Genomic DNA, 57,671 nt, shown 5'->3' with positions numbered 1-57,671 from the left:
CCATCGGCCCTTCGATCGCTCAAAGGCGAGGCGGCCGTCGTTTACGGTGCACCCTCGGCGGACAATGTGGCGGCGGCACCCGGAACGCAGATCCTTCTGCCGCTTCTGGTCGAAGCCGCGTTTGGCGGCAGCGTGCGGCCCGGCGCAAACGCCGCCATCCTGTCACCCACCTATGCGGAACATGCCCGCATGGCCCGTCTCGCCGGTTTCGATCTCACCGAGACCCAAAATTTCGAGGATCTGTTCGCGGCCAATCTCGCTCTCGTCGTCAATCCCAACAACCCGGATGGGCGGTTGATCGAGCGCACGGAGCTGTTGCGCCTTGCCGCGCATATGGCTTCAAAGGGTGGACTTCTGGTCGTTGACGAAGCTTTCATGGATGTCGTGCCCGCCGGTCACAGTGTGGCAGGCGATATCGGCCCCGCCCTTGCCGTGCTGCGCTCCTTCGGCAAGTTCTACGGGCTTGCCGGCCTGCGTCTCGGGTTTGCGCTGGCGACACCGGACGATGTGCGTCGCATCGAAGCGCGTCTCGGTCCATGGGCGATTTCCGGTCCGGCGCTGCAGATTGCCGGTCAGGCGCTTGCCGATCGCAACTGGCAGAATGGCATGCGCGAAGTATTGAAAGCCGATGCTGCGCGGCTCGATGATCTTCTCACCGATGCGGGCCTAAAAATCGTCGGCGGCACGACGTTGTTCCGGTTGGTGCGACACCCCTATGCATCCGCTTTGTTCCAGCAACTCGGCGAGGCCGGCATCCTCGTTCGCCCCTTTTCCGAGCGCCCAGAAAATCTGCGTTTCGGTCTGCCATCCGGCGAGGGTTGGGCACGTCTGGAAAAACTGTTGGCATCAAAACAATTTCGGCAGTTGGCCGAAGCCGAGCGGTAGGTTACGGTTCGGCTCCCTTATTATTTCCAGTGCAGGTGACACGACATGACGAGCAGCAGCAACCTTCCTCAGGTCTTCGATACGATCGAAAAGAAGAAGGAGGTTTTCACCGAGCTCGCCAACCGCGTCTGGGAAACGCCTGAAACCTGCTACATGGAAACGCTGTCTGCCGCAGCACACCGCGAAATGCTGGAAGCGCAGGGTTTTGCCATCACCGACAAGGTTGCCGGTATTCCCACCGCACTGATCGGCGAAGCGGGCGAGGGCGGCCCGGTCATTGCATTCCTCGGCGAGTTCGATGCCTTGGCCGGCCTCAGCCAGAAGGCCGGCGAAGTGGCGCATGATCCGCTGGTGGCGGGTGCCAACGGCCATGGCTGCGGCCATAACCTGCTCGGCTCCGCCTCCATGCTTGCCGCCACGGCGCTGAAGGATTGGCTCGAAGCCACCGGCACGCCCGGCCGTGTGCGCTATTACGGCTGCCCGGCCGAAGAGGGTGGCGCCGCAAAGGCCTTCATGGTGCGCTCCGGCGCTTTCGAGGATGTCGATATCGCCATCAGCTGGCACCCGAGCAATTTTGCCGGCGTGCAGCGCGAAACCTCGCTTGCAAACTGCCGCATCGATTTTGTCTTCCACGGCCGTGCCGCCCATGCCTCCGCCGTGCCGGAACTTGGCCGCTCGGCGCTCGATGCCGTCGAGCTGATGAATGTCGGCGTCAATTATCTGCGCGAACACATGCAGCAGGATTGCCGTATTCATTACGCCGTGCTCGATACCGGCGGCATCTCGCCCAATGTCGTTCAGGCTTATGCCAAGGTGCGTTACGTGGTGCGCGCTCCCGATCTGCCGGGCCTCTTGTCGCTGATCGAACGCGTCAAGAAGGTAGCGCAGGGTGCGGCCTTGATGACCGAAACCACCATGGAAAGCACCATTCTCGCCGGCGTTTCGAACCTGATGGTCAACACGCCGCTGATGGACACGATGCAGGACATCTGGGACAGCGTCGGTACGCCGGAATTCGATGCCACCGATATCGCCTTCGCGGAAAAAATCCGTGCCACGCTGACGCCGGAAGATATCGCCGCCAGCTGGCGCCAGGAAGAACTGGATGAGCGAGATATCCCGCTCGCCAATTTTGTCCTGCCCGCGCATACCCGCCTCAAACAGATGGGTGGCTCCACCGATGTCGGTGATGTCAGCTGGGTGGTGCCGACGGTTCAGGCCTACGGCCCGACGCTTGCCATCGGCACGCAGCTGCACACATGGCAGGTCGTGACGCAGGGAAAAAGCCCGCTTGCCCACAAGGGCATGGTAACGACCGCCAAGGTTATGGCCGCCACCGGCCTTGCCGCGCTGCAGAGCGAACAGCTGCGCGATGCCGCTTGGGCGGATCTGAAACGCCGCCAGAAGGGCATCATCTATACCAGCCCGATCCCGGAAGGCGCCGAGCCGCCGGTTGCCGCAATGGCCTCCAAGTAAAGCAAACGAACGGAAAAACCGTCTTGTGACCGGGCCGTATGACTATGTCATGCGGCCCGCATTGCACGCTTGGTGCCCGCGCCTATATTGCCAGCATGCTTGAAACATTTTACGCCTACTGGCCGCATATTTTCCTCGTCCTGTCGATCGTGATGGGCGTGCCGGCGGCCATCCATGCGACGATGAACAAGGAGGAAGTCCGCTCTGCCATCGGCTGGGTCGGCGTCATCATCCTGTCACCCTTCATCGGCGCGCTCCTTTATCTGATTGCCGGCGTCAACCGCATCCGCCGCAACGTTTTGGGTTTCCAGCGATCGCGCGTCCAGTACGGTGCCTTTGCGCATCTGGAAGCCTATGATGTCGCGTCCGAAACGGTCACCACGCACTTCGGTCATCGTTTTCTTGCCATGAAAACGCTGGGAGACCGCGTCGCCCGCCATGCCTTCACCACCGGCAACACGATCGACGTCTTCGATACCGGCGACAAGGCTTATGGTGCGATGCTCAATGCGATCGCCTCGGCACGGCGCAGCATTCTTCTGGAAACCTATATTTTCGACAGGGATCGCATCGGCACGCGCTTCGCCGAAGCCTTGATCACGGCCGTTCAGCGCGGCGTTGAGGTCCGGGTGCTGATCGATGCGGTGGGCGCCCGCTATTCGGTGCCGAGCATTCTGGGCATGCTGCGCGATGGTGGCGTCGCCGTCGAAGTTTTTAACGGCAATGTCATCATGGGCCTGCGCCTGCCCTACGCCAACCTGCGCACCCACAGAAAGATCATGATCGTCGATGGCACGGTGGCGTTCACCGGCGGGATCAATATCCGCGAAGGCTTTTCCGCTGAAATCTCCGGCGACAAATGCGCTTTCGATACCCATTTCCGTGTCACCGGGCCGGTCGTCACCGATCTTTTTGCCATTGCCTCGGAAGACTGGCAGTTCGCTTCCGGTGAAGTGCTCGATAGCGATGCCTGGCAGGTCACAGCCCCGGAAAAACTGCCGGGCGATCCGGTTCTGGTGCGCGCCGTCGGTTCAGGGCCGGATCGCAGCAACGAAACCAATCACAAGATGCTGATGGGCGCGTTTTCGGTGGCGCGCAAATCCATCCGCATCGTCTCGCCCTACTTTCTGCCCGACCGCGAACTGATCACCGCGCTGATCACCGCCGCAAGACGTGGGGTCACCGTCGATATCGTCGTGCCGGAAACCAATAATCTCACCCTCGTCGACCGCGCCATGACCGCGCAGTTCGACCAGATCCTCAAGAATTACTGCCGCATCTGGCGGGCCACCGGCGCCTTCAATCATTCCAAGCTGATGGCCATCGATGGCTGTTGGGCCTATGTCGGTTCGTCCAATCTCGACCCTCGCTCGCTGCGGCTGAACTTCGAGGTGGATCTTGAAGTGCTGGATCGTGATTTTGCCGTAGCTTTGGAAAAACGCATCGACCAGACGATCGAAACCGCGTCGGCCGTGACGCTGGAAGGCCTGCGCAACCGCCCCTTTGTCGTGCGTCTGCTGGAAAGGGTGCTGTGGCTCGGTTCGCCTTATCTTTGACCCAACCTGCCGTTAACGAAGCTGGCATTTAACGAAAATGGAACGCTCGGGCGGCTAGGGTATTTTATCAGTCAAAGGATTGCCAGCGATGACCAAACCCATCCGCAGCAAGCGCGACAATCTTCCGGCGAGCATTATCGCCTCCATCCGCAATCGCAAGAAACGCGATACTGGTCCTCATCCGCATGACCCTGCGGAAGGCATGCTTGTTGCCTCCTACAATGTCCACAAATGCGTCGGCGTCGATGGCCGTTTCGATCCCGAGCGCACCAGCCATGTCATCCGCGAGATCGGTGCCGATGTCGTGGCGCTGCAGGAGGCGGATACCCGGTTCGGTGAACGCCGTGGTCTGCTCGATCTGCACTGGCTGGAGCGTGAAACGGGCCTGACGCCTGTTCCTGTTTCGGGTGTGACGCGGGCGCATGGCTGGCACGGCAATGTCGTGCTGTTTCGCGAAGGTCTGGTGCGCGATGTGCATCAGGTTAAACTGCCGGGGCTCGAGCCGCGCGGCTGCCTCGTCACCGAAATCGAGTTCAACAATGGCGCGACGCTGCGCATCATCGCCGCTCATCTCGGCCTGTTGCATCGCTCCCGCCACCAGCAGACACGGATGATCCTCGACATCATGGGCTCGCGCCACGAACAGCCGACGGTGCTGCTTGGTGATCTTAACGAATGGCGCCTTGGTGACCGTTCGTCTCTGCACGGATTGGCAAGTGTATTTGGCGGTACGCCGAAGGCGGTGCCGAGTTTTCCGTCGCGACTGCCGGTTCTGGCGCTCGACCGCATCATGAGCAACCGCGCCGGTCTGATCGAGCGCGTGCATGTGCATGACAGCGCGCTTGCCCGTATCGCCTCGGATCACCTTCCGATCAAGGCGGTGGTGCGCTCCAATACGGCCTCATCACTGTCAGCCGTCGCCCAGGCGTGAGCGCAGCTCCATGGCAATTGCCAGCGATGACGTCAGTCCCGGACTTTCGATGCCGAAAAGGTTGACCAGTCCCGCAATGCCGTGAACCTCCGGCCCGTCGATGCGAAAGTCCGACGCGGGTGCATTCGGATCGCCGATCTTTGGCCTGATTCCCGAATAGCCGGGTGTCAGCGCATCGTCCGGCATAGCCGGCCAATAACGGCGTACGGCTTCGGCAAAACCATCCGAACGGCGCGGATCGACTGCGTAATCGATCTCTTCCACCCATTCCACATCCGGTCCGAACCGTGCCTGTCCGCCCATGTCGAGCGTCAGGTGCACACCCAGCCCATGCGCATGCGGGGCAGGGTAGATCAGCCGGTTGAATGGTGCGCGGCCGGAAAGCATGAAATAATTGCCCTTGGCATAACGGGTTTCGGGCACGAGGGCCGGCGAAAGCCCGTCGATCCTTGAGGCGACTTGCGAAGCATGCAGGCCACCGGCATTGACCAGAAACCGGCAGGTCAGCGACATCGTTTCCGCGCCACCAACAAAAACCGTGAAGCCGCTACCCGTCACCTCTGCTCGCTTGAACGGTGACATCAGCGCGATCGCGGCACCGTTTTCCTCGGCATCGCCGCGCAGCGCCAGCATGTAACCATGGCTGTCGATAATGCCGGTTGAGGGCGACACCAATGCTGCCATGCAGGAAAGTGCCGGCTCCAGCTGTCTTGCTTCTTCGCCCGAAATCATCCGCAGGTCGTCGCAGCCATTGGCCTCGCCCTTGGCTTTCAAACCTTCAAGCACCGCCACTTCATCGTCACTGTTGGCAACGATCAGTTTGCCGCAGCGGCGGTGCGCCACGCCATGGCTTTCGCAATAATCGTAAAGCCTGCGCCGCCCTTCGACGCAAAACCGTGCCTTCAGGCTTCCTTGCGGATAATACAGCCCGGCATGGATAACCTCGCTGTTGCGGGATGATGTGCCGGTACCGATCGCGTCGGTGCTTTCGAGAACGATCACGGACAAACCTGCGATTGCCAGTTCCCGCGCCGTGGCAAGGCCAATCACGCCTGCCCCTATCACGATCGCATCGATATCCACCGTCATTCCCGCAGCTCCCGAATTTTTACAGTTTTTTTACACACCGTGAGGTTCTAGCAAAATCCTCTTCAAAATACCGAATTCTGCCTCATACGAAAAAGGATTTTCTAAGGCAGGCCGGTGGTCGCGCAAGTTTATCTCTATCGAACTGGTAGAGTTAAGATAGGATGGTATCAGCTCAATTGAGAGCGTCTATGGCTGGAGGATATCATGCGGCATCTCGATACACATGCGCCCCGGCATCTTTCCGGACGTTCCGGCAAGTGGCAGTCTGCCCTGCATGCCGTGCTTGTCACGGCCGCATTCGCCTTTGTCTGCGGCGTTACGCTCGGGCTTTTCCCTTAAAAGTAAAGCCATATCAGTTCATATGAAAAACCTCCCGCGTTGGGCGCGGGAGGTTTTTTGTTTTCGGGTTCAGGCCTTCAGCCAGTTTTCCGCGACATCCACCCAGAATGCGGTGCCGATCGGTAGCGCCTCGTCGTTGAAATCGAAGCGCGGGTGGTGCAGCGGCGGGTCGTTTTCGGTGCGTTTGGTGCCCAGCAGAAAATAGGTACCCGGCCGCTCGCTGAGCATATAGGCAAAATCTTCCGCCCCCATGGAAGGACGCGGCAGATCCTGAACCTTGTCCTCGCCGATCACCTTTCGAGCGAGATCGCGGATGAAGGCGGTCTCGGCCTCGTGGTTGACGGTCGGGTGATAGCCGCGCTCGTAGATCACTTCGGCGCGCAGGCCATAGCTTTCCGCCTGTCCTTCCGCCACCTTGCGAATACGCTCTTCCAGCAGATCGCGGGTTTTCGGGTCGAAGGAGCGGATGGTCAACACCATTTCGGCACGCTCGGGGATGACATTGCTCGCCTTGCCGCCATTGAAGGCGCCGACGGTGACGACGGCCGAATCGAGCGGATGCACATTGCGTGAAACGACGGTCTGCAGGGCCATGATGATGCTGGCGCCGGCAACGATCGGGTCGGAAGCATCCTGCGGTTCGGCGCCGTGGCCGCCATGGCCATGTACGACGATCCTGCATTCATCGACGGCCGCCATGATCGGCCCGTCGCGCACGACGATATGGCCGAAGGGCAGGGCGGGGTCGTTGTGCAAGCCGAACACGGCATCGCACGGGCATTTTTCAAACAGCCCGTCCTCGATCATCAGTCTGGCGCCGCCAAAGTTTTCCTCGGCCGGCTGGAAGATCAAATGCACCGTGCCATCAAAATTGCGGCGCTCAGCAAGGATTTTTGCCGCTCCGAGCAGCATCGCGGTATGCCCGTCATGGCCGCAGGCATGCATCAGGCCTTCGTTCTTGCTGGCATAGTCCAGCCCGGTTTCCTCATGGATCGGCAGCGCGTCGATATCGGCGCGGATGCCGATAGAACGAGAGCTGTCGCCGTTGCGGAGCGTGCCGACGACGCCGGTCTGGCCGAGGCCACGCGTCACCTCGTAGCCGAGTGCCGTGAGTTGGGCTGCGATAAAATCGGAGGTCTTGAATTCCGAAAGACCGAGTTCCGGATTTTCGTGCAGAAAACGTCGCGTCGCCAGTACTTCCGGCATATAGTTGGAAAACTGGATCGTCATCGTTCTTCCTTTCTTCTGCATCACTGAAAAGCCCTGAAATGCGGCATTTTCTTTCCGATACATGTTGGTATCCGGCAAGGCTCGCCTCGGTCAACAGGTTCCGGATGTGGTCACCATGAGGGGGAATGTGGTGTTCGTCTTTCACCGGTCATGAAAGCATAGCAATCTGTGTTCCAAGCAGCTGAATACGTTCAGGTTTCATTCAGGCCGACGGTTTTAGACCGGTCAATCCTTATTATCCGGGAGGAACAGGTGGGCCGTTGCTGTCTTTCGATTTGCCATATTGCGCTTGCCCCCTATCTCCTCCGTGCTCGCAGCGTCGTTCGGATGATGTCCGGATGATGCCTGCAGCGAAATGACAGATGGGGCCGCCGGACCCTTTTGATCCGGCAGAGCGCCAATCCCGACGACGACATTCCTCTTTCAGAAGCCGAGACATGTCCTTTCATAATACCCCGACCGCCCCTCGCGAAACCGATACCAGACAGATCGACCATAACGAGGCGATCCGCTCCACCTATCTGACGATAGAGGAGCTGCGCGAATGCGGGGAAGCGCTGGCGCGCGACGGAACGCAGACCCTGCCCGGTTTGATGGAGTTCTCCTTCCGCGAGCGCCATCGCGAGAACGAGGCGGAGATCCTGAAAGTCTACCGCCAGACCGCGAAGGACGTGGATGCCGGGGCGACGATCACGCCGGCCGCCGAATGGCTGATCGATAACCACTACATCGTCGAGGAAGCCATTCAGGAAGTCCGCCGTGACTTCCCGAAGAAATTCTATCGCCAGCTGCCGACGATGAAGGTCGGCAATATGGAGCTGCCGCGCGTTCTGGTCATGGCATGGCTCTATGTCGGCCACACCCACAGCACCGTTTCGCGCGAAAAGCTCACCGCTATCACCGAAGGTTTTCAGGTCCATCAGCCGCTGCAGATCGGCGAGCTCTGGGCGCTGCCATCCTTCCTGCGTTTCGTGCTGGTTGAAAATGCCCGCCGTATTGCGGTGCGTGTCGATCGTTCGCGTAACATGCGCCTCAAGGCCAATCAGGCTGCCGATGAAATCATCCGCCTCAATGACCCGGCTGCCAGCGCCGATCTCCTGAAGCAGCTTGAGCCGCAGACGGAAGACAACACGTTCAATACGCAATTCCTCTACCGCCTGCGCAACGCGCCGCAGAATCAGGGTTTTGCGCTGGAATGGCTGGACGAGCGCATGCGCCGCGCCGGCATGGACGCTGAAGACGTGATGATGGCGGAGCATAACCGCCTGTCATCAGGCAATGTCACGATGGGCAATATCATCAAGAGCCTGCGTGAGATCGACGATACCGAATGGAGCGTCTGGTTCGAAGAGGTCTGCCTCGTCGATCAGGTTTTCCGCGATCAGAGCGATTACCAGGTTCTCGATTTCGGTTCGCGCAACTCCTACCGCAACCGTGTCGAAAAGCTTGCCCGCAAGACCAAGAAGTCGGAAATCGATGTCGCCAAGGCAGCCATCCGGCTGGCCGAGGAAGCGGCAAATGCGCCTGACGCCGATCCGCACAAGGCCAATGTCGGCGCCTTCCTTGTCGGCATGTATAACGAGGATCTGGAAAAGGCGATCGGCTACAAGCGCGATCCCTGGCAGTCCTTCCTTGCCAGGGTGCAGGGCATGCGCTGGCTCTCCGTTGCCGGCCCGGTCCTGCTGCTGACCGCACTGGTTCTCGGCATTGTCGGTTATTTCCTTGGCGCCGCCGGCATGTCCTGGCCGGTCATTCTGCTTTTCCTCGTCATGTTTGCACTGCCGGCATCGGAAGGTGCCACCGGTCTCTTCAACACGCTGGTCACCTATGTGGTGAAGCCCGCGCGTCTGGTCGGTTACGAATTCAAGGCCGGCGTGCCGGAAGATGCCCGCACGCTCGTCGTTGTGCCGTGCCTCATCAACAACCGCGATACGGTCGATGAACTCGTCCGCAATCTCGAAGTCCATTACCTCGCCAATCCGCGCGGCGAAGTCTATTTTGCGCTGCTCAGCGACTGGCGCGACGCCCAGGTCGAGGAAGCCGAAGGCGATCTCGAAGTTCTGGAATATGCCAAGCGCGAAGTCGCCAACCTTTCCGCCCGTTACGCCTTCGATGGAGGCACGCGCTTCTTCCTGCTGCATCGCCGCCGCCTCTATAATCCGTCGGAAGGCGCATGGATGGGCTGGGAGCGCAAGCGCGGCAAGCTGCATGAATTGAACATGCTGCTGCGTGGCGACAAGGACACGACCTATATGGCCGGCGCCAATACCGTGCCGGAAAACGTCCAGTACGTGATGACGCTCGATGCCGATACGCGCCTGATGCGCGACGCCGTCACCAAGCTGGTCGGCAAGGCGCATCACCCGATGAACCGCCCGGTTCACGATCCGCGCACCGGCCGCGTCGTGCAGGGTTACGGCCTTCTGCAGCCGCGCGTTACCCCGTCGCTGACGACCGGCAAGGATGCTTCTGTCTTCCAGCGCATCTATTCCGCAAGCCGCGGCGTCGATCCTTATGTCTTCACCGTTTCCGACGTTTATCAGGACCTGACCGGCGAAGGTTCCTTCACCGGCAAGGGCCTCTATCACGTCGATGCATTCGAACACGCGCTGCGTGGCCGTATCGATGAAAACGCCGTTCTCAGCCACGACCTTCTCGAAGGTTCGTTCTCGCGCTGCGCCTTGATCACCGACGTTGAACTGGTCGAGGATTTCCCGACCCGTTACGAGGTCGAAGTGTCGCGTCAGCATCGTTGGGCGCGTGGCGATTGGCAGCTCATCCCTTACATCCTCGATCCGGCCCGTGGCGTCACCGCGCTCGGCCGCTGGAAGATGATCGACAACCTGCGCCGCTCGCTCACCCCGATCGCCTGGTTCTTCGCTTCCGTCCTCGGCTGGTATTTCATGTCGCCGCTCGGCGCCCTGATCTGGCAGATCCTGCTGATCTTCATGCTGTTCGTCGCACCGACCCTGTCGCTGATCCGCGGCATCGTACCGGGCTCGACCGATATTGTGCCGCGTGCGCATTTCCATTCCTTGTGGACGGATGTGCGCGACGCCAATGCGCAGGTCGCGCTGCGCATTGTCTTCATCGCCGATTCGGCCTGCATGATGACCGATGCCATCGTGCGTTCGCTCTACCGCCTGTTCGTCAGCCGCAAGCTGATGCTGGAATGGCGCACCGCCGCCTCCATCCAGGGCGCCGCACAGGGCAGCCCGCTCGATTATTACCGGCAGATGTGGCACGCCCCCGTGGTGGCGCTGCTGGCGCTGTTCCTTGCGGCGCTGCCGGAAGATAACGCGTTCCTTATCGGCCTGCCCTTCGTCACCCTCTGGGTGCTATCGCCTCTGGTCGCATGGTATGTCAGCCAGTCGGCCGAAACCGAAGACCGCCTGTTCGTGCCCGAGCCGGTTGCCGTCGAACTGCGCAAGATCTCGCGCCGCACCTGGCGGTATTACGAGACCTTTGTGACCGAAGAGCAGAATTTCCTGCCGCCGGACAATTTTCAGGAGCGTCCGGAACCGATCATTGCCAAGCGCACGTCGCCCACCAATATTGGCGTCTATCTCCTCTCCACCGTTTCGGCCCGCCATTTCGGCTGGATCAGCTTCAGCGAGACCGTCGAGCGTATCGAAAACACGCTCGCCACCGTCGAGAAGATGGACAAGCATCGCGGCCATCTGTTCAACTGGTATTATACCGACACGTTGAAGACGCTTGGCGCCCGTTATGTCTCTACCGTCGACAGCGGCAACCTTGCCGGTCACCTGATCGCCATTTCGTCGGCTTGCCGCGAATGGGCCGAAGCCCCGTCCGCGCATCTTCAGGGCAATCTCGATGGCATCGGCGACGTCGCCGGTATCTTGAGCGAAAACCTGAAGGCCCTGCCGGACGATCGCAAGACCGTGCGTCCGCTGCGCCGTCGTCTGGAAGAGCGTATCGCCGGTTTTGCCAGCGCGCTGGCCGCCGTCAAGCGCGAGCACGAATTCGCCTCGATCCGCATCATCAACCTGTCCGTGCTTGCGCGTGACATCCAGAAGCTTGCCGTCAATCTCGATCATGAGGTCGGATCAACGCAGTCGGGCGAAGTGGTGCGCTGGACGGAATATCTGGTCGCTGCCTGCGAAGCCCATATCGCCGACACGACCTTCGATCATTCGACGCTGGAACTGATGCGCAAGCGCCTCGCCGTTTTGCGCGACAAGGCCCGCTCGCTCGCCTTCTCTATGGATTTCACCTTCCTCTACAACAAGGACCGTCGTCTTCTATCGATCGGTTACCGTGCCGAGGAAAACGAACTCGACGAAGCCTGCTACGACCTTCTGGCGTCGGAATGCCGCCTCACCAGCCTGTTCGCCATCGCCAAGGGTGACCTGCCGACCGAACACTGGTACCGCCTCGGCCGTCAGGTCGTGCCGATCGGTTCGCGTGGTGCGCTGATCTCGTGGTCGGGTTCGATGTTCGAATACCTGATGCCGCCGCTCGTCATGCAGGAGCGTCAGGGTGGCATTCTCAACCAGACCAACAACCTGATCGTTCTCGAACAGATGAACCACGGTCGCCGTCTGGGTATTCCGTGGGGCATTTCGGAAGCGGCCTTCAATGCCCGCGACCATCAGCTGAACTATCAGTACACCAATTTCGGCGTGCCTTCGCTCGGCCTTAAACGTGGTCTCGGCCAGAACGCCGTCATCGCGCCTTACGCCTCGATCCTCGCCAGCCAGTATGCTCCGCATGCGGCGCTGGAGAACCTCGAAAAGCTGCGCGCCGTCGGTGCGCTCGGCAAATACGGTTTTCACGATGCCGTCGATTTCACGCCGACCCGCGTGCCGGAAGGCAAGCGTTGTGCAGTGGTCTACAACTATTATGCACACCACCATGGCATGTCGATCGCGGCCATTGCCAACGTCGTTTTCAATGGTCGCCTGCGCGAGCTCTTCCACGCCGATCCGGTGATCGAAGCCGCCGAACTGCTGCTACAGGAAAAGGCACCGCGCGAAGTGCCGGTCATGAGCGCCAAGCACGAAGAGACCCCCGGCAGCGGCCAGGGCGAACTGTTGCGCTCGGAGATCCGCACCATCACCGATCCGGCCGTGCAGGATCGCCAGCTGGTGTTCCTCTCCAACGGTCACTATTCGACCATGCTGACGGCAACCGGTACCGGTTACGCCACCTGGAACGGCCTGTCCGTTTCCCGCTGGAAGCCCGATGCCACCGAGGATCGCTGGGGCCAGTTCCTCTTCCTGCGCGACACTGCCACCAATCAGTGGTGGTCGACGACCGCGGAACCGCGCCGTATCGAAGGCGAGGAAACCAAGGCCATCTTCGGTGACGAAAAGGCCGAATTCCACAAGACGGTCGGCACGCTGACCAGCACGGTCGAATGCATCGTCGCCACCGAGCACGATGCCGAAGGCCGCCGCCTGACGCTGCTCAACACCGGCACCGAAGACCGCTACATCGAAGTGACGTCCTATCTCGAACCGGTCATCGCCCACGACAATGACGACAGCGCCCATCCGGTGTTCTCGCGCATGTTCGTGAAGACCGAGATCGGCCGTCGTGGCGATGTCATCCGTGCAACGCGCAACAAGCGTTCATCGGGCGATGCCTCGATGTGGGTGGCGCATCTTGCCGCCGACAATGCCGGCTCGTCGCGTCCGACCGAATTCGAAACCGACCGTCGCCGCTTCCTCGGCCGTGGTCGCAACCTGTCGGAAGCCGCCGCTTTCGATCAGGATGCGACGCTTTCGGGCACGGACGGTTTCACCCTCGATCCGATCATGTCGCTGCGCCGCGTCGTGCGCGTGCCGGCCGGCAAGAAGGCAACGGTGATCTTCTGGACCATCGCGGCCCCGATCCGCGAGGAACTCGACGTTGCGATCGAGCGCTATCGCCATGCCGATGCCTTCGGTCACGAACTGACACAGGCCTGGACCCGCGTTCAGGTGCAGATGCGCCATATCGGCATCAACTCGCAGCAGGCCGCTGCCTTCCAGCAGATCGGCCGTTACCTTGTCTATCCGGACATGAACCTGCGCGCCGATACCGCCACGCTGGAAACCGGCCTTGGCCGCCAGTCCATGTTGTGGGCGCAGTCGATCTCGGGCGATCACCCGATCCTGACCCTGCGCATCAATGACGAAATGGACATGGAAGTCGCCAAGGAAGCGTTTTCCGCGCAGGAATATCTGCGGTCGCGCGGCCTCACGCTCGATCTGGTCATCGTCAACGAAAAACCTGCCTCCTATGCGCAGGACATGCAACACGCCATCGACCAGCTCAGCGAAAACATCCGCAAGCTCGGGCAGACCGAAGGTGCCCGCGAACACGTCTTCTCGCTGCGTCGGGACCTGATGGACGAAGAAACCTGGGCAGCGCTGATTGCCGCCTCCCGCGTCGTTCTTCACGCCCGCAACGGCAAGATCATCGATCAGGTCACCCGCGCTGCAGCCCTGACGCCGACTTCGGCCACGGCCGACGCCAACCGTCAGACCCTGCTGTCGGCTGAAAACTTTGCAGCACCCGTTGCCGGTGAAGCACCAGCCGATCTCGATTTCTGGAACGGTTTCGGCGGTTTCTCCAAGGATGGTTCGGAATATGTCGTGCGTCTCAACGGTGGCGGCACAACGCCGCAGCCGTGGATCAACGTCATCTCCAACGAGAATTTCGGTTTCCACGTGTCGGCTGAAGGTGCCGGGTATACCTGGAGCCAGAACTCGCGTGACTACCAGCTGACGCCGTGGAGCAATGACATGGTCGTCAACCGCTCGGGCGAAGGTTTCTACCTGACCGACCTCGACAGCGGCATGATCCACACGCCGTTTGCCGGCCTGTCGCGTCGCCCGGCAACGAAGTTCGAAGCCCGCCACGGCCTCGGTTATTCGGTCTTCTCGGCCGATGACGAAAGCCTGAAGATCGAGCTCACCCAGACGGTCGACCGCACGCGGCCGATCAAACTGTCGTCGATGAAGATCCGCAACTCCGGTTCGGAAACCCGTCGCCTGCGTGTCTATGGTTATGTCGAATGGGTGCTGGGTTATAACGTCAAGCGCACGGCACCGTTCATCCTCTCTGCCCGCGACGAGGAAAGCGGCGCGCTGTTCGCCACCAACCGCTTCAGCAACGATTTCCAGCGCACGGCCTTCTTCGCGTCGAGCGAAACCCCGTCCGGCTTCACCACCAGCCGCCGCGAATTTGTCGGCCGTCATGGCTCGGTGGCGCTGCCATCGGCCGTCGTTGCAGGTGCTACCCTCAGTAGCGCCATGGAACTGGATGGCGATCCGTGTGCGGCTCTCGCATGGGATGTCGAGATCGCGCCGGGTGAAGAAAAGATCGTCACCTACGCGCTCGGCGATGCCGCTACCCGCGAGGAAGCTGCAGGTTACGCCTCGGATATCCGTGACGAAGTCTTTGCCGACATTCTGGCGAAAAACCGTGCCTTCTGGCAGGAATTCACCGGCCGTCTGCAGATTTCGACGCCGGACAAGGCGTTGAACAACATGGTCAATCACTGGCTGCCCTATCAGGCGCTGGGATGCCGGATCATGGCCCGCACGGCCTTCTACCAGTCGAGCGGTGCCTATGGCTTCCGTGACCAGTTGCAGGATACGCTGGCCTTCCTCGTGCACGAACCGTCTCTCGCTCGCAGGCAGATCATCAATGCCGCCTCGCGCCAGTTCAAGGAAGGCGACGTGCAGCATTGGTGGCTTCCGGCCACCGGCGCCGGCGTGCGCACCAATATTGCCGATGACGTGGTCTGGCTCGCTTATGCCGCCAACCAGTACATCACCGCCACCGGCGACAAGAGCCTGCTGGACGAGGAACTGCCGTTCCTCACCGGTCAGGCGCTCGCCCCCGGCCAGCACGACATCTTCTTCGAGCCGGGTGTGACGGAAGAAAAGGTCAGCCTCTACGAACATGCCGCCATCGCACTCGATCTTGCCATTGAGCGCACCGGTTCGAACGGCCTGCCGTTGATCCTCGGTGGCGACTGGAACGACGGCATGAACCGCGTCGGCTCGGGCGGCAAGGGCACCAGTGTCTGGCTCGGCTGGTTCCTCGCCAGCGCACTGCGCAGCTTTGTTACCGTTGCCGAAGAGCGTGGCGACAAGGTGCGTGCAAAACGCTGGACGGCACATCTTGCCTCGCTGAAACAGGCGCTGGAAACGGCGGGCTGGGACGGCACCTATTATCGTCGTGGTTATTTCGACGATGGTGGCCCGCTCGGTTCTTCGGAAAACCTCGAATGCAGCATCGACAGCCTCGGCCAGTCGTGGAGCGTGCTGTCGGGCGAGGGCGATCCAGAACGATCGAAACAGGCCATGGATGCGGTCGTCGAAAAGCTGATCGACGAACAGGCCGGTATCATCCGCCTGTTCACGCCGGCCTTCGTCAACACGCCGCAGGATCCGGGTTACATCAAATCCTATCCGCCGGGCGTGCGTGAAAACGGTGGCCAGTACACTCACGCTGCCATCTGGGTGGTGCTGGCGCTGGCAGCGCAGGGCCGCAATGAGGATGCCTGGAAGGCTTTCCAGATCCTCAACCCGGTCAACCACGCGCTGACACCCGACGCAGCCGAACAGTACCGCGTCGAGCCTTATGTCATCGCTGCAGACGTTTATGGCGTTGGCGAGTTGACGGGTCGTGGCGGCTGGACCTGGTACACCGGTTCCGCAGGCTGGCTCTACCGTGCTGCTATCGAGGGCATTCTCGGCATCAAGCGCGAGGGTGGCCGTCTTCAGGTCAACCCGGTCATCCCGGCCGAATGGGACGGTTTCGAACTGGACCTGACGCTGCCGGAAGGCACGTTCAAGGTTGCGGCCAAGCGGGTTGCCGGTGGTGATCTGGTGGTGACCGTCAATGGCGCTGCACTTGATGCAGCGGGTGGGGCGGTTTTGGGCGGTGGTGCGCCGGTTATTGCTTCCACGGCTGTTGCGGAAAAGCCTGCCAGGGTCGCCGCTGCAAAGCCTGTCCGTGTTGCCAAGCCGGCGGTTGAAGAAGCGGCGACGGAAAAGCCTGCCAAGGTGACAAAGCCAAGGGCACGCAAGAAGACAGAGGAATGATCCTGTCTTTCTGCTGATGTTATGAAAAACCCGCTCTCCGGCTGGAGGGCGGGTTTTCTGTTGGGGGAGAGTGTGCCCCTCATCCGGCTGCCGCCGCCTTCTCCCCGTCATGACGGGGAGAAGGGATATGCCGCACTACCGTTGCCTCAAGCGCCGATGGCGAGCATGGCACGTCCCCTCTCCCCGTTCTTACGGTGAGAGGGTTAGGGTGAGGGGCAACCTCCAAGCCATCTGGCTTGTTTGGTGAACAGAAAACTTCAGCCTATCCGCCACGGAATGAAACGCATCTCGGCAGTTTCGACTGCTTCCAACAACCGGCCATCCAGCACAGCGACAATCGTCTCCGTAACGGCCTCCGTCTCAGTCAGCACATCAACATTCCAGAACCGCAGAATGGCCCAACCCTCCTGGGTCATGACGTCATCCCGGTGCCGATCATGCGCGCTACCGGAATGCTGGCTGCCATCGACCTCCACGACCAGATGCGCTTCCCGGCACGCAAAATCGGCAAAATACCTGCCAATGGGAAATTGCCGCATGAGCTTGACGCCGTTGAGTTGCCGATTGCGTAATTCATTCCATAGCTTCGCTTCGGCATCATTATCGGTTTGCCGAAGCGATCGTGCGCGTTTGGTTGTGGGTTGATCGGGACCGCGCATCAACGCTTCATCCGTTGGCAATCAACGGTAAAATCCCAAGCTTTCTGAGCTTCAGCAAGTGCGAGATTTTGGTGCGTGTGGCTGCCCCTCATCCGGCTCGCTGTCGCTCCGCCACCTTCTCCCCGTGAGCGGGGAAAAGGGATATGCCGCACCCCACACAAAAATGCCCGCCAAGAAGGGCGGGCATCAAAATAGCTTGTCAGGAAAAACTCACTCCGCAGCGGTTTTGGTGTCGTCCGTCAGAAGCCCGCTGGTCTTCAGCAGCGAGGCGAAACGGCCGCCCTTGTCGCTGAGTTCGTCGAACGTACCCATTTCGGCAATGCGGCCCTGTTCGAGGAAGATGACCTTGTCGGCGTCGCGCACGGTCGAAAGCCGGTGGGCGATGATGAAGGTGGTGCGGTTCTCGCGCAGCCGGTCGATCGCATCCTTCACCCGCGCTTCTGTTTCCACGTCGAGCGCGCTGGTCGCCTCGTCCAGCACCAGGATGGGCGCATTCTTGAGGATGGCGCGGGCGATGGCGATACGCTGGCGTTCGCCACCCGAAAGGCGGTTGCCGCGTTCGCCGACCGAGGTGTCGAAACCGGTTAGGCGGGTCTGGATGAAATCGGCAGCGGCAGCCGCTTCTGCGGCCGCAATGATTTCCTCGTCGGTCGCACCCTCGCGTCCAAGCCGGATGTTCTCGCTGATCGAACGGTTGAGCAGGCCGGCATCCTGAAACACTGTGGCGATCGAGTTGCGCAGCGATTTGCGGGTCACGGTCGAGATATCGGCGCCGTCGACAAAAATCTTGCCATTATCCGGCTCGTAGACGCGCTGCAGCAGATTGACCAGCGTCGTTTTGCCGGCGCCGGTCGGGCCGACGATGGCGACCGTCTCGCCGGCATTGGCGACGAAGGACACATCGTGCACGCCCTGCGCCGAGCCGCCGAAGGAAAAATCGACGTTGCGGAATTCGACCTTGCCCCGCACCTGACCGAGTTCGGCAAGGCCGGCGGGTTCTTCGCGTTCCTCGACAGAATCCTCCAGCACGAAAAAGTCGTCCAGCTTGGCACGGGCTTCAAAGATCTGGGTGGCGAACTGGCGCAGCAGGTCGAGGCGGCCGATCAGCAGGTTGGCGAAGCCGATAAAGGCGATGACGTCACCGATCTTCAATTCGCCCTTCTGTACCAGCGCCGTACCGATAACGAGGATGATGCCCATAGACACGGTAGAGGCGGTGCGGTTCAGCGCGCCGGCCAGCGCCCACCAGTCGAGAACCGGGTACTGGGCGGCCAGAAGGTTTTTCGTATAGTCGCGCAGCGCCCGCGTTTCCTGCTCGATGCGGTTGTAGCTATGCACGACCGAAACGTTGCTGATCGAATCGCTGACGTGGGAAAAGACATTGTGATAATGGCTTTCCACGGAGGCCTGACCCTCCTTGGTGCGCTTCATCACCATGCGGCCGATGAACCAGTAGACGATGCTGAGCGCAAACAGCACGAGGCTGAGGCGCCAGTCCATCGAGATGGCGGTCGGGATGAGCAGGGCCACGGCAACGGCAGTCGCCAGATGGGTGCGCATGAATTCCAGCCACAGGCCGAACAGCGTTTCAGCGGCGCGCAGAAGCGTGTGCAGGGCATTGGATGTGCCGCGCTTGTGATGCCAGGACAGCGGCATGGAAATGATGCGGCCAAAGGCTTCCGTCAGCAGCGTGGCGCGACGTCCATGTGCCAGCCGGTCGGCCTCGCGGGCAACCAGAACATAGGCGATGGTGTTGAACAGGCCAAAGCCCGCCCACATCAAAAGGATCGGCGTTACCGGGCTGTTGGAGGAGATCGCGTCGACGATCCGGCCGAACAGGATCGGCTCGATGATGGTCACGGCGGCGAGCACGATGTTGGCGATCACAACGACCGTCACCTTCACCTTGTTGGCTCCAAGGTATTTCAGTGCTCTCCAATAGATCTGCAGCAGGCTCAATGCGTCATCCTCTGATGAAATTTCATGCTTTTTTAGTGCGGCCAACATGTATCGGCGCTGAACGGCTCAGATAGCGCAGTCGGCGTCCGATACCAGTCGGTGGGGCCGGATGAGCCGAAAACGTATTCATGAAGCGTTCATGCGGATTGAATCAGAAGTTCGTGGAACAAAGTGATAGTCTTCACGTTGTCGCGGTCACAAAGCAAACATAATTTGTGTCGGAGAACTTCAATGCTTGGTACGATCCTGCTCGTTGTCCTTATCCTGCTTCTGATTGGTGCCCTTCCGAACTGGGGTCACAGCCGTAGTTGGGGTTACGGACCGTCTGGCGGTCTGGGCCTCGTCGTTCTGATCTTGATCATTCTGCTTCTGATGGGCAGGATTTAACGAGCGGGGGACCCCGCGTCTTTTAGGGAAGGAAGTCGTTATGAAGAAAATTGTGCTCGTAGCTGCCATGGTCGGCGCTCTCGCATCCTGCACGTCCACGGAGAAGGGCACCGCAATCGGCGCAGGCTCCGGCGCGCTCATTGGTGGCGCTGTCACCAACAGCTGGGGTGGCGCAGCTGTCGGCGCAGTGGCCGGTGGTCTGGTCGGCGCTGCAATCGGCGAATCGCAGAAGCGTCAGGGCTACTGCATCTATCGCGATCGTTATGGCCGCACCTACGAAGCTCGTTGCCGCTAATCGACGGCTTGAACTTCCAGAAAACCGGCGTGGAGATGAAAACCTCCACGCCGGTTTTCTTTTGTCCTGATGTCAGGCGAAAAATTGCCCGCCATTGGCGCTGAAAGTCGCGCCGGTGATGAAGCCGGAATCATCGGATGCCAGAAACACCACGCAGCGGGCGATCTCCTCCGGCGTGCCGAGCCGGCCGATAGGGATCTGCGGAATGATTTTTTCCGCCAGCACATCCGGCGCTATCGCCATCACCATTTCCGTACCGATATAACCGGGGCAGATGGCATTGACGGTGATGTTGCGGCTCGCGCCTTCCTGCGCCAGCGCCTTGGTGAAGCCCAGATCGCCGGCCTTGGCGGCGGAATAATTCACCTGGCCCGCCTGTCCGCGCTGGCCGTTGATCGATGAAATGCTGATCACCCGGCCAAAATTCCGCTCGCGCATGCCGGGCCATACCGGATGTGTCATGTTGAAGAGGCCGGTGAGGTTGGTGGCGATCACCGCGTTCCACATGTCGGGCGTCGTCTTGTGAAACATGGCATCGCGGGTGATGCCGGCATTGTTGACCAGAACGTCGATGGGTCCGAGCAGTGCCTCCACCTCGGCAATTCCCGCCACGCAGGCATCGTAATCACGCACATCCCAGCGAAACACCGGTATGCCGGTCTTTTCGTGAAAGGCCGTCGCTCGCTCTACATTGCCGGCATAGTTGGCGGCCACGCGGTAGCCCGCCGCCTGTAATGCCACACAGATTGCCGCGCCGATCCCGCGCGTGCCTCCCGACACCAAGGCCACTCTGGTCATTCCCGGCGCCTCCCTCTCAGCCGCCACCGCTGGCGCGCTTCACATCACATCGCTTCCAGGCACATGGCGACACCCATGCCGCCGCCGATGCACAAGGTCGCCAGCCCCTTGGCAGCCTGCCGCCGCTTCATCTCGAACAGCAGCGTGTTGAGCACGCGCGCCCCGGAGGCGCCGATCGGGTGGCCGATGGCAATCGCTCCGCCATTGACGTTGACGATGGCGGGATCCCAGCCGAGTTCGCGATTGACCGCGCAGGCCTGTGCGGCGAAAGCCTCGTTGGCCTCCACCAGATCGAGGTCGGCAACCGACCATCCGGCTCTGGTGAGCGCCTTGCGTGATGCCGGGATGGGTCCGGTGCCCATGACCTGCGGATCGACGCCGGCGGTCGCCCAGGAGGCGATACGGGCCAGTGGTGTCAGGCCACGGCGAACCGCCTCGGCTTCGCTCATCAGCAGCACGGCAGCGGCGCCGTCATTGATGCCGGAGGCGTTGCCAGCCGTGACAGTGCCCTCCTTGTCGAAGGCCGGGCGCAGCTTGGCAAGACTGTCCAGTGTGGCGCCGATACGGATATATTCGTCGCTGTCGACGGTCACGTCACCCCTGCGGCTCTTGACGGTGAAGGGCACGATTTCGTCGGCAAAGCGTCCGGCCTTCTGCGCGGCTTCGGCCTTGTTCTGGGAGGCGAGGGCGAACTGATCCTGATCGTCCCGCGAAAGCTGCCACTGGCGAGCGACGTTTTCGGCGGTGATGCCCATGTGGTAGCCGTAAAACGCATCGGTCAGGCCGTCACTGATCATGGTGTCGATCATCTTCATGTCGCCCATCTTGGTGCCGCCGCGCAGGTGCGCGCAATGCGGGGCCATCGACATGGATTCCTGCCCGCCGGCCACAACGATTGCGGCATCGCCGGTGGCGATTTGCTGCATGCCGAGTGCGACGGCACGAAGCCCCGAACCGCAGAGCTGGTTGACGCCCCAGGCCGTCGTTTCCTTCGGTGTGCCCGCCTTCATCGCCGCCTGCCGCGCCGGGTTCTGGCCTTCGCCGGCGGCAAGAACCTGACCCAGAATGACCTCGTCCACCTCGCCTGCATCCACGCCGGCGCGCTCCAGCACCCCACGGATGACGGTGGCGCCGAGTTCGTGCGCGGGTACGGTCGAGAACGCGCCGTTAAAGGCACCGACGGCGGTGCGCGCAGCTGACACGATCACGATCGAAGGCAGGCTCATGGGATATCTCCTCAGCTATCGGCATGGTTTTGGCGAGACTGGCAAAGCTCATGCGCCAAGTCAAACGGCTTCGCGCCTTCACGGTGAAACGCCTGTCCTGCTGATATGCCCGCATTTTCCGAAGGGCCGCGTGTCGCCGCAGCGCACAAAAATCCATTGTCACTGCAACCGGTTTGGGCGTAGTGTTCTCGCGGGAGAGGAAACCCGCATAACAGAACGATGTTAAGGGGACGAGGAGGAGAATATGGCGAAGAATGAAGGCCAAGTTGTCATCAAGAAATATGCCAACAGACGCCTCTATAACACCGGTACCAGCACCTACGTAACGCTGGAAGATCTCGCCAAGATGGTCAAGAAGGGTGAGGAGTTCTCGGTTCAGGACGCCAAGACCGGCGAAGATATTACCCATTCAGTCCTGACGCAGATTATTTTCGAACAGGAATCGAAGACCGGCAATACGCTTCTGCCGGTATCCTTCCTGCGACAGCTGATCTCCTATTACGGCGATCAGATGCAGATGGTGGTACCCACCTTTCTCGAACATTCGATGAAGACGTTTGCCGACCAGCAGGTGCAGATGCGTGAGCACATGACGCGTACCTTCGGCGAAACGCCACTGACGAAAAACCTGCAGGCACCGATGCAGATGATGGAAGAGCAGGTGCGCCGCAATACGGAAATGTTCCGTCAGGCGGTGCAGATGTTCACGCCGTTCACGGCGCAGGCGGAAGCGCCGCGCGAACCGCGCAAACCTGCCGATGCAAAGGATCTCGACGAGCTGAAGGAACAGCTGCGCTCGCTGCAGACGCGTCTGGACAGCATGACATGATCTGTCCTTGAGCTTTCTTCGGCAAACACAGACAACAAAAAAGCCCGGTCGCGAGACCGGGCTTTTTTGAATGACTTCCGTCAAAAGCGCTTATGCGCTTTCCTTCGGCGTCAGAACCTGGCGACCGCGGTACATGCCGGTCTTCAGGTCGATGTGGTGCGGACGGCGAAGTTCGCCGGAGTTCTTGTCCTCGACGAATGTCGGGGTTGCGAGCGCGTCAGCAGAGCGGCGCATACCGCGCTTGGACCGGCTAACTTTTCTCTTCGGTACTGCCATTTTAAGTACTCCAATTGACGTGCAGACTATGATCCCCGGCCGAGAATTCAGGCCGAATGGACATGTCTGGAACTCGGAAATTTGGCCGGCTTATACATGCGGTATCGGCCTTTGACCAGTCCCTACCGGCATTTTCGAGTCGATTTTTGAGAATCACCTGAATCAGGCTTCGTCCTCGGCAACGATCCAGCTTTCCGCCTTGGCCGCCGTCTCCCAGCTCTGCCATGCGGGCGTTGCTTTCATCGCATCCATATAGGCTTGGGCATCGGCGTCAACAGCGATGTCATAGACGTCGAGGCGGTTGACGACAGGTGCGTACATGGCGTCGGCGGCGGAGAAGGCGCCGAACAGGAAGGGACCGCCGGAACGCTCGCGCATCTCGCGCCAGATCGTGGTGATGCGTGTCACATCGTCCTTGACGGCGCTGGCGGTCGCGGCATCGAAATCGAGTGCGGCGCGGGGGCGGCGCATGTTCATCGGGCAGGCGTTGCGCAGGCCACGGAAGCCGGCGATCATCTCCAGCGAGATGGCGCGGGCCATTGCCCGGTCACCGGGATCTTCCGGCCAGAAATGCTTTTCGGGAAAGAGTTCGGCGACATATTCGATGATTGCCAGTGATTCCCAGATGCGCAGCCTGCCGTGGTGCAGGACGGGCAGTTTGGCTGACGGCGAGATTTCGGCAAATCGCGGGTTTCCAGCCGGGAAATCAAACGGGATCAGCACTTCCTCGAACGGCACGTCAAAGGCCGTGAGTGCAATCCACGGGCGAAAGGACCAGGAGGAATAGTTCTTGTTGCCGATATAAAGCGTCAGCGCGTCCATGCTCGGATCTCCCGTTTGCCACAGGTCCGCAACCTAGCCGTAGGTTGTATTGGTGACCAATGAAATTCGGGAAACCTATCGATAAAGACAGGTGATGTAATCGCCTGCACCCTGTGCCCGGCGCTCGACGAGGGACGCGAGGCGCTGCATGCCGCGGCCGGGCTTGCTGGCGACGCGGGTGATCGGATTGGGGAGCGAGACGGCGAGCAGGGCTGCCTGACGGCGGTTGAGTTTCGACGCCGAGGTTTTGAAATGTCGCTGAGCGGCGGCACCGGCGCCATAGGTCTGCGGCCCCATTTCGGCGACGTTCAGATAGATTTCCATCATCCGCTCTTTCGACCAGACGAAATCGGCCCATAGGGCAAGCGGCAGCTCCAGTCCCTTGCGCAGGAAGGAGCGGCCGTTCCACAGGAACAGGTTTTTCACCGTCTGCATGGGGATCGTACTGGCGCCGCGGGTGGATTCACCGTCCAGCGCATCCTGCACGACGCCACGCATCTGGTTCCAGTCGACACCGCCATGGGCGCAGAACTGGCCATCTTCGGACATCATCACCGAGCGCACCAGTGCCGGGGAAATATCCTCGAACGATGTCCATTGCCGGTCATATCCACGCAACAGCGCCAGATCGGCGATCATCAGCGTCGAGATCGGTCGGATGAACGGGATGGCGTAGAGAACGACGAGAAAATAGGGGAGGATCAGAAGTACCGCGATGGTGAGAACCACACGCCGGACAATCGGGTTGGAAAGCATCCGCCTGTGACGGGATCGCGCCACGGGCTGCTCCTCTTCCGTATTATGCTGCTCGGCCGGGCTTATGTCCAAGATCGCACTCATTTGTCGCCTCTCGCCCGTTCTAGCGTTCAAACCGGCCAAAAACCAGCCGCCTGGCCCGGTCATGCCCGTAAAACTAACGGTGATCGGAATATGACATTGCCAGCGCTTTTGCCTCATGTCAGATAGCGGCCATGACGACAGAAGCTAGCCCTTCCGATTACGCCTTCGAAACACGCCTGCGCGACAGCGCTGCGCAAACGCAGGCTGCCCTCGTTGCCATGCTGGACGATGCGGCCCTCAAGGACGAGACGGCACGGCCGCCGCGCCTGCTGGCAGCCATGCGCCACGGCACACTGAACGGCGGCAAGCGCCTGCGACCGTTTCTGGTGCGCGAGACTGCGGCCATGCTTGGTGGTAACGCTTCCGCGGCTCTGCGGGTCGGCGTGGCGCTGGAATGCCTGCATTGTTATTCGCTGATCCACGATGACCTGCCGGCCATGGATGACGACGATTTGCGCCGCGGCCAGCCGACGGTGCACAAGGCCTATGACGAGGCGACCGCTATCCTCGCCGGTGATGCGCTTTTGACCTACGCTTTCGATATCATCGCGGCATCGGAAACCGATCTTTCCGACAGCCAGAAGATCCAACTCGTGCTGGCGCTGTCGCGCGCCGCCGGCATGGGCGGCATGGTCGGCGGCCAGGTGCTCGACATCGAGGCGGAAAAGAGCCAGCCCAATGAAGCGGGCATTGTCACCCTTCAGGCGATGAAGACCGGCGCGCTTTTGCGGTTTGCCTGCGAGGCCGGTGCGATTGCCGCCGGCGCCAGCGAGACCGATCGGCAAACGCTGCGCACATTCGGCGAAACCATCGGGCTGGCCTTCCAGCTCGCCGACGACCTGCTCGACATCACCTCGGATGCCGCTACGCTCGGCAAGGCAACAGGCAAGGATGCCGGCCGCGGCAAAGGCACGCTAGTTGCCCTCAACGGTATGGAATGGGCGGAAAAGCGGCTGGATGCGCTGGTGGCCGAGGCCGAAAACCTGCTCTCGCCCTATGGCGAAAAGGCTGCCATATTGCGCGAGGCGGCGCGTTTCATCGCCGACCGCAAAAGCTAACGGGTTCGGATCCATCTGGCATTCCGGACTTTTCGGGAGAGGATCGCATGCCGGACGTTTTCAGCTATCTGCCCGTGATCTGGCCGGCCTATATGGCCTATCTCATTACGGTTCTCAGCCCCGGCCCGGCCAATTTCGCGATCATGGGAACAGCGATTTCGCAGGGGAGGCGAGCCGGCCTCATCATTGCGCTCGGCATTTTCTGCGGTTCGCTGACATGGGGTGTTTCGGCAGCTCTTGGTCTGGCGGCGCTGCTGCGGACCTATGCTTTCGCACTGGAAATCATCAAGATCGTCGGCGGCCTTTACCTCATCTATCTCGCCTGGAAGGCTTATAAATCTGCCCGCACGGCAGATGCGGGGCTGGTGGGCGGCGCCACTCGAACAGATTATACGGCAAGGCAGCTCTGGCTGCGCGGTTATGCCATCCACATCACTAATCCGAAGGCGATTTTCGGCTGGTTGGCAATCATGTCGCTGGGCCTTCCGGCCGATGCGCCGCCATCCATGGTTCTGCTGATGCTCGGCATCTTCAGCACATCGAGTTTTGTCATCTTCATGGGCTATGCGCTGCTGTTTTCGACGCGGCATGCGCTGCGCGTCTACAAGTCCGCCCGCCGCTGGATCGAGGGCACGATGGCGGTGTTTTACAGCATTGCCGGCATAAAGCTGCTGACCAGCCGTATCTGACACCTGCCGCATACGAAAACAGCCCCGCATTCCGGAAGAATGCGAGGCTGCGCGATGTCTGCCTGAATGGCGTCAGGCGATCAGTTCTGTTCGATCGGTGCGATCGCCACTTCGACGCGGCGGTTTTGCGCGCGGCCGTCCGGCGTGGCGTTGGAAGCCACCGGCTGCGATGGGCCAAAGCCCATGGTCGAGATGCGGCGCTGGTCGATGCCACGGCCGCCGAGATAGTTAGCGACGGAAGCGGCTCGGCGTTCCGAGAGGCCCTGGTTATGCTGCAGGCTGCCGGTGGAGTCCGTGTGGCCGTTGACGTCGATATAGGTCTTGCCGAACTTGTTGAGCACGATCGCGACCGAATCCAGCGTCCGGTAGAAGGGCGGGATGACCTGATCCTGATCGGTGGCGAAGGTGATGTTGGACGGCATGTTGAGGATGATGCGGTCGCCCTGACGGGTAACCGACACGCCGGTGCCCTGCAGCTCGCGGCGCAGTTCGGCTTCCTGATTGTCCATGTAATTGCCGATCGCACCGCCGGCGAGACCGCCGATGGCAGCGCCGATCAGCGCATTGCGGCCCTTGTTGCCGCCGCCGACCACGAGGCCGCCAAGCGCGCCAAGACCGGCACCGATGGCAGCGCCACCCGCCATGTTCGACGTCTTTTGCTCACCCGTATACGGGTCGGTGGTGGTGCAGGCGGATAGAAACGTCGCGGCAAGCGCGGCGATGGCAAACTTCTTCAGCATTCGAATCGTTGTCCCCGTCGTCTGAGATGGTTTCCCTTTACCACAAAATGCGGCGAAACGAGGAATAATGGCATTCACCTCGCCGTTGGCCACCGACGAGGATCCTGCATCACCCGCTTGAGCCTCATGCGGCCGGCGGAAGAATTTCGATGCGGTTGCGCAATCCGCTGGCAACGATTGCCGGCACGTCCGGCTGTGTCATCGGCGGAAAACTGGCATGATACAGGTCGGTTTTTTCGCCGACATCGACGAAAAAGGCTTCGTGCAGGCTGCCGGGCGAATTGATGATCAGCATGCGCGCATCGGTCTTGCCCGGATTGCGGAAGGCATGAACGGTGCCCGGCACGATATGCACGGCTTCACCCGGACCTTTGCGCTGCCATGCGCCATCCAGGAAAAATTCGTATTCGCCTTCCAGCACGTAAAAAGCTTCGTCATCCGCCTGACGGTGCATTGGCGATCCCTGGCCGGGAGCCGTGCGGTTTTCGATCAGGGTGAACCTGTCGTCGGTTGCGGCGCTGCGGATATGGAAGGTCAGCAGGTTGCCGAGAAAGTGCACGGTCATCGGGCCGGCTTCCGTTGAATTGACCCTTGAGGTCATTGTCGTCTTGTCCTCTGTTTGGTTTGTGATACGATTGCCTCTTAATGAGACTAATTTCTCATAAAGGAATTATGATGACCCGTCAAGTATTGCGCGAAGGCAAGTTCGAGAGGACCAACCAGAAGAAGAGAACGCGGGCCGAGTTGCTGAAAACGGCACGTTCGATGATCGAGCAGGGAGCTTCGTTTTCGGTGGCCGACGTGGCGGATGCCTCGGGCATTTCACGAGCCACGGCCTATCGTTATTTCTCCAAGCCGGATGACATGGTGCGCGAAGCGGCACTGGATGCGGTGGCCGAAAGTGTCCACCTGTCGGAAGATATGGCGCGCTCGGGAACGGTGGAGCAGAGGCTGGACGAAATGGTCCGCCAGATCTTTCGCATGGTCGCGGAAAACGAGAGCGTGTTTCGCGCCTTTCTGGCATCCGCCGTCACCGGTGATCAGGTCCAGCGCACGGGGCGTCGTGTGCCCTGGCTTGCGGAGGCGTTGAAACCGATCGAAACCAACCTGTCCGGGCCGGCCATGGAAAAACTGCTCGCCGGCCTCTCCTTGCTGACGGGCATAGAGGCGATGGTCGTGCTGCGCGATGTCTGCGGCGTGGATATCGAAAGGGGAGAGGAGATCGTGCGCTGGTCGGCGCAGGCCATGCTGGCAAAGGCGCTGGCGGAAGCATGAGCCCGCCAGCTTTACGAGGTGGTTCGGGACGGCTTATTCGGCGGCCGTCTTCTGACCAAAACGGTTCTCGATATACTCGATCACCAGCTTTTCGAAATCGGCGGCGATATTGGGGCCGCGCAGCGTCATCGCTTTCTTGCCGTCGATGAAGATCGGGGCGGCCGGCGTTTCGCCGGTGCCGGGCAGCGAGATGCCGATATCGGCATGTTTGCTTTCGCCGGGACCGTTGACGATGCAGCCCATGACCGCGACGTTCAGCGCCTCGACACCCGGATATTTTTCACGCCAGATCGGCATGTTCTTGCGGATGTCGTTCTGGATGTTCTGGGCGAGTTCCTGAAACACGGTCGAAGTGGTGCGACCGCAGCCGGGACACGCGGCCACGACCGGAATGAACTGGCGGAAACCCATGACCTGCAGGATTTCCTGGGCAACCTGCACTTCCTTGGTGCGATCGCCGTTCGGCTCCGGCGTCAGGGATACGCGAATGGTGTCGCCGATACCGTGCTGCAGGACGTAACCCATGGCAGCCGATGAGGCGACGATGCCCTTGGAGCCCATGCCGGCCTCGGTGAGGCCGAGATGCAGGGCATGGTTGGACCGTTCGGCCAGCATCGAATAACAGGCGATCAGATCCTGCACCTGGCTGACCTTGGCAGACAGGATTATGCGGTTGCGCGGCAGGCCGATCGATTCTGCAAGTTCGGCAGAGATCAGTGCCGACTGCACGATCGCCTCATGCATGACCTGACGGGCCGACAGCGGCGATCCCTGCTCGGAATTGCGGTCCATCAGCGTGGTCAGCAGATCCTGATCGAGCGAGCCCCAGTTGACGCCGATGCGCACCGGCTTGTCGTAGCGGATCGCCATCTCGATGATGTCGCCGAACTGCTTGTCCTTCTTGTCCTTGAAGCCGACATTGCCCGGATTAATGCGGTACTTTGCCAGTGCCTCGGCGCAGGCCGGATGGTCGGCCAGCAGCTTGTGGCCGATATAGTGAAAATCGCCGATCAAAGGCACGTCCAGGCCCAGACGCAACAGGCGCTCGCGCACTTTGGGCACGGCGGCAGCGCTTTCGTCGCGATCGACGGTGATACGCACCATTTCCGAGCCGGCCTTGAAGAGGGCCGCGACCTGCGCGACCGTCGCATCGACATCGGCCGTGTCGGTATTGGTCATGGACTGCACGACAACGGGCGCGCCGCCGCCGACGATCACGCCACCGACATCGACGGCAACAGTGGCGCGACGGGGTTTTGGATCAAAATCGATGGGTGAGGACATCAAACGTCTCGGTACTTGGCTGTTGGACCATTCAGGTGGATCATGGCATGCGCCTTGTCAACCTGCGGGCGCGTCACTTTACCTCGTTCAGCCTCTTTCGGCGAGCCTTCGTGTCGCGTCAATGATGTGCGTTATCCGCATGGCGGGCAAGCGATGAAAACGCCATGGCGATGACGATCAGCACCGAAAGTCCGACAAAAATGATGCCGAGCCCTGTGTGGCGAGCAATGAAACCGATGGCAGATGGGGCAACCAGAATGCCGGAATATCCCATCGTGGTGACGATCGACAGGCCAACGCCCGGCGCCATGCCCGGAAGGTTGCCGGCAGCGGAAAAGGCGATCGGCACGATGTTGGAAATGCCGATGCCGCACAGCGCAAAACCGATGATGGCGACGGTCGAATTGCCGGCAAAGCCGATGATCATCAGGCCGATTATGGCGATTGCGGCGCAGGTTCGCAGCGTTTTTACCGCGCCAAAACGGTCACGGATCAGGTCTCCGGCAAAACGCATCACCGCCATGGTGAGCGAGAAAGCGGCAAAGGCGAAGCCTGACAGCGTAGCCGAAGCGCCGAGTTCGTTGCGCAGGTAAAGTGCGCCCCAGTCGAGGATCGCGCCTTCCGGGATCATGCAGAACAGCGCCAGAATGCCGATCAGCCAGGGCAGGGGCGATCTTGGCAGGCCGCGCGAATGGCCTTCCTTGTGTTCGTCGGGATGCGGCGCGTCATGAAAAACCAGCGGCCATGCGGCGGCCACCATCAGGCCCGCCACCACCGTTGCCAGAACGGCATGCGCGCCGACGCCCATGTGATCGATGAGAAAACCGCCGGTGGCCGAACCGATCAGGCCGCCGAGACTCCAGAAGGCATGGCAGGACGACATGATGGCACGGCGCATGTGGCGCTCGACCGAGACGGCATTGGCGTTCATCGCCACATCCATGGCGCCGATCAGCCCGCCGAAAAGAAAGATTGCGACACCGCCCAGCCAGACATTGCCGACAAAGGTCAGATAGAGGAGACAGGGCGTCAGCAGCACGGCGGTAACGCGGCTGACGGTGCTGGAGCCGAAGCGGGCGATCTGGCTGCCGGCGATCGGCATCATCACCAGCGATCCCAGGCCGAACAGCAGGATCATGACACCGAGTTTCGCCTCATCGAGGTCGAGCCGTGTGGCGAATTCCGGAATTTTTGGCGCCCATGCGCCGATCAGAAAACCGTTCACCAGAAAGAGCAGGGCGACACCGATGCGTTCGCGGGTGATCGCAGGTCTTGCGACCCGCGCGGCGGTTTCCGATCTGGTGTCCATGTGTTCCTCCACGGGCATTCACTGCGGGCGAAGCAGAATCGCAGTTGCATTTCCACTGAAATACCCTAAAGCGCAGAGCCTGCAACCATGCGAGGCGCCGTCGGGCGTAATCCATTGAAATCCAGCACAGCCAGCGGCATTCTTTTCGTCAGCGCGTCCTATTTCGTGTTCACGCTGCACGATGCGGTGGTCAAACTTCTGGTCGCCGATGTCAGCGTCTGGCAGATCCTTTTCTTTCGCAGCATGACGATCCTGATCGCCTGCCTGATTATCGGCGGACGCGGTTTTATCGGCCGGGTGGCGCGCACGCCCGTCATGAAGCCGATGGCGTTGCGAAGCGTGATCCTGCTCGGCGCGTGGTTTGCCTATTACACGGCGGCAAAATCTCTGCAGCTCGCCGAACTCACGACGATCTATTACGCCGCGCCCGTTGTCGCGACGCTGCTCGCCATCCCGATCCTGCATGAAAAGGTGCCGCCGGTGCGCTGGGCGGCGATCATTCTCGGTTTCGTCGGGGTGCTGATTGCTGCCAATCCGGTGGGCCTGACGATCTCCGTCCCGGTCGGTCTGGCGCTGCTCGCCGCCATTCTCTGGGCGTGCGGCAGCGTGCTGTTGCGCAAGACGGCGATGAACGAATCGACGCTGGTGCAGATGACGCTCACCAACACCTTCTTCGTGCTGATGACCTGTGTGATGGCGATCTACCACTGGAAGCCGCTCGATCTTTCCAGCGGCACGTTGCTTCTGCTCGTCGGTCTGCTCGGCGGAACCGCTCAGGCGGCCCTGTTCGAAGCGATGCGGCGGGCGCCGGTGTCGGTTCTGGCGCCGTTCGAATATTCATCGCTGATCTGGGCTTTTGTGCTCGGCTACGTCATCTGGCAGGATATTCCGGCCAGCAATGTCGCGGTCGGCGCCGCGCTGATCTTCTGCGCGGGCCTGCTCATCGTGTTCTCGGAGCGGCTGGCGGCACGTCGTTATCGTCTCGGCAAGCCGGACGAGGTAACGGACGCCTGAATTTCATCAGGCGTCCGCTATCGATTTTAGCTGCCGTAAACGATCAGCAGGTCCTTGGCGTCGATCTGGTCGCCGGCTTTCACCAGCACTTCCGAGATCGTGCCGTCCTTTTCCGCGTGCAGCGCGGTTTCCATCTTCATCGCCTCGATGGAGAGCAGAACGTCGCCTGCCTGAACCGTCTGGCCGGCTGAGACTGCCACCGTCGAAACGACACCCGGCATCGGAGCACCAAGATGGGCGGCATTGCCGACCTCGGCCTTGCGGCGCACGGCGCTGGCAGACGTTCGGTTGCGATCCGGCACCTTGATGCGGCGCGGCTGGCCGTTCAGCTCGAAGAAGGCCGTCACCATGCCCTGCGCATCCGGCGCACTGGTTGCCTGGTTGACGATGACCAGCGTCTTACCCTTTTCGATGTCGGCCAGCAGTTCCTCGCCATCCGCCATGCCGTAGAAATAGGCGTGGGTCGGCAGAACCGAGACCGGTCCATAGGTGTCCGATGCCAGCGCAAAATCGGTGAACACCTTTGGATACATCAGGTAGGAGGCGAACTCGAAATCGTCGACCTTGCGCTCCAGCTTGGTCTCGACCTCCTTGCGTTCGGCATCGAGATCGGCCGGCGCCAGCAGTGAGCCGGGAACGGCCGTATAGGGCTTGTCACCCTTCAGCGCCTTTTTCTGGATCGCTTCCGGCCAGCCGCCCGGAGGCTGGCCAAGATCGCCCTTCAGCATGGCGACGACCGAATCCGGGAAGGCGATATCCTTGGCCGGATTTTCGACATCGGCGACGGTGAGGTCCTGAGAAACCATCATCAGCGCCATGTCGCCCACCACCTTGGAGGACGGGGTGACTTTGACGATATCGCCGAACATCTGGTTCACGTCGGCATAGGTCTGGGCAACCTTGTGCCATTTGGTATCCAGCCCCAGCGAACGTGCCTGTTCCTTGAGGTTGGTGAACTGGCCGCCCGGCATTTCGTGCAGATAGACTTCCGAGGCCGGTCCCTTGAGATCGCTTTCGAAGGCCGCGTATTGGCCGCGCACTGCTTCCCAATAGAACGAGATCTTTCGGATCCATTCGGGATCGAGACCCGGATCACGCTCGGTGCCGGAAAGTGCTTCTACGATCGAGCCGAGGCATGGCTGCGACGTGTTGCCCGACAGCGCATCCATGGCGGCATCGACGACATCGACGCCTGCTTCCACGGCGGCAAGCACGGTCGCGGCGGAAATGCCGGATGTGTCATGCGTGTGGAAATGGATCGGCAGCGATGTTGCTTCGCGCAACGCCTTGAACAGGATTTTGGCAGCCGCCGGCTTCAACAGGCCGGCCATGTCCTTGACGGCGATGATATGGGCGCCGGCCTTTTCCAGTTCCTGCGCCAATGCGACATAATATTTGAGGTCGTATTTCGGGCGGGCGGAATTGGTGAGGTCGCCGGTATAGCAGATCGCCGCCTCGCAGAGCCGGTTCTCCTCGTTCACCGCATCCATCGACACGCGCATGTTGTCGACCCAGTTCAGGCAGTCGAACACGCGGAACAGATCGATGCCGCCCTTGGCGGCCTGACGGACAAAATATTTCACGACATTGTCGGGATAGTTCTTGTAGCCGACGCCGTTGGCACCGCGCAGCAGCATCTGCAGCAAAATGTTCGGTGCACCGTCGCGGATCAGCGCCAGACGTTCCCACGGATCTTCGGTGAGGAACCGCATGGAAACGTCGAAGGTCGCGCCGCCCCAGCATTCCAGCGAGAACAGATTTGGCAGCGCGCGGGCATAGACGTCGGCCACGCGGGCAATGTCGTGTGTGCGCACGCGTGTCGCCAGCAGCGACTGGTGGCCGTCGCGCATGGTAGTGTCGGTCACCAGCACGCGGTCATGGCTTCGCACCCATTCGGCGAATTTTTTCGGGCCGAGTTCGTCGAGCTTCTGTTTCGAACCGCTCTGGATCTCGCCGCTGACATAGGGAAGAACCGGCTTGGCCGCATTGACCGAAGGCTCAGGCCTTCCCTTGGTTTCCGGGTGGCCGTTGACTGTCACGTCGGCCAGATAGGTCAGAAGTTTTGTGGCGCGGTCGGCGCGCTTGACCTGCTCGAAAAGCTCTGGCGTCGTGTCGATGAAGCGCGTCGTATAGGTGTTGTTGCGGAATTTTTCGTGGCTGATGATGGCTTCGAGGAAGGTCAGATTGGTAGCGACGCCGCGGATGCGGAATTCACGCAATGCGCGGTCCATGCGGCTGATCGCCTCCTGCGGCGAGGCGCCTGATGCCGTCACCTTCACCAGAAGCGGATCGTAATAGCGGGTGATGATCGCGCCCGTATAAGCCGTGCCGCCATCGAGACGAATGCCGAAACCGGCAGCCGAGCGATAGGCGGTGATGCGGCCGTAGTCCGGAATAAAGTTCTGTTCCGGATCTTCGGTGGTGATGCGGCATTGCAGGGCATGGCCGTTAAGGCGGATGTTCTCCTGTGCGGGTACGCCGGATTCGGGTGTGCCGATCGCAAACCCATCGAGGATGTGGATTTGCGCCTTGACTATGTCGATGCCGGTCACGACTTCGGTGACGGTGTGCTCGACCTGAATGCGCGGGTTGACCTCAATGAAGTAGAATTTGCCGGTCTGCGCATCCATCAGATATTCGACGGTGCCGGCACCGATATAGTTGGTGGCCTTGGCGATCTTTAGGGAATAGGCGGCGAGTTCGGCCCGCTGCGCTTCTGAAAGATAAGGTGCCGGTGCGCGTTCCACGACCTTCTGGTTACGGCGCTGGATGGAACAATCGCGCTCGAACAGATGAACGACATTGCCGTGCGTGTCGCCCAGAACCTGGCTCTCGACGTGTCGGGCGCTCTCGACCAGCTTTTCGAGATAGACCTCGTCCTTGCCGAAAGCGGCCATCGCCTCGCGCTTGGCTTCGACGACTTCTCTCGCCAGATCTTTTGGATCGCGAATGGCGCGCATGCCGCGTCCGCCGCCGCCCCATGAGGCTTTCAGCATGACCGGATAACCGATCTCCTCGGCCATTTTTGCCACTTCCGCTGCATCGTCCGGCAGCGGTTCTGTGGCCGGTACGACCGGCACGCCGACCGAGATCGCCAGGTTACGGGCGGCAACCTTGTTGCCGAGCTGGCGCATCGTATCGGGTCGCGGGCCGATGAAGATGATGCCGGCCGCATCGCATGCATCGACGAATTCCGGGCTTTCCGACAGCAGCCCATAACCGGGATGGATCGCATCTGCGCCGGAAAGCTTGGCCACCCGGATCACTTCCGAGATAGACAGATAGCTCTCGATCGGGCCGAGATCTTTTTCCAGATGCGGGCCGCGGCCGACCTGATAACTTTCGTCGGCCTTGAAGCGGTGCAGCGAGAGTTTGTCTTCTTCCGCCCAGATGGCGACAGTTTTGATCCCGAGCTCATTGGCCGCGCGAAAAACGCGGATGGCAATTTCGGATCGGTTGGCAACGAGAATTTTCGAGATCGGCAAGACTGTACTCCCATTCGTACTTGCGATGTGCTGCAAGTGCGAGACGAGCACTAATATTCTGCCGGATCAAGTCCAATCTATCGCGGAAAAGGCGTGTGCGACAATCTCACGAGACAAGACCAAGCCGAAAGGCGATGGCGACGACATGTTGCCGGTTGCTGGCCTCGAACTTTTCCTGAATGGCATTGATGTACCAATCGACGGTATGGTTCGAAATGGTCAGCGTCTTGGCGATCTCGTGAGACGTCATGCCTTCGGCGAGAAGATGCAGCACTTCTGTTTCACGGCGCGTTAATGTCGTCTCGACCGATTTGATCGCTTCGAAATGCGAGGTCTGTCCACCGAGTTCCAGCGTGCGCCAGAACATCTTTTTCGCAGCGGCATCAAACATCGTCATTTCTGCTGGCGAAAGATCGATGAACTGGCCGCCGATGCTTACATGGCCCAGCAGGCCATTGCGGCCATGGATCGGAAACGTATAGCCGTCATGCAGCCCGCTGCGAGACGCGTCCTGCATCATCCGCTGGATGCGCTTTCGATTGGGATCGCTGCGAAACATGCTGACTGCTTCACGCCAGCGAAAAGGTCGCTGTGCCACCGCGAGCATCCGGATCGTCGGATCGACAAGGCCGAATTTCTTGGCGGCATATGTTTCCTGCCAACCATCGGGCGAGCGTCCCCACAGGACTGTACTATCGAGATAGCCCAGCGATTTGGATTTCATCCAGACGCCGTAGTAGCTGAAATTGTAATTCTTCAGCACCGCCTCGAATTCCGCTGCCAGTTCTGTCTGGCTTTTCGCCTCGTGGGCCAAGACCAAAAATTGTAAAATCGAGTGAACTGTCACTCTAGCCCTCCGGCAACGGAAAAATTCGCACGCTTGTTCTCAATCAATTCAGTTTGTCTGACCAACTCTTGATTCATAGTCAGTACCGTTTCTTAGCAATGGATAAAGGATAGAGCATGAAATCTTGCATTCAAATAAGAGCATGAATCGTATTTATACCCTCATTGTCCACCGCAAAATAAGTTTAAGGTTAGGTTCTCCGGAACAAATGCGGAATCCGGGCAAGTCAGCGATTCGTCGCCGTTTCGTTCCCACCCTGTTCCAAGCAGCGGAAAAGACTCGGTTTTTCTCGACTGCCCAGGTTTTTGCATTGATCGGCATCGTCCCATTGCAAGAAACGGCTTGCCTTTGAAGGTCACTATCGCCATCTGTGGCGAAGCCGTCGGCGGTCAAGTCCGCAGATGAACTCGTTTTCAGTGCGGACTTTTGTCTTGAATGTTCAGCCCATGATATTGAGCGGCCGCGGCGTTACCGCGGTGCTCGGACCGACCAATACCGGCAAGACGCATTTTGCGATCGAACGCATGGTGGCGCATGGATCGGGCGTCATCGGACTGCCGCTGCGCCTGCTTGCGCGCGAGGTTTATGTCCGTCTGGTCGAAAAGGTCGGACACCATAATGTCGCGTTGATCACCGGTGAGGAAAAGATCACGCCGCATATGGCGCGCTTTTCCGTCTGCACGGTGGAGGCGATGCCGCGCGAGACAAAGGCCGCGTTCGTCGCCATTGACGAAGTGCAGCTGGCAGGCGATCTCGAGCGCGGTCATATTTTTACCGATCGCCTCCTGCATCTGCGCGGTCGCGAGGAAACCCTTCTGCTGGGCGCCGCCACCATGCGGCCGATCCTCGAAAAACTGCTGCCGGGCATAACCATTGTCGAGCGGCCACGCCTTTCGCAGCTGTTTTATTCCGGCCAGAAAAAGATCACCCGCCTGCCGCAACGCACTGCCATCGTCGCCTTTTCGGCAGACGAAGTTTATGCGATTGCCGAATTGATCCGTCGTCAGCGCGGCGGTGCGGCTGTCGTGCTCGGCGCGCTCAGCCCGCGCACGCGCAATGCCCAGGTCGGGCTCTACCAGTCCGGCGATGTCGAATATCTCGTCGCCACGGATGCGATCGGCATGGGCCTCAATCTCGATGTGGATCACGTCGCGTTTGCGCAGGACCGCAAATTCGACGGTTACCAGTTCCGCAATCTCAATCCGTCGGAAATGGCGCAGATTGCCGGTCGTGCCGGTCGTCATCTGCGCGATGGTACCTTTGGCGTGACCGGTCAGGTGCAGCCTTTTGACGAGGAACTGGTCGAGCGGATCGAAAGCAACCAGTTCGACAGCGTGAAAGTGCTGCAGTGGCGTTCCAAGCAACTCGACTTTTCGTCGCTGCGCGATCTGCGCAACAGCCTCGATGTCAGCCCTGTCGTTCATGGTCTGACACGCGCCTTGCCGGCAACCGACAGTCAGGCGCTCGATCACCTGTCACGTTATCCCGAAATCCGTGATCTGGCGACGACGCCGGCGCGGGTTGAAACGCTGTGGGATGCCTGCGCGCTTCCCGATTATCGCAGAATTGCACCGGCGCATCACGCGGACCTGATTTCGACGCTTTTTTCCGATCTTGTACGGCATGGCGCGGTCAATGAAGATTTCATGGCCGAGCAGGTGAAAAGGGCCGACCGAACCGAAGGCGAAATCGACACGCTTTCGGCGCGAATCGCTCAGATCAGAACATGGACTTATGTTTCAAATCGCCCGGGTTGGTTGGCGCATCCGACACACTGGCAAGAAAAGACACGGGAAATCGAGGATAGGTTGTCGGACGCGCTACATGAAAGGTTGACGAAACGCTTTGTTGATCGCAGGACATCTGTGCTCATGAAGCGCCTGAGAGAGAATGCGATGCTGGAAGCAGAAATTAGTGTAAATGGCGATGTGTTCGTCGAGGGACATCACGTCGGACAACTTGCCGGTTTCCGGTTTACCGCCGTCTCTGGGACGGAAGGACCGGATGCCAAGGCCGTGCAGACGGCTGCGCAAAAAGCGCTGGCATTGGAATTCGAGGCACGTGCCGCGCGGCTTTACGCGAGCGGTAACGGCGACCTCGCGCTCGGCTCGGATGGTTTCGTCCGTTGGCTCGGCGATCCGGTGGCCCGTCTTGCGGAAAGCGACCACGTCATGCGGCCGCGCGTCATCCTGCTCTCCGACGAGCAGCTGACCGGCAATGCGCGTGATCACGCGGCTGCCCGTATCGAGCGCTTCGTCAATCATCATATCGCAACCGTGCTGAAGCCGCTCGACGACCTGTCGCGTGCCGAAGACCTGCAGGGCATCGCCAAGGGCCTGGCATTCCAGATCGTCGAAAATCTCGGCGTGCTGTTCCGCCGTGACGTTGCGGACGACGTCAAGTCGCTGGATCAGGAAGGCCGTGCCTCGATGCGCCGTTACGGCGTGCGTTTCGGCGCCTACCACATCTTCATGCCCGCATTGCTGAAGCCGGCGCCAGCAGAGCTGATCACCCTGCTCTGGGCGCTCAAGTACGATGGCCTCGACAAGCCGGGTTACGGCGAACTCATTCCGGCTCTGGCTGCCGGCCGTACCTCGGTCGTTGCCGATGCCACCTATGAGCGGATGTTCTATCGTCTGGCCGGCTTCCGATTCCTCGGCAAGCGCGCCGTGCGCATCGATATCCTCGAGCGTCTCGCAGACCTCATCCGTCCGCTCTTGCAGTGGAAGCCCGGCCAGCCGCGTCCGGAAGGCGCGTATGATGGCCGTCGCTTCACCACGACAACGGCGATGCTTTCCATCCTCGGCGCCACTGCCGACGACATGGAAGAAATTCTCAAGGGTCTCGGTTATCGTGCCGATGCCGTGAAGGCTGAAGAGGCCGCCGCATTCCTCGCCGGTGAGGATTCCAAGCCGGCGGCAGCGTCCGCTGCTGCGACCTCAGAGCCTGCTGTTGAAGCCGACGAAGCGGTTGCCACGGACGAAACGGACGCTTCCGAAGCGTCAGCGGAACCCGCGGTCGAAGCGGCCCCTGTTGAGGCTGGTGCAGAAGCCGTCGAGCCGTCGCCGGAAGTTTCCGCCGAAGTCGAAACTGCAACTGAAGCCGCACCGGCAGCCGATGCCGAAGCGCCTGTCGCTGAAGCTGAAGAGCCGAAGCCGGTTCTGTTGTGGCGTCCGGGTGGCGGTCGCAGCGAACAGCAGCGTGGCGGACGTCCGCAGGGCGATCGTCGTGGAAACAACAATAACCGTGGCGAAGGCCAGGCTGCAGCCGGTGAAGGCCAGCAGCGTCGTGACAACCGTCGCGGTGGCGAAGGTCGTAACCAGGAAGGCCGTGGCGATCAGGAAACGCGTGGTCGTGATGGCGGCAAGCCGAACCGTGGCGACCGTCGTCCCGACAATCGTGGTGGCGATCGTCCGCCGCGTGGTGACCGTCCGGATCGCAATGATCGCAACGACCGTAACAAGTCGCAGCAACCGGCCCGCTTCGAGGCACGCCCGCCGCGTAAGGAAAAACCGGTCGATCCGGATTCGCCTTTCGCAAAGCTGGCTGCTCTCAAGGAGCAGATGAAGAAGTAACGCCATGACGGAAAAGCCATCTGGAGATCTGCGTCAGCGAATCGACAAGTGGCTTTTCTTCACGCGCATGGCCAAGTCGCGTTCGCTGGCACAGGCCTTGCTCAATTCGGGCCATGTGCGGGTGAACGGGCTTCCCATCCGCAAGCCCAGTTTCGAGGTGAAGGCCGGCGACAAGGTCGAGCTTTCACTGGAGCGCCGTGATCTTATCCTTGTCGTCAGGTCCGCCGGCGAGCGTCGCGGTCCTTTCGAGGAGGCCCGGCAGCTTTACGAAGATCTGACACCGCCGCGGGAGGAAACCGCACGCCTGAACGCTTTCGAGCAGGCGCAGCGGACGCCTGGCAGCGGTCGACCGACCAAAAAGGAACGCCGCGAAACCGATCGTCTTTTTCCGGATGCGGGCGGTCCCGACATCGACTGGCGTGACGATTAGAACAAACCACCTAAAGCGGATGTTTTTTCGAAAAGCTTTATCCTTGCTAAGCGGCGTCAAAGGCTTTACCTGACGTTCGAAACAGCCGGATAGCCCGCCTCTGTCGTTCCAGCGGTCGCGTTGTCCTCGTCCGGCCCACAGGGCTCGACATTTCCCGAAATCGGGTTCCTGACCACCGTGTTGATCTGGAGTGCTTCATGACGTACGTCGTGACCGATAACTGCATTCGCTGCAAATATACCGACTGCGTCGAAGTCTGCCCTGTCGACTGCTTCTACGAAGGCGAGAATTTTCTCGTCATCCATCCCGACGAGTGCATCGATTGCGGCGTCTGCGAGCCCGAATGTCCCGCCGAGGCGATCAAGCCCGATACGGAGCCGGGGCTGGACAAGTGGCTGAAGGTCAATGCCGAATATGCGCAGGTCTGGCCTAACATCACCATCAAGCGTGATGCTATGCCGGAAGCCAAGGAAATGGACGGCGTCTCGGACAAGTTCGAGCAGTTTTTCTCGGCTGAGCCAGGCACTGGTGATTGATCCATCAGGGTATCAAACGGCAGTTATAGCTGCCGCCACCCTGCATATTCGAGCGGAAGCAACCAATGCCGTTTGGCATTGCCTAACCTTTGCGCAGTGATTCGGGCGTTGTTTCTTCGCAACGGCGAAACCAAATCATTGATTTCCGCCTATTTTTGTGGTAGACAACTCTTACTGTTCCACAAAGCGGCATGCGTGTGCCCTAAAAACATCACGAAAACAACACGTCCCTTTTGCGCGATCCCCTGAGTTGCCATCAAGTCCGGGTGTCTGTCGCTAATTGTGATCCTGTTGTTTTTTTCGCACGCGCGTCAAGCGGACCAGTAATGGAGTCACCCGACGGTTTCCCCCGTCTCATCCGGGCCTGACTGACCCGGCCCCGGCAAGAACGCCGGGAGCGTAACAGGGAGAGTATTGTAAGAATGACGACCCAGCAGAAAAAATCTTCAGCGCGCCACGGCTTCAAGACTGGTGAATCCATTGTCTATCCGGCGCATGGAGTGGGCACGATCTCCACAATCGAAGAGCAGGAAGTGGCGGGCATGAAGCTCGAACTTTTCGTCATCGATTTCGAAAAGGATAAGATGCGCCTCAAGGTGCCGGTCGCCAAGGCTGTCAGCATCGGCATGCGCAAGCTTTCCGAAACGGACTTCGTCGAACGTGCATTGAAGGTCGTTCAGGGCAAGGCCCGCGTCAAGCGCACCATGTGGTCGCGTCGCGCTCAGGAATATGATGCAAAGATCAATTCCGGCGACCTGATCTCGATTGCAGAAGTTGTCCGCGATCTCTATCGCGCTGAAAATCAGCCGGAACAGTCCTATTCCGAGCGTCAGCTCTATGAGGCTGCTCTTGACCGCATGGCGCGTGAAATTGCCGCCGTCAACAAGATGTCTGACACCGAGTCCGTTCGCCTGATCGAGACCAATCTCGCCAAGGGCCCGAAGCGTGGCAAGTCGGTCGAAGACGACGATGCACAAGAGGAAGAAGCAGCCTGATCAAGGCGGCATTGACCTGAATTAAAAAACCCGGCTCTGCCGGGTTTTTTATTGGAACCATTTCTGGTCCCATGCGTTACCCCGCCGGAACGGCGCTCTGGTGTTTGATGGAACCGGGCGCAGTTTTCATCCACGGGGGACATGGCGCAAGCTGCGTATCCCTTAAGACGAGCGACACAACGAGGGGCGCAACGACACCACAATCTCACGCCAAAAATGCCGTATTTCAAGGGTTTAACCCCCGCTTACGTTTTTGGTCCCGTGAAATTGCGATGTCTTTGCCGGATCAACTTGTTTCAAGGAGACCGTGATGAATGCCATGTCCGCAGACCGCAATATGATCAAGATTGCCATGTCGGCACCCTACCTGGCTCGCGAGGAGGAAAAAGACCTCGCCGTGCGCTGGAAGGACGATCAGGACCAGGACGCACGCAATCAGATTGCACTTGCCCACATGCGTCTCGTGATCGCCATGGCATCGAAGTTCCGCGGCTTCGGGCTTCCCATGAGCGACCTCGTACAAGAAGGTTATGTAGGGCTGCTGGAAGCGGCGGCAAGGTTTGAGCCCGCCCGCGATGTTCGTTTCTCCACTTATGCAAGCTGGTGGATCCGCGCATCGATGCAGGATTACATCCTGCGCAACTGGTCGATCGTGCGTGGTGGCACCAGTTCCGCCCAGAAGGCGCTGTTCTTCAATTTGCGCCGCCTGCGTGCCAAGCTGGCGCGTGGCGACAACAATCTCACCGCCCAGGCCATTCACGAGGAAATCGCCGTGGCGCTTGGCGTCAGCGTTTCCGACGTTCAGACCATGGATGCACGCCTTTCCGGCAATGACGCATCGCTGCAGGCGCCGTCGATCGCCGGCGATGCCGACAGCGGGGAGCGCCTCGATATGCTGGAAAGCGCAGAGCCGCTGCCGGATGAACAGGTTTCCGGCATGATCGATGGCGAACGCCGCCTCAAATGGCTGCAGGGTGCGCTGACCAAGCTCAACGATCGTGAAAAGAAGATCATTCGCGCCCGCCGCCTGACGGATGACGGGGCAACGTTGGAAGCGCTTGGTGCGGAACTGGGCATTTCCAAGGAACGCGTGCGCCAGATCGAAAGCCGGGCCATCGAGAAGCTCAAGTCGGCGCTGGTGACCATGAACCCGCAGATGGCTGCCATTTCCTGACAACTGCCAAAACTCTGGAGGCGCCGATACGTGATGCGTATCGGTTTTGCCGTTGGTTGATATGAAAAAGCCTCCTGGCCGCGCGGTCAGGAGGCTTTTTGCATTTGGCTCTATATGCCGGATCCGGGTCGGGCCTATTCCGAAATGATCTTCACCTTTTGCCCCGCCGATACGGTTGCACTGGCGGGCATGGCGTTGATCAGCTTGAACAGGTCGAGCTTGCGATCCGTGCCCATCATGCGCGCCGCGAGGCTGGTGATCGTGTCGTTGGCAGCGACGGTGACGACGCGCACGCGCAGCGGCTTGAGGCTGGCGATTTCCTGCGGTGTCATGCGGCGAAAGCTCTGGCGCAGGATATCGGCCGTCGGCTGCAGGATGGCGCTACCTTTCGGCACCGCCGTCAGGAAACGAAAAATCTGCTTGTCAATGCGGATGACGGTAACGTCGAAATCCCAGCGCTCGGCACTGGCGCGGGCGGTTGCCGCCGGCAGGCCGTTGACGGTGATTTCCCGGACGGTATCGGGCAGCAGGCCGGCCACCCAGCCGCTGGTCATGTAATTGGTCAGGCTGCCGGTATCGCCGGCGGCCACACCGTCGAAGCGGATCGCTGTTTCGTTCGGGCCGGTTGCCAGAACGGCTTCGACCTTGTTGTCGATGCGAAACCCTTCCGGCACGTCGAAACGGATGCCCAGCCCGCCATGCAGGAAGGTCTCGTTGCGAACATAGCCTTCTTCCGGGCTGTCGCCGTAAAGCAGACCATCGATGCCGGCGAGGTAATAATCGCGACCACGGTCACCGACCGTGCCTTCCTGGCCGAAATTGCGGGCGTGCTGGCGCGCCAGTTCCACGCGCTGTGGCGCGTTCGGGTGGCTGGACAGAAAGTCGAGGCTCTGGTCATTGTCCGGATCGACCGCCGAATAACGGGCGTAAGCCGCCATGGAGTCGAGAAAGCGCGGCGAGGCATAGGGGTCGTAACCGGCTTCGCCCAGCATGCGCACGCCGATCACGTCGGCCTGCAGTTCCTGCTGACGCGAGAAGGCGGCGAGGCGCAGCTTGCCGCGCGCCAGCGCTGCCTTGCCGGCAAGATCGCTGGAGAGGACTTCGGCAACCACGCGGCTGGCGATCACTTCCGCTTCTTCACGCTTCTGGCGCTCGATGCCGTGGTTGGCGGTCACGTGGCCCATTTCGTGCGAGAGCACGGCCGCCACTTCCGAGGCGTCGTTGGCAAGTGCCAGCAGGCCGCGCGTCACGTAAAGATAACCGCCGGGTAGCGCGAATGCGTTGATTGCCGGGGAATTCAGGATGGTGATGCGGAAAGACTGGTTCGGGTTTTCCGACACCGCCGTCAGCGCACCGGCAATGCGGGCAACGAGGCGTTCCGTCTTGGCGTCGTGATATTCGCCGCCGTAGCTCGCCACGATGCGCGGATGCTCGCGCGCACCCATCTGCGCACGCGGATCGTTCTTCTGCACCTCGTCGACGATCTGCGGATTGGACGACGGCGAAACATTGGCCTGGTAGGTCTGGTCGAGGATGGACTGGCAACCGGACAGGAATGTTGCGCCTGCCAGCAACAGGCAAAGTCCTGCCGATGGCAGGCGTCTGCGCCTGACTGCAGGTGCACCGATGCGAGCTCCGATGGTGCTGCCTTCCGTCATATCTGTTGCCGCTTTGCCAACCGTCATTTGCTCAAGCCTGTAGTGGCAGGTCTGCCTGTCGGGTCTCCACGATGACCCGACGCCTGAAACCCGCCAAACGTCATATTCCACTTAACTGATTTTGCGTGCTGCATGCACGAATGTCCAAGGAAATAGAAAGAAGCCAAGCTTTTGCAAGTAATTACCAATCCGTTATCGTTCGGATAGCGGACTTTGCATCAGCCCACGTCCAAATTGTGGCACGCCCGTTGACGCTTTTTCACAAGTCGAGGAATTCCGTGAGGCCGGGCACGTCCCTGCGCATCAGAAATACCTCGATTTCCGCCTGCAAGGCGACCTCGCCATGATCGATGAACAGCGCGTGATCCGCAAGCTGGCGCACCTCACCGGCATCGTGGGTAACGATGGCGACAGTGTTGCCCGTCTCACGGTGAAGTTCCAGCAGCAGCCGTGCCATCGATTGTCGCAGGCCCGGATCAAGTGCGGCAAAAGGCTCATCCAGCAGAAGCACGGGGCGCTGCCGCACCAGCGCGCGGGCAAAAGCGGCACGCTGTCTTTCGCCGCCGGACAGAGTGCCCGGCATGCGCTTTTCATATCCGCCCAAACCCACACGCTCCAGCGCCTCGCTTATCCGTTTCCTGTCGCCGGAGGTGAGCTTCAGCGCGGGGTGAATGCCAAGGCCGATATTGGTGGCAAGGTCCAGATGGGCGAAAAGATTGTTATCCTGAAACACCAGCGACACCGGCCGCTGCGAAGGATGCAATGCCGTGACATTGCTGCCGCCAATCGAAATTTTTCCGCTGTCCGGTGTCTCGAAGCCGGCGATCAGGTTGAGAAGTGTGGATTTTCCCGATCCTGAGGGGCCGGTAATGGCGGTGATCGCGCCGCCTGGCAGTTCGCAATCGAACCGGAATTTTCGGGTGCCCAGCGTCAGGCCCACGTTCTGCACTCGAATGCCGGATGGCTCGCTGGCTGTCATCCTCGTTCGTCTTTCCTGTCGCGTTGACCGGCCGTGCCGGCAATCGTCAAGCCCAGGCACAGAAGGGCCAGAATCAGTGCAAACCCGTCCGCATCGGCGGTACGGTAGCTGCCCAGCCGGCTATAGACCAGCCAGGGCAGGGTGACGAGATCCTCCGATCCGAACAGCGCGACCGCGCCGAGATCACCGAGCGACAAAGCCATGGCGAAGGAGAGGGCTGTGGCGAGAGGGGTTTTCAGCACCGGCAGGTCAATCAGCCGCAGCCGTGTGAAGCCGAAAACGCCGAGATTGGTGGCCTGTCTGGCCGTCCGTTGCCTGTGTATCGCAAAGGCGGGAGACAGAACGCGCATCACGAAGGGCAGGGCGGTCATGGCGTTGATCATCACCACCAGCAGCGGTGCAAAGCGCGAAACCTCGCCGTAAGGCCGGAGCAGCAGGAACCAGCCGGTACCGATCACCACCGGCGGCACAAGCAGCACAAGCGATGACAGGCTGGCAAGCAGGGCGGAAAAACTGCGGGCGGTGAGGCCGGGTTTGCGGCTGTCGGCCAGGGCGGCGCGGGCATTGATGATGGTGATCGCCGCCGCCAGCGAGATCATTGCGGCCATAAGGGCGATCCACACACTCGTCCATACTGCCTTCCAGAATACGGGGGTGGTCAACAGCCGGGCAAAATCGGCTTTTACCCCGGCAACAAGGATGGAGACGAGTGGCAGGCACAGAAAGAGCACGGCGAGGACAATAAAAATTCCATCCCAGAAACGCGCAGCGCTGCTGCCGCCATCGAACCGCCGTGCCGAACGACCGGTGGCGGCATTGTCGTCCCCAGGTGTCGGCAGCAGCGCCATAAGAGCCAGAACCGATGCGGTGACGGCGATCTGCAGCAGGGATAGGGAGATGGCGCGCGCAGGATCGAAATCGAAGCGCAGCGACTGGTAGATCGCCACTTCCAGCGTCGTTGCTGCCGGCCCGCCACCAAGCACTAGCACAAGCGTAAAGCTGGTGGCGCAGAGCATAAACACCAATCCCGCAATCCCGGCCAGAAGTGGCTTCACCGCCGGCCACTCGACAAAACGGAATACGGAGAAAGAGGGCAAGCCGAGGCTGGCCGACAATCGCCAATATTCCGGCGGAAGGCGCTCCAGCCCGGCCAGAAGCAGCCGGCAGGCGAGCGGCAGGTTGAAAAACACATGTGCGATCAGAATACCGCTCAGGCCATAGATGCTGACCGGATCGCTGACGCCGATCATCGCCAGCCCGCTGTTGAGCACGCCGGTGCGGCCCCAGATGCCGATCAGGCCAAGCGCGCCGATCAGAACCGGCAGGCCCATCGGCACGGCCATCAGCCGGATGATCCAGATGCGGCCGGGGAATTTGGGCTGGCGTGCCAGCGCCAGCGCCAGCGGCAAGGCAAGTGCCACCGAAAGCAATGTCGAAAGCCCTGCCTGCAAAAGCGTGAAACGCAGAATACGCCAGACATAGGCATCGAACAGTGGTCGGCCCGTGTCACCGCTGTCGAAGAAGAGAAGGGCGATGACGGCGAGAGCGATGAACAGGGTGATGCCGGCGAAAACCACTCCGCCGCCGGCATATCCGCGTTGTCGCTCCGCCTTCGTCAGCATGGGTCAGTTCAGGCTCATGGCGGCCAGCCATTCATCGATCCAGGCGCGGCGGTTGTTTGCCACCTGTGCCGGGTCCATCAGAAACGTCTTTGACGGCTTCACCAGCTTGTCGAAAGCGTCCGGCAGCGGTTTGTCGGTTGCCGTTACCGGCATCATCCAGTTGGTGGTGGCGATCTCGTCCTGAAACGCTGGCGTCACCATGAAGGAGAGGAATTTCTGCGCCAGTTCCCTGTTCGGCGTGTTCTTCAAGAGACCGGCCACCTCGATCTGGATATAATGACCTTCGGAAAAGGCCGCGGCCTGATAGCGGTCGCTCTTATCCTCGACCATGTGATAGGCGGGCGAGGTGGTGTAGGAGAGTACCATCGGCACTTCGCCCTTGGTGAACATGCCATAGGCTTCCGACCAGCCGGGCGTTACCGTCAGCACGCGCTTCTTCAGTTGTGCCCAGGCTTCCGGCGCCTTGTCGCCATACACGGATTTCACCCACAAAAGCAGACCGAGACCCGGCGTCGAGGTGCGTGGGTCCTGAATGACGATTTTTTGGGAAGGGTCGCCCTCCACCAGTTCCTTCAGGCTTTTCGGCGGGTTCTTCAGCGTCTGCGTATCGTAGACAACGGCGAAATGGCCGTAGTCATAGGGCACGAAAATATCGTCCTGATAACCGCCGGGAACCGTCAGTTTCGCCGTGTCGACGCCACTCTTGTCGAACAGGCCGGTATCGATCGCCTCTTTCACGAGATTGGTATCGAGGCCGAGTGCGATATCGGCCTTGGTGCCGGCGCCTTCCAGCTTGAGGCGCGTCAAAAGCGCCACGCCATCGGCGACGGCGACGAAATTGACCGTGCAGTCGCAGGTCTTCTCGAACGCCGCTTTCACCTTGGGGCCGGGACCCCATTCGGCGACAAAACTTTCGTAGGTGTAGACAGTGAGTGTCTTTTTCTCCTGCGCATGGGCCGGCAGGGCAAAGGACAGAGCGGCAGTCAAAACCGCGGCAAGGGAAAATATTCGTTTGCGCATCGGCGCCTCCTCAATACGAATAATGGGAATAGGGCGCTGATGATGAGCCGTCTAATCCCTCCGCCGGTGTTAGCCGGATCAGGTTCCGCGGGTTGGCAAAAGCCTCTCAGCCGCATTTACATGCAGCACCCCGTTAGAGCGGTAAAAGATGTAATCCGTGCCTGCGATCTTGGCAAGCGCCGCCGATGGGGCGTCAGTGCTGGGTATGGCGGAACACGTGCAGCTCACGCGGCACGGCCGCGATGCCGCCGACGCGGCTGGCGATCGCATAATTGATCGACTGTTCCAGCACTTCCGGCATGGCCGGTTTGGTCAGCACACCGAGCGTGCCTTCGACGCCGTCATTCACGTCTTCCGGGTTGGCCGTCATGAAAATCACGGTGATGCCGAATTCCTCGGCCAGCTGCCGGGCGATCTCGGGTCCGGTCGGACCATCGGAAAGATTGATGTCGACAAGAGCAATGTCGGAAGAAGCCGCAAGTGCCATGGCATGCTTGCGTCCGCTGGCAAAACCGGAGACTTCCAGGCCCATTCCTTCAATGGTCTCGGCCACATCAAGTGCAATGAGGAATTCGTCCTCAACGATCATAACCCGTTGAATCATTTGTTTGCTCGCCACTCGGCGAAACGCAGAACTCGCCGACACGGAACGTCCCCTCGTTGAACTCGAAACATGTCTCCGGCACAGGCCTTTTCCAAGGGCATGTGACCGGATTACGTATCGAACGTCCAGCAAACGCTAATGTTCCGCCACGCGACAGATTTTTGTCGGTCTAAAATATTGTTAACAATAACATTTTGTTTGCATTAGCTTTCCAGCTCCTCGCGCAGCATTTCCAGCTCCAGCCATTCCTCTTCCATCTTTGCCTGTTTTTCACGCAAGGCCGCCGCCTGTTCCGCCAGTTTTGCAAAGGCTTTCGGGTCCTTCGAAAACAGGTTGGGGTCGGCCATGGCCTGATCGTGCTTGGCAAGCTCGGCTTCTGCCTTGGCGATTTCCTTCGGCAGGTTTTCGAGCGCAAACTTCTGCTTGAAGGAGAGTTTGCCCTTGGATTTCGCCGGCTCGCCAGCTGTCGATGACGATGCGGCGGGTGTTGCCACCGACTTTGCCTTTTCCGCCTTGCGCTTTTCGTCAGCGGCACCTTTTCGCTGCGCCAGCATGTCGGTGTAGCCACCTGCGTATTCGATCCAGTCGCCATCCGGTGCATCCGGGCTGGCCGGCGCGATGGTCGAGGTCACGGTGCGGTCGAGAAAGTCACGGTCGTGGCTGACGAGAATGACGGTGCCGTTATAACCCGCAACGATTTCCTGCAGCAGATCAAGCGTCTCGATGTCGAGGTCGTTGGTCGGTTCGTCGAGGATCAACAGGTTCGATGGCTTGGCCAGCATGCGGGCCAGCATCAGCCGGGCGCGCTCGCCACCCGAAAGGTTCTTGATCGGCGTGCGGATCTGCTCCGGCTGGAACAGAAAGTCCTTCATGTAACCGGCCACATGCCGCTGCTCGCCATTGACCAGCAATGTCTCGCCGCGACCGTCGGTCAGGTAATGCGACAGCGTGTCTTCGAGATCGAGATCTTCGCGCTTCTGGTCCAGCGTGGCGATTTCCAGATTGGTACCGAGCTTGATCCAGCCACTGTCGGGCTTCAACTGGCCGGTCAGCATCTTCAGAAGTGTCGTCTTGCCGGCGCCGTTCGGGCCGACGAGACCGATGCGGTCGCCACGATGGATGCGGATCGAGAAGGGTGCGACGATGGTGCGGTCTTCATAAGCCTTGGTGATGTTTTCAGCTTCCACCACCAGCTTGCCGGATTCGCGACCTTCGGCCACCGAGGCCTGAACAGAACCCTGCGCTCCCTTGTGGCCACGATAATCGGCGCGCATGGCCTGCAATTCGCCGACGCGGCGCATGTTGCGCTTGCGGCGTGCGGTCACGCCATAGCGCATCCAGTGTTCTTCGCGTTCGATTGCCTTGCCCAGCTTGTGCTGCTCGATCTCTTCCTCTTCCAGCACCTGATCACGCCAGGCTTCGAAATGGCCAAAGCCACGCGAAAGCCGGCGGGATGTGCCGCGGTCCAGCCAGACGGTGGCGTTCGACACCTTTTCAAGGAAACGACGGTCGTGGCTGATGACGACAAGCGCGCTGCGCGTCTTGCGCAACTCTTCTTCCAGCCATTCGATGGTCGGCAGGTCGAGATGGTTGGTCGGCTCGTCCAGCATCAGAATATCGGGTTCCGGCGCCATGACGCGGGCAAGTGCGGCACGGCGTGCCTCGCCGCCCGAAAGGCGGGCAGGGTCTTCCTCGCCGGTCAGGCCGAGATGTTCCAGAAGATAGGTGACGCGGTACGGATCATCGCCCGGTCCAAGGCCGGATTCGGCATAGGCCTGAACGGTGGTGTAGCCGCCGAAATCGGGCGCCTGTTCGAGATAGCGAATGGTCGCCGACGGATGACGAAAGACCTCGCCCGATTGCGCTTCGACAATGCCGGCAGCGATCTTCATCAGTGTCGATTTGCCCGAGCCGTTGCGGCCTACAAGGCAGATACGGTCGCCCGGTTCCACCTGCAGGTTGGCGCCGTTCAGAAGCGGCGCGCCACCAAAGGTCAGCAGGATGTCGTCGAGTTTCAGAATTGGGGGTGCCATGGTTCAGGCTCCGGTCAGGTCATAGGGGCGGGCGAGGACGATTGCCCTGCCTCGCTGAAGAGAAAATTCCACGGTGCCTTCCGCGACATTGGAAACGGTGCGCGAGGAGCCGAATGGAAGCGAAAAGTCGGTGACGGGATAACGGACGTTGCGGATATCGAGCCCTTCCAGATCGGAAAAGCCGAGAACCGAAAACAGCGAATTGCCGGGCAGGTCGAGAGTGATCGTGCCCGGCAGAAGCGGCACGGCTTCTTCCTCGCCCGACGTCAGAAGAATGTCGAACCCCTCCTCGGCCAGCCGCACGGCATGCAGCAGGTGTTGCAACGCATGGTCCGAGCGCTCGCCGCCCAGCGCGCCGGCAAGGATCAGGCGTTTTGCCCCGCGTGCGATGGCCTCACCGGTGGCGATTTCGCCGTCCGTTTCGTTCTTGGCAGGCGGATAGGACTGACGTTCGACATCGGGCCATTGCTGCTGAAGGCCGGCGTCGGACGAGTCGAAATCACCCACCCAGAGCTCCGGCTGCAAACCAAGTGCTGCCGCATGGCGCATGCCGCTATCGGCCGCAATGCTGCGGCTGCCGGCCAGTGCCTGTGTCAGGCGCTCGGTCACGGTCAGTGGTCCGCCAAGCAGAATGGTGAAGGTCGTTGATGTCATCGGCAATGCCCATAGCGCAAACCGGCGAAAAAGGGAAAGCGTGACGCCCAATTCCGATGATTTTCGTCAGGTGACGGAGAATGCCTGCGATCTGCCTCTTCAAGGCAAAATCATGCTGCCATTGACGGCAGCCTCAGCAAGGATTATCTCAAATGCTGAACTTCGTGGTGATTTGGCCGGCCGGCTTGCAGCCACGTTAAAAAAGTCGCTAAAGGGCCGCGAGGAATAGGTACTTCCCACGGACCGGTTTGCGATTTTTTGCGGCCGGTTTTCTGTTTTGTGGGTTCCAACATGCCGATCAAGATTCCCGATACCCTGCCTGCTTTCAAGACGCTGGTTCAGGAAGGCGTGCGCGTGATGACCGAGACCGCCGCCGTGCGGCAGGACATCCGCCCGTTGCAGATCGGCCTGCTCAACCTCATGCCCAACAAGATCAAGACCGAGATCCAGATGGCGCGCCTCGTCGGCGCCTCGCCGCTGCAGGTCCAGTTTTCGCTGGTGCGCATCGGTGGCCACAAGGCCAAGAACACGTCGGAGGAACATCTCCTGTCCTTCTACGAGACCTGGGAAGAGGTGAAGGACCGCAAGTTCGACGGGTTCATCATCACCGGTGCGCCGGTGGAAACGCTGCCCTACGAGACCGTGACCTATTGGGATGAGTTGAAAACGATCCTCGACTGGACGCATACCAATGTGCATTCGACGCTGAATGTCTGCTGGGGTGCGATGGCGTCGATCTACCATTTCCATGGCGTTCCCAAGCACGAGCTGAAGGAAAAGGCCTTTGGCGTCTACCGGCACCGCAATCTCGCGCCGGCTTCGGTCTATCTCAACGGTTTCTCCGACGATTTCCAGGTGCCGGTGTCGCGCTGGACGGAAGTGCGCCGTGAAGACATCGCCAAGGTGCCGGATCTGGAAATCCTGATGGAATCCGAGGAAATGGGCGTGTGCCTCGTGCACGAGAAAAAGGGCAACCGGCTCTACATGTTCAACCATGTGGAATACGATTCCACCTCGCTTGCCGACGAATATTTTCGCGATGTCGATGCCGGTATCCCGATCAAGATGCCGCATGACTACTTTCCGCACAACGACGCCGAACTGACGCCGCAAAACCGCTGGCGCAGCCATGCGCATCTGTTTTTCGGAAACTGGATCAATGAGATCTACCAGACCACCTCCTATGATCTGGAGGAAATCGGCAAGGATCGCGACTGATCGGTGCACCTTGCGACCGGGATCTCCCGTCGCAAGGTTTTCATAACTGCGAATATGCGTAACCCATTGCTAAGCCAACCCAAATGAGACAGGTTGCTGTCTCAGGTTGAGGGAGCTGGGTTTATGGTTGCAGGGGAACGCGAGGTTTTCGGTCACACGCCGAAGGGGGAGACCGTCCACCGGGTGACGATATCCGGTGGTGGATTGACCGCCAAGGTTCTCACCTGGGGCTCGGTCATTCAGGACCTGCGGTTCGAAGGCCATGAGGCACCACTGGTGCTCGGCCTCAACACGCTCGATGAGTATCTGCGCTATTCGCCCTATTTCGGCGCCACGCCCGGCCGCGTCGCCAACCGCATCAGCGCCGGCCATTTCGAACTGGATGGTCAGGCTTACCAGCTGGAACTCAACGAAAACGGTCTGGGCCATCTGCATGGCGGCAGCGACGGTATCGCCAAACGCAACTGGACGATCGTCGATCTTTCCGCCGACCGCGTCGTGCTGTCGATCACCGATGGCGATGGTCGCGGCGGTTATCCCGGCAACTGTACGATCACGGCGACCTATCATCTCAAGGATGATGGCGTTCTTTCGGTCATCTACGAGGCGATCACCGACAAGCCGACCATCTGCAATGTCTGCCAGCATTCCTATTTCAATCTCGATGGCAGCGATACGATCCTTGACCACCAGATCATGCTGGCCGCCGATCATTACCTGCAGGTTGACGACATGCTGATGCCAACCGGATCGCTCATTCCGGTCGCCGGTACGGATTTCGACTTTCATCAGATGCGGCCGATCCGCCGGGAGGTCGCCGGCCAGCAGGTGCCTTACGACCACAATTTCTGCCTCTCGACCGAACGGACGGAAAAACGCAGCGTGGCACTGGTGCGCAGTCTCCATTCCGGCGTGGCCATGGAAGTGCGCACCACGGAACCGGGCGTGCAGTTTTATGCCGGCGTGAAGCTGCATGTGCCGGTGTCCGGCATCGGTGGCCGGCCTTACGACAATTACGGCGGCTTCTGCCTGGAAACGCAGGTCTGGCCGGATGCCGCCAATCATCCGCGGTTCCCCAGCGCCGTGCTGCGGCCCGGCGAAACCCTGCGGCAGGAAACCGACTACGTGTTTTCGCGCAGTTGATTACTGGAAGAAGGTCAGGAGCAGATAGATCGCGCTTTTGATCATGGCGTAGACCACGCCTGCAACAACGCCGAGCGAAACGACACCGATCGCAGCGCCTGCGATCGTCCAGATGCCATCCTTTTCGAGAATGCCGAAGGCGATGACGCACAGCGCCAGCGCCGGCAGCATATTGCCGAGCGGGATGGGCAGCGCCAGCACGAGCGCGAGGACCAGGCAGAGGGCGCCGAGCAACCGTTCTGCCGGTGGCGCCGCGAACATTGTCAGCCGCGGTTTCAGCATCCGTTCCGCCTTGGCGATCCACGGATTGGCCTTGCTCATCATCGTGCCGAAATCGGTGCGCGCCATCGAGCGTGCGGAAATCAACTGCGGCAGCCAGGGTTTCCAGCCGAACATCAGTTGCACCGTCAGGAATATCAGCGGCACGCCCAGTATGGCCGAGGTGCCGGGTGGCACTGGCAGGCAGTTGGGCAGCGCGAAGACCAGGATCAGTGCGCCGATGGCGCGGTCCTTCATGCTGGCGAGGATATCGGCAACCGAGACACGATCGCGCGTTTCGTCGCCGGCAAGGTTTGCGAGGATTTCGGAAAACCGCAGAGCGCTCTGCTCGCAGTTGTGATCGTCGGCGACATGAGGGTGTTCTTCTGAGGCCATCGGGTCCAGAGGTAATGCGAATGCGCTGACGATGCGAGCCTTTTAGGCGAAGGACGTGACAGAAAAAAGAAATGGCCGCGGGCAGGCGCGGCCATTTCGGATGGTGAAGGCGATGAGGATCAGAAATCCATGTCGTCGCCGCCGTCATCCATTCCGGTGTCGGCATCTTCGGCCGGCTGTGCTGGTTCAGGGGCTGGCGTTTCCGCTGCCTGAGCCTCGTTGCCGCCCATCATGCCCATGATGGCATTGCCGAGCAGCACGCCGCCGGCGACACCCATGGCTGTCTGCGCAGCACCGGCCAGAAAACCGCCGCCGCCGCCCGCGCCACCAAAGCCGCCGCGCTGTGCGGCGCCCTGACGACCCCAGGGGCCGCTTGGCTGTCCGGCCTGCTGGCCGCCCGGCTGACCATTCGCGTCGCCATTGGCATTCTGGGCGTAACCCTGATTACCGTAAGCGGCAGCTGTCGCTGGTGCCGCACCGCGATAGGCGGCGCTGTTGGCGGGCTGCTGACGCGGCTGGCTGTTGTTGCCGAACAGGTTGGAGAGGAACCCGCCACCGCCTGCGGGGCGTGCCGAGGCCTGGTATTCCAGTTCCTCGATACGACGCTGGGCGGCTTCAAGTGCCTGCTCCTGCACGACGATCGTCTGCGCCATGAAATAGGGCGCTGCCGGCTGCGATGCGACGCGCTGGTTGATGAAGGTTTCGGCCTCGCCGTCCCGTGGTCCGGTCTGGCCTTCAACCTGCTTCAGTTTACCGAACAGGCCGTCGATTGCGTGGCGGTCGTTCTGGTCCATGAAGGATACTCCTTGGTTATGCGTCTTATTCTTCGCGCTGGCCGGTGAAGTTCAACAGCAGCTGGAAGATGTTGACGAAGTTCAGGTAGAGCGACAGCGCGCCCATCACGGCCATTTTCTGCTGGCTCTCCTGATCGTAGTTTTCGGCATACTGTTCCTTGATGTTCTGGGTGTCCCAGGCGGTCAGGCCGACGAAAACGACGATACCGATGACCGAGACGGCGAACTGCAGGGCGCTGGAGCCGAGGAAGATGTTGACGATTGAGGCGATCATCACGCCGATCAGACCCATGATCATGAACGAGCCGAACTTGGCGAGGTCACGCTTGGTGACGTAGCCGTAGAGGCTGGTCGCGCCGAACATGGTGGCGGCGATGAAGAAGGTGCGGGCGATGCTGGCACCGGTGAACACGAGGAACACGGAAGCGAGCGAAAGACCCATCACGGCGCAGAAGGCCCAGAAGGTCATCTGTGCCGATGCGGCCGACATCGACTGGATCTTGAACGAGAAGAAGAACACGAAGGCGAGCGGGGCCAGCATCACCACCCACTTGAGCGGCGACGAGAAGATCGGCACGTAGAGCGCCGGCGTGGTGCCGACGACGAAAGCGACGATGCCGGTGATGACCAGGCCGAGGCCCATGTAGTTGTAGATGCGCAGCATGTGCTTGCGCAGGCCCTCGTCAAATCCCGCGCGGGATTCGACCGAGGCATTGTAGCCGAAACGGGGCGTATTCATGAAATTGCTCCTCTGTTGAACTTAGTAAAGCGTGTCGGCGAGGGTTTGCGCCTCGTCCTTGAGCTGGTTGGCGTTGTCTGTTTCGGAAACGAGCGCATAGGCGACGTCACCGATCTGCCAGTAGGAAGCCTGCACACCGCCGGATTTGGTCAGCATCGCCTGCTGCACGGCAAAACTGCCGGGGCGTACGGCAAACAGCGACAGGCGTTCGGTGCCGTCGCGCAGGATGGTCACCTCGACGCTCGGGCCGAAGGCGGATGGAAAGATCTGTACGTCCTTCACCTGCCAGTCGGCCGGAATATCCGGCATGACGATGGCGGTGGCCGAGCGGATGTCGGCGGCGTCGTAATTGGCCGTTTCCGTCTGCGACGGCATGGTCGAGCGCAGTTTCGACGTCGTATGCGCACCGATCGCCGCATCGACAAAACTCGGGACCGGTGTCGAGGCTTCCACCGTGCTCGGCGTGAACGGGCCGACATAGGTATTGGCAACCCAGCCGGCGCACAGAAGCAGGCCGATTGCCGCCACGCGCTGGATCGAATGGATCATGCGGTTGCGCGACAGCGCACCTTGGAGGCGGCGGGCGGCCTCGCGGGTTTCGGGCCGGCCATGTGTCGGCGCCTTTGCCAGCGCCAGACGCAATTCGCCACGAATGGAAAGGTCGGCCATCACCTTGGCGGCGATCTCCGGGTGTTCGGACAGATGGGCCTCCACCTCGATCCGGCGCGCGGTGTCGAGCTGGTCGTCCACATAGGCGTCGATATCGGTGGGCAGGATCGGGTCAACGGGTTTCATCGCGTCCGCCTCCAATGATCTTCAGGTGACTGGGTGTGGCATTGCGCCGGCCTTCCTCGAAGGCGCGCAGTTTTTCGCGCGCACGCGAAATGCGCGACATCAGCGTGCCAACGGGAATGGAAAGGGCGGTGGCGGCCTCCTGATAGGAAAGGCCTTCGATCGCCACCAGATGCAGGGCATCGCGCTGCTCATCGGGCAGATCGTGAAACGCCTCGCGCAACTGTTTCAGGCGGATCGAGTGATGGGGATCGGTCTGCTCCACGGTGTCGACCAAATAGGCCGCGTCGTCATGGCGGCGATCCAGCGATTTGGCGCGGCGCAGGCGGTCGATATGGGTGTTGTGGACGATCGACAGCAGCCAGTTGCGCAGGTTGCCGCCGGTGCGGAATGTCGCCTTGCGTTCATAGGCGCGCACCAGCGCGTCATGGACCAGGTCTTCCGCATCATCAGGGTGGCGAACAAGCGAGCGCGCGTAACGACGCAAGCTCGAAAGCTGTGTCAGAACGTCGAAGGGCTGCCGTTTGTTGCTCATGATCCAGTATACGCAAGCCGCATGCGGTTTATTCCGCCGCGATGCTAAACTTTTTCCGACATGGCAAACGAAGCCTTTGTCAGGCCCGGTCAGATCGTAATGTCATGGATGTTTTTCGGAAAAATCTCTCCTGAGAGAGAATGGAGCGGG

General features: G+C 60.4%; 46 protein-coding genes, 1 pseudogene and 2 riboswitches (1 of these 49 cut by a window edge). Of the genes and pseudogenes, 20 read left to right on the top strand and 27 right to left on the bottom strand.

The annotated features are described in order from the left end of the window. From cobD to AAIH70_RS20345, 4 genes are all read left to right on the top strand, one after another. A protein-coding gene (gene cobD / locus AAIH70_RS20360; RefSeq protein ID WP_132277499.1) for a threonine-phosphate decarboxylase CobD crosses the window boundary here: on the top strand, nt 1-885 show its 3' portion. It extends 180 nt beyond the left edge of the window; 885 of the gene's 1,065 nt are visible here — the last part of the coding sequence; the start codon falls outside the window, past its left edge; its stop codon occupies nt 883-885. A 45-nt stretch (nt 886-930) separates the two neighbouring features. Then, nucleotides 931-2,361: a M20 family metallopeptidase gene (locus AAIH70_RS20355; protein WP_132277497.1), complete on the top strand. Its 1,431-nt coding sequence runs from the start codon at nt 931-933 to the stop codon at nt 2,359-2,361. A 95-nt stretch (nt 2,362-2,456) separates the two neighbouring features. Then, on the top strand, nt 2,457-3,917 hold the full coding sequence (locus AAIH70_RS20350; protein ID WP_132277618.1) for a phospholipase D-like domain-containing protein: 1,461 nt from the start codon (nt 2,457-2,459) through the stop codon (nt 3,915-3,917). An 88-nt stretch (nt 3,918-4,005) separates the two neighbouring features. Continuing rightward, nucleotides 4,006-4,848 carry an endonuclease/exonuclease/phosphatase family protein gene (locus AAIH70_RS20345; RefSeq protein ID WP_132277495.1) on the top strand — a complete coding sequence of 281 codons (843 nt, stop codon included), beginning with the start codon at nt 4,006-4,008 and terminating at the stop codon, nt 4,846-4,848. On the opposite strand, the gene AAIH70_RS20340 is transcribed toward AAIH70_RS20345, so the two are convergent. After that, nucleotides 4,828-5,937: an NAD(P)/FAD-dependent oxidoreductase gene (locus tag AAIH70_RS20340; RefSeq protein WP_132277493.1), complete on the bottom strand. Its 1,110-nt coding sequence runs from the start codon at nt 5,935-5,937 to the stop codon at nt 4,828-4,830. The genes AAIH70_RS20345 and AAIH70_RS20340 overlap by 21 nt on opposite strands. A gap of 204 nt (nt 5,938-6,141) precedes the next feature. Here AAIH70_RS20340 and AAIH70_RS20335 point away from each other — a divergent pair, with 204 nt between their 5' ends. Continuing rightward, on the top strand, nt 6,142-6,276 hold the full coding sequence (locus AAIH70_RS20335; RefSeq protein WP_281033626.1) for a hypothetical protein: 135 nt from the start codon (nt 6,142-6,144) through the stop codon (nt 6,274-6,276). A 69-nt stretch (nt 6,277-6,345) separates the two neighbouring features. Here AAIH70_RS20335 and AAIH70_RS20330 read toward each other — a convergent pair whose 3' ends face one another. Next, complete coding sequence (locus AAIH70_RS20330) at nt 6,346-7,482, bottom strand: M20 aminoacylase family protein (protein ID WP_132277616.1); 1,137 nt, start codon at nt 7,480-7,482, stop codon at nt 6,346-6,348. Nucleotides 7,483-7,943: 461 nt separating this feature from the next. Between AAIH70_RS20330 and AAIH70_RS20325 the strand changes: the two are divergent. Beyond that, nucleotides 7,944-16,293 (top strand): annotated as a pseudogene (locus tag AAIH70_RS20325) (GH36-type glycosyl hydrolase domain-containing protein); the annotation flags it as partial. A gap of 538 nt (nt 16,294-16,831) precedes the next feature. Here the strand turns inward: AAIH70_RS20325 and AAIH70_RS20320 are convergent. Together AAIH70_RS20320 and AAIH70_RS20315 are read right to left on the bottom strand one after the other, a co-directional pair. Continuing rightward, the gene (locus tag AAIH70_RS20320) at nt 16,832-17,233 is read right to left on the bottom strand and encodes an endonuclease domain-containing protein (RefSeq protein WP_132277489.1); all 402 of its coding nucleotides are present in this window, start codon (nt 17,231-17,233) and stop codon (nt 16,832-16,834) included. A gap of 210 nt (nt 17,234-17,443) precedes the next feature. Next, the gene (locus AAIH70_RS20315; RefSeq protein ID WP_165932081.1) at nt 17,444-19,240 is read right to left on the bottom strand and encodes a glucan ABC transporter ATP-binding protein/ permease; all 1,797 of its coding nucleotides are present in this window, start codon (nt 19,238-19,240) and stop codon (nt 17,444-17,446) included. Between the two features lie 183 nt (nt 19,241-19,423). Here AAIH70_RS20315 and AAIH70_RS20310 point away from each other — a divergent pair, with 183 nt between their 5' ends. Together AAIH70_RS20310 and AAIH70_RS20305 are read left to right on the top strand one after the other, a co-directional pair. Next, complete coding sequence (locus tag AAIH70_RS20310) at nt 19,424-19,579, top strand: DUF3309 family protein (RefSeq protein WP_112728864.1); 156 nt, start codon at nt 19,424-19,426, stop codon at nt 19,577-19,579. A gap of 40 nt (nt 19,580-19,619) precedes the next feature. Further along, nucleotides 19,620-19,874 (top strand): YMGG-like glycine zipper-containing protein, encoded by a 255-nt coding sequence (locus AAIH70_RS20305; protein WP_132277485.1) that lies wholly within the window; start codon nt 19,620-19,622, stop codon nt 19,872-19,874. Nucleotides 19,875-19,946: 72 nt separating this feature from the next. On the opposite strand, the gene phbB is transcribed toward AAIH70_RS20305, so the two are convergent. Next, nucleotides 19,947-20,672: an acetoacetyl-CoA reductase gene (gene phbB / locus AAIH70_RS20300; protein WP_132277483.1), complete on the bottom strand. Its 726-nt coding sequence runs from the start codon at nt 20,670-20,672 to the stop codon at nt 19,947-19,949. Nucleotides 20,673-20,716: 44 nt separating this feature from the next. Next, nucleotides 20,717-21,898, bottom strand: a complete 1,182-nt coding sequence (locus AAIH70_RS20295; RefSeq protein WP_132277481.1) for an acetyl-CoA C-acetyltransferase — start codon at nt 21,896-21,898, stop codon at nt 20,717-20,719. A 244-nt stretch (nt 21,899-22,142) separates the two neighbouring features. Here AAIH70_RS20295 and phaR point away from each other — a divergent pair, with 244 nt between their 5' ends. Beyond that, complete coding sequence (phaR, locus tag AAIH70_RS20290) at nt 22,143-22,727, top strand: polyhydroxyalkanoate synthesis repressor PhaR (RefSeq protein WP_132277479.1); 585 nt, start codon at nt 22,143-22,145, stop codon at nt 22,725-22,727. A gap of 90 nt (nt 22,728-22,817) precedes the next feature. On the opposite strand, the gene rpmF is transcribed toward phaR, so the two are convergent. The 3 genes from rpmF to AAIH70_RS20275 form a co-directional block, all read right to left on the bottom strand. Next, on the bottom strand, nt 22,818-23,003 hold the full coding sequence (gene rpmF / locus AAIH70_RS20285; RefSeq protein WP_112458846.1) for a 50S ribosomal protein L32: 186 nt from the start codon (nt 23,001-23,003) through the stop codon (nt 22,818-22,820). A gap of 162 nt (nt 23,004-23,165) precedes the next feature. Next, nucleotides 23,166-23,825, bottom strand: coding sequence for a glutathione S-transferase family protein (locus AAIH70_RS20280; protein WP_132277477.1), 660 nt, complete (start codon nt 23,823-23,825; stop codon nt 23,166-23,168). 75 nt (nt 23,826-23,900) lie between these two features. Next, nucleotides 23,901-24,581: a transglycosylase domain-containing protein gene (locus tag AAIH70_RS20275; RefSeq protein WP_165932085.1), complete on the bottom strand. Its 681-nt coding sequence runs from the start codon at nt 24,579-24,581 to the stop codon at nt 23,901-23,903. Between the two features lie 215 nt (nt 24,582-24,796). Between AAIH70_RS20275 and AAIH70_RS20270 the strand changes: the two genes are divergently transcribed. Both AAIH70_RS20270 and AAIH70_RS20265 read left to right on the top strand, forming a co-directional pair. Beyond that, nucleotides 24,797-25,723, top strand: coding sequence for a polyprenyl synthetase family protein (locus AAIH70_RS20270; protein ID WP_132277473.1), 927 nt, complete (start codon nt 24,797-24,799; stop codon nt 25,721-25,723). A gap of 47 nt (nt 25,724-25,770) precedes the next feature. Further along, on the top strand, nt 25,771-26,412 hold the full coding sequence (locus AAIH70_RS20265; protein WP_132277471.1) for a LysE family translocator: 642 nt from the start codon (nt 25,771-25,773) through the stop codon (nt 26,410-26,412). 80 nt (nt 26,413-26,492) lie between these two features. Here AAIH70_RS20265 and AAIH70_RS20260 read toward each other — a convergent pair whose 3' ends face one another. Together AAIH70_RS20260 and AAIH70_RS20255 are read right to left on the bottom strand one after the other, a co-directional pair. Further along, a complete protein-coding gene (locus tag AAIH70_RS20260) occupies nt 26,493-27,152 on the bottom strand; it encodes an OmpA family protein (RefSeq protein WP_132277469.1) in 660 nt (219 codons plus the stop codon). Between the two features lie 124 nt (nt 27,153-27,276). Next, a complete protein-coding gene (locus AAIH70_RS20255) occupies nt 27,277-27,753 on the bottom strand; it encodes a cupin domain-containing protein (RefSeq protein ID WP_430035241.1) in 477 nt (158 codons plus the stop codon). A gap of 74 nt (nt 27,754-27,827) precedes the next feature. Between AAIH70_RS20255 and AAIH70_RS20250 the strand changes: the two genes are divergently transcribed. Beyond that, nucleotides 27,828-28,427 (top strand): TetR/AcrR family transcriptional regulator, encoded by a 600-nt coding sequence (locus AAIH70_RS20250; RefSeq protein ID WP_132277465.1) that lies wholly within the window; start codon nt 27,828-27,830, stop codon nt 28,425-28,427. 33 nt (nt 28,428-28,460) lie between these two features. On the opposite strand, the gene ispG is transcribed toward AAIH70_RS20250, so the two are convergent. Both ispG and AAIH70_RS20240 read right to left on the bottom strand, forming a co-directional pair. Next, complete coding sequence (gene ispG / locus AAIH70_RS20245; RefSeq protein WP_132277463.1) at nt 28,461-29,711, bottom strand: flavodoxin-dependent (E)-4-hydroxy-3-methylbut-2-enyl-diphosphate synthase; 1,251 nt, start codon at nt 29,709-29,711, stop codon at nt 28,461-28,463. Between the two features lie 118 nt (nt 29,712-29,829). Next, nucleotides 29,830-31,020, bottom strand: a complete 1,191-nt coding sequence (locus tag AAIH70_RS20240) for an MFS transporter (RefSeq protein ID WP_132277461.1) — start codon at nt 31,018-31,020, stop codon at nt 29,830-29,832. 114 nt (nt 31,021-31,134) lie between these two features. Between AAIH70_RS20240 and AAIH70_RS20235 the strand changes: the two genes are divergently transcribed. Beyond that, complete coding sequence (locus AAIH70_RS20235) at nt 31,135-32,034, top strand: DMT family transporter (protein ID WP_132277459.1); 900 nt, start codon at nt 31,135-31,137, stop codon at nt 32,032-32,034. Nucleotides 32,035-32,060: 26 nt separating this feature from the next. Here AAIH70_RS20235 and pyc read toward each other — a convergent pair whose 3' ends face one another. Further along, complete coding sequence (pyc, locus tag AAIH70_RS20230) at nt 32,061-35,519, bottom strand: pyruvate carboxylase (RefSeq protein ID WP_132277457.1); 3,459 nt, start codon at nt 35,517-35,519, stop codon at nt 32,061-32,063. Nucleotides 35,520-35,625: 106 nt separating this feature from the next. Then, nucleotides 35,626-36,366 (bottom strand): helix-turn-helix transcriptional regulator, encoded by a 741-nt coding sequence (locus AAIH70_RS20225; protein WP_132277455.1) that lies wholly within the window; start codon nt 36,364-36,366, stop codon nt 35,626-35,628. Between the two features lie 446 nt (nt 36,367-36,812). Here AAIH70_RS20225 and AAIH70_RS20220 point away from each other — a divergent pair, with 446 nt between their 5' ends. From AAIH70_RS20220 to AAIH70_RS20200, 5 genes are all read left to right on the top strand, one after another. Continuing rightward, entirely contained in the window at nt 36,813-39,941 is a 3,129-nt protein-coding gene (locus tag AAIH70_RS20220) for a helicase-related protein (RefSeq protein WP_207908283.1), read from the top strand. A gap of 4 nt (nt 39,942-39,945) precedes the next feature. Next, on the top strand, nt 39,946-40,371 hold the full coding sequence (locus AAIH70_RS20215) for an RNA-binding S4 domain-containing protein (RefSeq protein ID WP_132277451.1): 426 nt from the start codon (nt 39,946-39,948) through the stop codon (nt 40,369-40,371). A 197-nt stretch (nt 40,372-40,568) separates the two neighbouring features. Then, nucleotides 40,569-40,907, top strand: coding sequence for a ferredoxin FdxA (gene fdxA / locus AAIH70_RS20210; protein ID WP_132277449.1), 339 nt, complete (start codon nt 40,569-40,571; stop codon nt 40,905-40,907). Nucleotides 40,908-41,329: 422 nt separating this feature from the next. Further along, on the top strand, nt 41,330-41,902 hold the full coding sequence (locus AAIH70_RS20205) for a CarD family transcriptional regulator (RefSeq protein ID WP_132277447.1): 573 nt from the start codon (nt 41,330-41,332) through the stop codon (nt 41,900-41,902). 310 nt (nt 41,903-42,212) lie between these two features. Next, nucleotides 42,213-43,076 carry an RNA polymerase factor sigma-32 gene (locus AAIH70_RS20200; RefSeq protein WP_132277445.1) on the top strand — a complete coding sequence of 288 codons (864 nt, stop codon included), beginning with the start codon at nt 42,213-42,215 and terminating at the stop codon, nt 43,074-43,076. 134 nt (nt 43,077-43,210) lie between these two features. On the opposite strand, the gene AAIH70_RS20195 is transcribed toward AAIH70_RS20200, so the two are convergent. The 7 genes from AAIH70_RS20195 to AAIH70_RS20165 form a co-directional block, all read right to left on the bottom strand. After that, nucleotides 43,211-44,761, bottom strand: a complete 1,551-nt coding sequence (locus AAIH70_RS20195) for a M48 family metalloprotease (protein ID WP_245519257.1) — start codon at nt 44,759-44,761, stop codon at nt 43,211-43,213. 232 nt (nt 44,762-44,993) lie between these two features. Beyond that, complete coding sequence (locus AAIH70_RS20190) at nt 44,994-45,713, bottom strand: ATP-binding cassette domain-containing protein (protein WP_132277443.1); 720 nt, start codon at nt 45,711-45,713, stop codon at nt 44,994-44,996. Further along, on the bottom strand, nt 45,710-47,335 hold the full coding sequence (thiP, locus tag AAIH70_RS20185; protein ID WP_132277441.1) for a thiamine/thiamine pyrophosphate ABC transporter permease ThiP: 1,626 nt from the start codon (nt 47,333-47,335) through the stop codon (nt 45,710-45,712). Before thiP ends, AAIH70_RS20190 begins: the two co-directional genes overlap by 4 nt. Before the next feature lie 3 nt (nt 47,336-47,338). Continuing rightward, nucleotides 47,339-48,355, bottom strand: coding sequence for a thiamine ABC transporter substrate binding subunit (gene thiB / locus AAIH70_RS20180; protein WP_132277439.1), 1,017 nt, complete (start codon nt 48,353-48,355; stop codon nt 47,339-47,341). Nucleotides 48,356-48,393: 38 nt separating this feature from the next. Beyond that, nucleotides 48,394-48,498: riboswitch (TPP riboswitch) on the bottom strand. 50 nt (nt 48,499-48,548) lie between these two features. Then, nucleotides 48,549-49,001 (bottom strand): response regulator, encoded by a 453-nt coding sequence (locus AAIH70_RS20175; RefSeq protein WP_430035234.1) that lies wholly within the window; start codon nt 48,999-49,001, stop codon nt 48,549-48,551. 161 nt (nt 49,002-49,162) lie between these two features. Continuing rightward, nucleotides 49,163-50,992, bottom strand: a complete 1,830-nt coding sequence (locus AAIH70_RS20170; RefSeq protein WP_430035232.1) for an ABC-F family ATP-binding cassette domain-containing protein — start codon at nt 50,990-50,992, stop codon at nt 49,163-49,165. Nucleotides 50,993-50,995: 3 nt separating this feature from the next. Continuing rightward, nucleotides 50,996-51,646 carry a thiamine diphosphokinase gene (locus AAIH70_RS20165; RefSeq protein ID WP_132277433.1) on the bottom strand — a complete coding sequence of 217 codons (651 nt, stop codon included), beginning with the start codon at nt 51,644-51,646 and terminating at the stop codon, nt 50,996-50,998. A 154-nt stretch (nt 51,647-51,800) separates the two neighbouring features. Next, a riboswitch (SAM riboswitch) is annotated at nt 51,801-51,878 on the top strand. Between the two features lie 59 nt (nt 51,879-51,937). Here AAIH70_RS20165 and metA point away from each other — a divergent pair. After that, the gene (gene metA, locus AAIH70_RS20160) at nt 51,938-52,864 is read left to right on the top strand and encodes a homoserine O-acetyltransferase MetA (RefSeq protein ID WP_132277431.1); all 927 of its coding nucleotides are present in this window, start codon (nt 51,938-51,940) and stop codon (nt 52,862-52,864) included. A gap of 123 nt (nt 52,865-52,987) precedes the next feature. Further along, complete coding sequence (locus tag AAIH70_RS20155; RefSeq protein ID WP_132277429.1) at nt 52,988-54,007, top strand: aldose epimerase family protein; 1,020 nt, start codon at nt 52,988-52,990, stop codon at nt 54,005-54,007. Here the strand turns inward: AAIH70_RS20155 and AAIH70_RS20150 are convergent, their stop codons facing one another. The 5 genes from AAIH70_RS20150 to AAIH70_RS20130 all read right to left on the bottom strand — a co-directional run bounded on the left by AAIH70_RS20150 (nt 54,008) and on the right by AAIH70_RS20130 (nt 57,521). Further along, nucleotides 54,008-54,661 carry an exopolysaccharide biosynthesis protein gene (locus tag AAIH70_RS20150; RefSeq protein ID WP_430035229.1) on the bottom strand — a complete coding sequence of 218 codons (654 nt, stop codon included), beginning with the start codon at nt 54,659-54,661 and terminating at the stop codon, nt 54,008-54,010. Nucleotides 54,662-54,780: 119 nt separating this feature from the next. Further along, nucleotides 54,781-55,455: a DUF2076 domain-containing protein gene (locus AAIH70_RS20145; protein ID WP_132277425.1), complete on the bottom strand. Its 675-nt coding sequence runs from the start codon at nt 55,453-55,455 to the stop codon at nt 54,781-54,783. Nucleotides 55,456-55,480: 25 nt separating this feature from the next. Continuing rightward, complete coding sequence (locus AAIH70_RS20140; protein ID WP_132277423.1) at nt 55,481-56,194, bottom strand: Bax inhibitor-1/YccA family protein; 714 nt, start codon at nt 56,192-56,194, stop codon at nt 55,481-55,483. Between the two features lie 21 nt (nt 56,195-56,215). Continuing rightward, complete coding sequence (locus tag AAIH70_RS20135) at nt 56,216-56,989, bottom strand: anti-sigma factor family protein (protein WP_132277421.1); 774 nt, start codon at nt 56,987-56,989, stop codon at nt 56,216-56,218. Beyond that, complete coding sequence (locus AAIH70_RS20130; protein ID WP_132277419.1) at nt 56,976-57,521, bottom strand: sigma-70 family RNA polymerase sigma factor; 546 nt, start codon at nt 57,519-57,521, stop codon at nt 56,976-56,978. The genes AAIH70_RS20135 and AAIH70_RS20130 overlap by 14 nt, the downstream gene beginning before the upstream one ends. Nucleotides 57,522-57,671 lie beyond the last annotated feature (150 nt).

Source organism: Neorhizobium sp. BT27B (genome assembly GCF_050455485.1).
Classification (GTDB): domain Bacteria; phylum Pseudomonadota; class Alphaproteobacteria; order Rhizobiales; family Rhizobiaceae; genus Neorhizobium.
The sequence above is the reverse complement of the archived record's forward strand: the minus strand, read 5'-3'. Positions and strand labels throughout refer to the sequence as shown.

Excerpts from the sequence above, each read along its gene's own strand:
- AAIH70_RS20155 (WP_132277429.1), top strand. The coding sequence starts at position 52,988 with ATGGTTGCAGGGGAACGCGAGGTTTTCGGTCACACGCCGAAGGGGGAG.
- AAIH70_RS20220 (WP_207908283.1), top strand. The coding sequence starts at position 36,813 with ATGATATTGAGCGGCCGCGGCGTTACCGCGGTGCTCGGACCGACCAAT.
- thiP (WP_132277441.1), bottom strand. The coding sequence starts at position 47,335 with ATGCTGACGAAGGCGGAGCGACAACGCGGATATGCCGGCGGCGGAGTG.
- AAIH70_RS20275 (WP_165932085.1), bottom strand. The coding sequence starts at position 24,581 with ATGCTTTCCAACCCGATTGTCCGGCGTGTGGTTCTCACCATCGCGGTA.
- AAIH70_RS20150 (WP_430035229.1), bottom strand. The coding sequence starts at position 54,661 with ATGGCCTCAGAAGAACACCCTCATGTCGCCGACGATCACAACTGCGAG.
- AAIH70_RS20140 (WP_132277423.1), bottom strand. The coding sequence starts at position 56,194 with ATGAATACGCCCCGTTTCGGCTACAATGCCTCGGTCGAATCCCGCGCG.
- AAIH70_RS20215 (WP_132277451.1), top strand. The coding sequence starts at position 39,946 with ATGACGGAAAAGCCATCTGGAGATCTGCGTCAGCGAATCGACAAGTGG.
- AAIH70_RS20355 (WP_132277497.1), top strand. The coding sequence starts at position 931 with ATGACGAGCAGCAGCAACCTTCCTCAGGTCTTCGATACGATCGAAAAG.
- AAIH70_RS20145 (WP_132277425.1), bottom strand. The coding sequence starts at position 55,455 with ATGGACCAGAACGACCGCCACGCAATCGACGGCCTGTTCGGTAAACTG.
- AAIH70_RS20170 (WP_430035232.1), bottom strand. The coding sequence starts at position 50,992 with ATGGCACCCCCAATTCTGAAACTCGACGACATCCTGCTGACCTTTGGT.
- AAIH70_RS20350 (WP_132277618.1), top strand. The coding sequence starts at position 2,457 with ATGCTTGAAACATTTTACGCCTACTGGCCGCATATTTTCCTCGTCCTG.
- phaR (WP_132277479.1), top strand. The coding sequence starts at position 22,143 with ATGGCGAAGAATGAAGGCCAAGTTGTCATCAAGAAATATGCCAACAGA.
- AAIH70_RS20135 (WP_132277421.1), bottom strand. The coding sequence starts at position 56,989 with ATGAAACCCGTTGACCCGATCCTGCCCACCGATATCGACGCCTATGTG.
- ispG (WP_132277463.1), bottom strand. The coding sequence starts at position 29,711 with ATGTCCTCACCCATCGATTTTGATCCAAAACCCCGTCGCGCCACTGTT.
- rpmF (WP_112458846.1), bottom strand. The coding sequence starts at position 23,003 with ATGGCAGTACCGAAGAGAAAAGTTAGCCGGTCCAAGCGCGGTATGCGC.
- AAIH70_RS20250 (WP_132277465.1), top strand. The coding sequence starts at position 27,828 with ATGACCCGTCAAGTATTGCGCGAAGGCAAGTTCGAGAGGACCAACCAG.
- AAIH70_RS20345 (WP_132277495.1), top strand. The coding sequence starts at position 4,006 with ATGACCAAACCCATCCGCAGCAAGCGCGACAATCTTCCGGCGAGCATT.
- AAIH70_RS20340 (WP_132277493.1), bottom strand. The coding sequence starts at position 5,937 with ATGACGGTGGATATCGATGCGATCGTGATAGGGGCAGGCGTGATTGGC.
- AAIH70_RS20260 (WP_132277469.1), bottom strand. The coding sequence starts at position 27,152 with ATGCTGAAGAAGTTTGCCATCGCCGCGCTTGCCGCGACGTTTCTATCC.
- thiB (WP_132277439.1), bottom strand. The coding sequence starts at position 48,355 with ATGCGCAAACGAATATTTTCCCTTGCCGCGGTTTTGACTGCCGCTCTG.
- AAIH70_RS20240 (WP_132277461.1), bottom strand. The coding sequence starts at position 31,020 with ATGGACACCAGATCGGAAACCGCCGCGCGGGTCGCAAGACCTGCGATC.
- AAIH70_RS20205 (WP_132277447.1), top strand. The coding sequence starts at position 41,330 with ATGACGACCCAGCAGAAAAAATCTTCAGCGCGCCACGGCTTCAAGACT.
- AAIH70_RS20200 (WP_132277445.1), top strand. The coding sequence starts at position 42,213 with ATGAATGCCATGTCCGCAGACCGCAATATGATCAAGATTGCCATGTCG.
- AAIH70_RS20305 (WP_132277485.1), top strand. The coding sequence starts at position 19,620 with ATGAAGAAAATTGTGCTCGTAGCTGCCATGGTCGGCGCTCTCGCATCC.
- fdxA (WP_132277449.1), top strand. The coding sequence starts at position 40,569 with ATGACGTACGTCGTGACCGATAACTGCATTCGCTGCAAATATACCGAC.
- AAIH70_RS20190 (WP_132277443.1), bottom strand. The coding sequence starts at position 45,713 with ATGACAGCCAGCGAGCCATCCGGCATTCGAGTGCAGAACGTGGGCCTG.
- AAIH70_RS20195 (WP_245519257.1), bottom strand. The coding sequence starts at position 44,761 with ATGACGGTTGGCAAAGCGGCAACAGATATGACGGAAGGCAGCACCATC.
- AAIH70_RS20295 (WP_132277481.1), bottom strand. The coding sequence starts at position 21,898 with ATGAGCCTGCCTTCGATCGTGATCGTGTCAGCTGCGCGCACCGCCGTC.
- AAIH70_RS20315 (WP_165932081.1), bottom strand. The coding sequence starts at position 19,240 with ATGTTGGCCGCACTAAAAAAGCATGAAATTTCATCAGAGGATGACGCA.
- AAIH70_RS20255 (WP_430035241.1), bottom strand. The coding sequence starts at position 27,753 with ATGACCTCAAGGGTCAATTCAACGGAAGCCGGCCCGATGACCGTGCAC.
- AAIH70_RS20320 (WP_132277489.1), bottom strand. The coding sequence starts at position 17,233 with ATGCGCGGTCCCGATCAACCCACAACCAAACGCGCACGATCGCTTCGG.
- AAIH70_RS20130 (WP_132277419.1), bottom strand. The coding sequence starts at position 57,521 with ATGAGCAACAAACGGCAGCCCTTCGACGTTCTGACACAGCTTTCGAGC.
- AAIH70_RS20265 (WP_132277471.1), top strand. The coding sequence starts at position 25,771 with ATGCCGGACGTTTTCAGCTATCTGCCCGTGATCTGGCCGGCCTATATG.
- AAIH70_RS20270 (WP_132277473.1), top strand. The coding sequence starts at position 24,797 with ATGACGACAGAAGCTAGCCCTTCCGATTACGCCTTCGAAACACGCCTG.
- AAIH70_RS20165 (WP_132277433.1), bottom strand. The coding sequence starts at position 51,646 with ATGACATCAACGACCTTCACCATTCTGCTTGGCGGACCACTGACCGTG.
- metA (WP_132277431.1), top strand. The coding sequence starts at position 51,938 with ATGCCGATCAAGATTCCCGATACCCTGCCTGCTTTCAAGACGCTGGTT.
- AAIH70_RS20330 (WP_132277616.1), bottom strand. The coding sequence starts at position 7,482 with ATGCCGGAAGTACTGGCGACGCGACGTTTTCTGCACGAAAATCCGGAA.
- AAIH70_RS20280 (WP_132277477.1), bottom strand. The coding sequence starts at position 23,825 with ATGGACGCGCTGACGCTTTATATCGGCAACAAGAACTATTCCTCCTGG.
- AAIH70_RS20335 (WP_281033626.1), top strand. The coding sequence starts at position 6,142 with ATGCGGCATCTCGATACACATGCGCCCCGGCATCTTTCCGGACGTTCC.
- AAIH70_RS20310 (WP_112728864.1), top strand. The coding sequence starts at position 19,424 with ATGCTTGGTACGATCCTGCTCGTTGTCCTTATCCTGCTTCTGATTGGT.
- phbB (WP_132277483.1), bottom strand. The coding sequence starts at position 20,672 with ATGACCAGAGTGGCCTTGGTGTCGGGAGGCACGCGCGGGATCGGCGCG.